Annotated in this window: 41 protein-coding genes, 1 tRNA gene and 1 pseudogene (1 of these 43 only partly in view); 16 read left to right on the top strand and 27 right to left on the bottom strand. The window is 34.4% G+C overall.

What is annotated here, in order from left to right; translation table 11 throughout:
* Positions 1-149 precede the first annotated feature (149 nt).
* The 3 genes from LEM02_RS00290 to pheS all read right to left on the bottom strand — a co-directional run bounded on the left by LEM02_RS00290 (position 150) and on the right by pheS (position 3,055).
* On the bottom strand, positions 150-698 hold the full coding sequence (locus LEM02_RS00290; protein WP_226079231.1) for an outer membrane protein: 549 nt from the start codon (positions 696-698) through the stop codon (positions 150-152).
* Between the two features lie 77 nt (positions 699-775).
* Complete coding sequence (locus LEM02_RS06750) at positions 776-2,011, bottom strand: NTP transferase domain-containing protein (protein WP_226079232.1); 1,236 nt, start codon at positions 2,009-2,011, stop codon at positions 776-778.
* On the bottom strand, positions 2,012-3,055 hold the full coding sequence (pheS, locus tag LEM02_RS00300) for a phenylalanine--tRNA ligase subunit alpha (RefSeq protein ID WP_226079233.1): 1,044 nt from the start codon (positions 3,053-3,055) through the stop codon (positions 2,012-2,014).
* An 894-nt stretch (positions 3,056-3,949) separates the two neighbouring features.
* Between pheS and LEM02_RS00305 the strand changes: the two genes are divergently transcribed.
* From LEM02_RS00305 to LEM02_RS00315, 3 genes are read left to right on the top strand one after another with little or no spacing between them, the layout of a single operon-like run.
* Positions 3,950-5,320, top strand: coding sequence for a hypothetical protein (locus LEM02_RS00305; RefSeq protein ID WP_226079234.1), 1,371 nt, complete (start codon positions 3,950-3,952; stop codon positions 5,318-5,320).
* 40 nt (positions 5,321-5,360) lie between these two features.
* Positions 5,361-5,957, top strand: coding sequence for a riboflavin synthase (locus LEM02_RS00310; protein WP_226079235.1), 597 nt, complete (start codon positions 5,361-5,363; stop codon positions 5,955-5,957).
* A gap of 57 nt (positions 5,958-6,014) precedes the next feature.
* Positions 6,015-6,602, top strand: coding sequence for a CvpA family protein (locus LEM02_RS00315; protein ID WP_226079236.1), 588 nt, complete (start codon positions 6,015-6,017; stop codon positions 6,600-6,602).
* Between the two features lie 130 nt (positions 6,603-6,732).
* On the opposite strand, the gene LEM02_RS00320 is transcribed toward LEM02_RS00315, so the two are convergent.
* Entirely contained in the window at positions 6,733-8,058 is a 1,326-nt protein-coding gene (locus LEM02_RS00320) for a phosphomannomutase/phosphoglucomutase (protein WP_226079237.1), read from the bottom strand.
* Positions 8,059-8,187: 129 nt separating this feature from the next.
* On the opposite strand from LEM02_RS00320, the gene LEM02_RS00325 reads away from it, so the two are divergent.
* From LEM02_RS00325 to LEM02_RS00340, 4 genes are all read left to right on the top strand, one after another.
* Positions 8,188-10,071 carry a coiled-coil domain-containing protein gene (locus LEM02_RS00325; protein ID WP_226079238.1) on the top strand — a complete coding sequence of 628 codons (1,884 nt, stop codon included), beginning with the start codon at positions 8,188-8,190 and terminating at the stop codon, positions 10,069-10,071.
* A 190-nt stretch (positions 10,072-10,261) separates the two neighbouring features.
* On the top strand, positions 10,262-11,824 hold the full coding sequence (locus LEM02_RS00330; protein WP_226079239.1) for an actin-bundling T4SS effector WalE1 family protein: 1,563 nt from the start codon (positions 10,262-10,264) through the stop codon (positions 11,822-11,824).
* A 228-nt stretch (positions 11,825-12,052) separates the two neighbouring features.
* Positions 12,053-12,760 carry a uroporphyrinogen-III synthase gene (locus LEM02_RS00335; protein WP_226079240.1) on the top strand — a complete coding sequence of 236 codons (708 nt, stop codon included), beginning with the start codon at positions 12,053-12,055 and terminating at the stop codon, positions 12,758-12,760.
* Positions 12,760-13,542, top strand: coding sequence for an exodeoxyribonuclease III (locus tag LEM02_RS00340; RefSeq protein ID WP_226079241.1), 783 nt, complete (start codon positions 12,760-12,762; stop codon positions 13,540-13,542). Before LEM02_RS00335 ends, LEM02_RS00340 begins: the two co-directional genes overlap by 1 nt.
* A 37-nt stretch (positions 13,543-13,579) precedes the next feature.
* Here LEM02_RS00340 and LEM02_RS00345 read toward each other — a convergent pair whose 3' ends face one another.
* The 6 genes from LEM02_RS00345 to LEM02_RS00370 form a co-directional block, all read right to left on the bottom strand.
* Complete coding sequence (locus LEM02_RS00345) at positions 13,580-14,530, bottom strand: hypothetical protein (protein WP_226079242.1); 951 nt, start codon at positions 14,528-14,530, stop codon at positions 13,580-13,582.
* Positions 14,531-15,391: 861 nt separating this feature from the next.
* The gene (gene polA / locus LEM02_RS00350; RefSeq protein ID WP_226079243.1) at positions 15,392-17,920 is read right to left on the bottom strand and encodes a DNA polymerase I; all 2,529 of its coding nucleotides are present in this window, start codon (positions 17,918-17,920) and stop codon (positions 15,392-15,394) included.
* 111 nt (positions 17,921-18,031) lie between these two features.
* The gene (gene gatA, locus LEM02_RS00355) at positions 18,032-19,498 is read right to left on the bottom strand and encodes an Asp-tRNA(Asn)/Glu-tRNA(Gln) amidotransferase subunit GatA (protein ID WP_226079244.1); all 1,467 of its coding nucleotides are present in this window, start codon (positions 19,496-19,498) and stop codon (positions 18,032-18,034) included.
* Positions 19,499-19,699: 201 nt separating this feature from the next.
* Positions 19,700-22,072 (bottom strand): DNA topoisomerase (ATP-hydrolyzing) subunit B, encoded by a 2,373-nt coding sequence (gene gyrB, locus LEM02_RS00360; protein ID WP_226079245.1) that lies wholly within the window; start codon positions 22,070-22,072, stop codon positions 19,700-19,702.
* A 221-nt stretch (positions 22,073-22,293) separates the two neighbouring features.
* The gene (locus tag LEM02_RS00365; protein ID WP_226079246.1) at positions 22,294-23,526 is read right to left on the bottom strand and encodes a hypothetical protein; all 1,233 of its coding nucleotides are present in this window, start codon (positions 23,524-23,526) and stop codon (positions 22,294-22,296) included.
* Positions 23,527-23,603: 77 nt separating this feature from the next.
* On the bottom strand, positions 23,604-24,743 hold the full coding sequence (locus tag LEM02_RS00370; protein ID WP_369409590.1) for an ankyrin repeat domain-containing protein: 1,140 nt from the start codon (positions 24,741-24,743) through the stop codon (positions 23,604-23,606).
* Between the two features lie 225 nt (positions 24,744-24,968).
* On the opposite strand from LEM02_RS00370, the gene LEM02_RS00375 reads away from it, so the two are divergent.
* The 6 genes from LEM02_RS00375 to plsY are packed head-to-tail and all read left to right on the top strand — an operon-like array spanning position 24,969 to position 30,065.
* The gene (locus tag LEM02_RS00375; RefSeq protein ID WP_226079248.1) at positions 24,969-25,652 is read left to right on the top strand and encodes a phosphatidylserine decarboxylase; all 684 of its coding nucleotides are present in this window, start codon (positions 24,969-24,971) and stop codon (positions 25,650-25,652) included.
* Complete coding sequence (locus LEM02_RS00380; RefSeq protein ID WP_226079249.1) at positions 25,649-26,434, top strand: CDP-alcohol phosphatidyltransferase family protein; 786 nt, start codon at positions 25,649-25,651, stop codon at positions 26,432-26,434. Before LEM02_RS00375 ends, LEM02_RS00380 begins: the two co-directional genes overlap by 4 nt.
* Positions 26,435-26,442: 8 nt before the next feature.
* Positions 26,443-27,780 carry an alanine/glycine:cation symporter family protein gene (locus LEM02_RS00385; protein WP_226079250.1) on the top strand — a complete coding sequence of 446 codons (1,338 nt, stop codon included), beginning with the start codon at positions 26,443-26,445 and terminating at the stop codon, positions 27,778-27,780.
* A gap of 2 nt (positions 27,781-27,782) precedes the next feature.
* A complete protein-coding gene (locus LEM02_RS00390; RefSeq protein WP_226079251.1) occupies positions 27,783-29,249 on the top strand; it encodes an alanine/glycine:cation symporter family protein in 1,467 nt (488 codons plus the stop codon).
* A 28-nt stretch (positions 29,250-29,277) separates the two neighbouring features.
* Positions 29,278-29,490: a hypothetical protein gene (locus LEM02_RS00395; RefSeq protein ID WP_226079252.1), complete on the top strand. Its 213-nt coding sequence runs from the start codon at positions 29,278-29,280 to the stop codon at positions 29,488-29,490.
* Entirely contained in the window at positions 29,490-30,065 is a 576-nt protein-coding gene (plsY, locus tag LEM02_RS00400) for a glycerol-3-phosphate 1-O-acyltransferase PlsY (RefSeq protein ID WP_226079253.1), read from the top strand. The genes LEM02_RS00395 and plsY overlap by 1 nt, the downstream gene beginning before the upstream one ends.
* On the opposite strand, the gene LEM02_RS00405 is transcribed toward plsY, so the two are convergent.
* The 3 genes from LEM02_RS00405 to LEM02_RS00415 all read right to left on the bottom strand — a co-directional run bounded on the left by LEM02_RS00405 (position 30,060) and on the right by LEM02_RS00415 (position 32,923).
* Positions 30,060-31,871 (bottom strand): hypothetical protein, encoded by a 1,812-nt coding sequence (locus LEM02_RS00405; RefSeq protein ID WP_226079254.1) that lies wholly within the window; start codon positions 31,869-31,871, stop codon positions 30,060-30,062. The two genes, plsY and LEM02_RS00405, sit on opposite strands and share 6 nt — an antisense overlap.
* Positions 31,872-31,926: 55 nt before the next feature.
* Entirely contained in the window at positions 31,927-32,823 is an 897-nt protein-coding gene (locus tag LEM02_RS00410) for a cation diffusion facilitator family transporter (protein WP_226079255.1), read from the bottom strand.
* A gap of 27 nt (positions 32,824-32,850) precedes the next feature.
* Positions 32,851-32,923, bottom strand: a tRNA-Val gene (locus LEM02_RS00415).
* 522 nt (positions 32,924-33,445) lie between these two features.
* Here LEM02_RS00415 and LEM02_RS00420 point away from each other — a divergent pair.
* Together LEM02_RS00420 and LEM02_RS00425 are read left to right on the top strand one after the other, a co-directional pair.
* Positions 33,446-36,385: a peptidase M2 gene (locus LEM02_RS00420; protein ID WP_226079256.1), complete on the top strand. Its 2,940-nt coding sequence runs from the start codon at positions 33,446-33,448 to the stop codon at positions 36,383-36,385.
* A gap of 537 nt (positions 36,386-36,922) precedes the next feature.
* On the top strand, positions 36,923-38,281 hold the full coding sequence (locus LEM02_RS00425; RefSeq protein ID WP_226079257.1) for a hypothetical protein: 1,359 nt from the start codon (positions 36,923-36,925) through the stop codon (positions 38,279-38,281).
* Positions 38,282-38,433: 152 nt separating this feature from the next.
* On the opposite strand, the pseudogene LEM02_RS00430 reads toward LEM02_RS00425, so the two are convergent.
* Positions 38,434-39,486, bottom strand: a pseudogene (locus LEM02_RS00430) (IS481 family transposase).
* Between the two features lie 61 nt (positions 39,487-39,547).
* Positions 39,548-40,297: a 23S rRNA (guanosine(2251)-2'-O)-methyltransferase RlmB gene (rlmB, locus tag LEM02_RS00435; RefSeq protein WP_226079258.1), complete on the bottom strand. Its 750-nt coding sequence runs from the start codon at positions 40,295-40,297 to the stop codon at positions 39,548-39,550.
* A 92-nt stretch (positions 40,298-40,389) separates the two neighbouring features.
* On the opposite strand from rlmB, the gene LEM02_RS00440 reads away from it, so the two are divergent.
* Positions 40,390-40,881: a Smr/MutS family protein gene (locus tag LEM02_RS00440; RefSeq protein WP_007302491.1), complete on the top strand. Its 492-nt coding sequence runs from the start codon at positions 40,390-40,392 to the stop codon at positions 40,879-40,881.
* A gap of 11 nt (positions 40,882-40,892) precedes the next feature.
* Here LEM02_RS00440 and uvrC read toward each other — a convergent pair whose 3' ends face one another.
* The 12 genes from uvrC to putA form a co-directional block, all read right to left on the bottom strand.
* The gene (uvrC, locus tag LEM02_RS00445) at positions 40,893-42,701 is read right to left on the bottom strand and encodes an excinuclease ABC subunit UvrC (protein ID WP_226079259.1); all 1,809 of its coding nucleotides are present in this window, start codon (positions 42,699-42,701) and stop codon (positions 40,893-40,895) included.
* Positions 42,685-44,793 (bottom strand): glycine--tRNA ligase subunit beta, encoded by a 2,109-nt coding sequence (gene glyS, locus LEM02_RS00450; protein ID WP_226079260.1) that lies wholly within the window; start codon positions 44,791-44,793, stop codon positions 42,685-42,687. Before glyS ends, uvrC begins: the two co-directional genes overlap by 17 nt.
* A gap of 3 nt (positions 44,794-44,796) precedes the next feature.
* The gene (locus LEM02_RS00455) at positions 44,797-45,636 is read right to left on the bottom strand and encodes a glycine--tRNA ligase subunit alpha (protein ID WP_063630948.1); all 840 of its coding nucleotides are present in this window, start codon (positions 45,634-45,636) and stop codon (positions 44,797-44,799) included.
* A gap of 44 nt (positions 45,637-45,680) precedes the next feature.
* The gene (locus LEM02_RS00460; protein WP_226079261.1) at positions 45,681-46,439 is read right to left on the bottom strand and encodes a phosphatidylglycerophosphatase; all 759 of its coding nucleotides are present in this window, start codon (positions 46,437-46,439) and stop codon (positions 45,681-45,683) included.
* A gap of 681 nt (positions 46,440-47,120) precedes the next feature.
* The gene (gene hemB, locus LEM02_RS00465) at positions 47,121-48,119 is read right to left on the bottom strand and encodes a porphobilinogen synthase (protein WP_226079262.1); all 999 of its coding nucleotides are present in this window, start codon (positions 48,117-48,119) and stop codon (positions 47,121-47,123) included.
* Between the two features lie 58 nt (positions 48,120-48,177).
* Entirely contained in the window at positions 48,178-48,735 is a 558-nt protein-coding gene (locus LEM02_RS00470; RefSeq protein WP_226079263.1) for a hypothetical protein, read from the bottom strand.
* A 2-nt stretch (positions 48,736-48,737) separates the two neighbouring features.
* Entirely contained in the window at positions 48,738-49,754 is a 1,017-nt protein-coding gene (nuoH, locus tag LEM02_RS00475) for an NADH-quinone oxidoreductase subunit NuoH (protein ID WP_226079264.1), read from the bottom strand.
* Positions 49,738-51,786, bottom strand: a complete 2,049-nt coding sequence (gene nuoG, locus LEM02_RS00480) for an NADH-quinone oxidoreductase subunit NuoG (protein WP_226079265.1) — start codon at positions 51,784-51,786, stop codon at positions 49,738-49,740. The genes nuoH and nuoG overlap by 17 nt, the downstream gene beginning before the upstream one ends.
* A 5-nt stretch (positions 51,787-51,791) precedes the next feature.
* On the bottom strand, positions 51,792-52,004 hold the full coding sequence (locus tag LEM02_RS00485) for a hypothetical protein (RefSeq protein ID WP_006015760.1): 213 nt from the start codon (positions 52,002-52,004) through the stop codon (positions 51,792-51,794).
* A 256-nt stretch (positions 52,005-52,260) separates the two neighbouring features.
* Positions 52,261-53,763: a leucyl aminopeptidase gene (locus tag LEM02_RS00490; RefSeq protein ID WP_226079266.1), complete on the bottom strand. Its 1,503-nt coding sequence runs from the start codon at positions 53,761-53,763 to the stop codon at positions 52,261-52,263.
* Between the two features lie 96 nt (positions 53,764-53,859).
* Complete coding sequence (locus LEM02_RS00495; protein WP_226079463.1) at positions 53,860-54,510, bottom strand: protocatechuate 3,4-dioxygenase; 651 nt, start codon at positions 54,508-54,510, stop codon at positions 53,860-53,862.
* A 167-nt stretch (positions 54,511-54,677) separates the two neighbouring features.
* On the bottom strand, positions 54,678-57,671 hold the 3' portion of the coding sequence (gene putA, locus LEM02_RS00500; protein WP_226079267.1) for a bifunctional proline dehydrogenase/L-glutamate gamma-semialdehyde dehydrogenase PutA. 147 nt of this gene lie beyond the right edge of the window; the window shows 2,994 of its 3,141 coding nt (coding positions 148-3,141); its start codon lies off the right edge, out of view; its stop codon occupies positions 54,678-54,680.

The following is a 57,671-nucleotide window of genomic DNA, read 5'->3' on the forward strand; positions in this document are numbered from 1 at the left end:
TTTATTTTTTTTGTTATTTGTCTTTCTCTTGCAATTGCAAATTGGCATATCTTTCACTATCTGCTGCAATCATCATTTGAGTCTACATCACTTACTTTCGCTTCAATATAATTTCCCACTAGCCTTTACTAAAAATATTCAATCAGAGTTTACAAATTAAAGCTCATTCCTAGCTCAATTCCATGAAACCTTTGCAATTTGTAGCCAGCAAAAACACTTGTTCTTTCAGAAAGTGGAAGATTAATACCAGCACCTATTTGATAAGAAAAAAATTTATCATTGACTATAGTTTTGAAAACCTCTGCCAATAGGGTACTTATGTTTCCACCTACATTATCAGCTCTACTTACATTAGGTTTAGCCTTCATTGTACGAACTATAACAGTACCAACACCAGCAGTAATATAAGGAGTAATATCAGTACCTTCAAATTTATGATGATAATGAAGCTTTGCCATAAGCCCCATAACTCCTCCAAATTCTTCATCAAGAGTAGGTTTGATTACAGAATTAATAATAGGTTTGATTACATAACCAACTGAAATTTTAACGCTATTTGTATAGTGAAAACCAACATCATAATTAATACCAAGCCGGCTATATGACAAAAAAGTATAGATTCTATCTTTAATCCAATCAACTCCAAAAGACAGTACTGACAGGAAACAACAGACCACCAAAATAAGCAACTTTTTCATTTTTAACATGTAATTGATATACATGTATACTAATGCATATGTTAAAAACAACATAATTCGCGTAATAAAAATTAGAGTTATTTTATTTTCTTAGTTATTTGCCTTTCTCTTGCAATTGCAAGACTTTTCTCTGGCACATCCTCTACTATAACGCTACCTGCTGCAATGACAGAGTCATCATGCACATTAAGTGGTGCAATCAATGAACTATTGGCACCAATAAAACAATTGCTTCCAATATTTGTTTTATGTTTCTTTTTCCCATCATAATTACAAATAACGGTACCTGCACCTATGTTACTCCCCTGCCCTACCTGAGTATTTCCTATATAACTTAAATGCTTTATCTTAGTATTTATACCTATATCACTTGCTTTTGTTTCAACAAAATTACCTATGATTACACCATCACCTATTGTTGTATTTTCACATTTGGCAAATGGACCAACCCTAACACCAGATCCTATTTTTACTCCAGGACCAAAAAAAACGTATGGGTAAACAATCGAATCCATACCAATTTGCGTATCAAGAGAGAAGAAAACAGTTTCTGGAGCAACAAGCATTACTCCAGAGTTAGTGAAAAACTTTCTTTTTTCTTCTTGAAAGTAAAACTCGGCCGTTGCAAGGTCATTCCTATTATTTATGCCAGTTGCCTCCTCCTCATCAGCAATAACATAGCCAACATTTAAATTACTCTTTACTGCAATGGCAACTATATCAGTCAGGTAATATTCGCGAGCTTGATTATTACACTCTATTTTCTCCACTAATTCATGTAAATCTTTTGTATATGCAACCATTATTCCAGCATTAGCAAGAAATTCCTCATCATTATTTCTACCATTTTGTACTTCTACTATTTCTCTTAGGGAACCGTTCTCAATAATTAGTCTACCGTATCCTTTATTATCAGTTTTAAACCCAAGACAAACTAAAGCATTGCTCTCTCCTAAGCAGCTTATCATTTTAGTTATTGTGCTGCTTTTTATCAGCGGAGTATCTCCATACTGCACAACAACTATGTCTGATAATTCTTTCAGGTTTCTCATTGCAATTTTGACTGCATCCCCTGTGCCGAGCGTTGACTCTTGTGTAATTAATTTTATATCCTCAAAGCACTTTAGTCTTTCAATTAAAGGCTGATCAACTACAACAGCAATATTTTCAGGATTTAGCTGCTTTGCATTGTAAATGACGTGCTCAAGCATGGAGAAATTACCTATTTTGTGCAGAACCTTAGGCAAGCTTGAATTCATTCGTTTACCATGCCCAGCAGCAAGTACAACAAATGTATAAGATTTATTTGTCACTTATCTTAAAGACGAAAAATGAAAACCATAATGGTTGAGCCAATTGATTTTGTTGTCGTAAAAACTCCTTAGATCACCAATTTGATATTTCAGCATCGCAAGCCTTTCTATACCAATCCCAAATGCAAAGCCACTGTATTTAGTATGTTCTATTCCAACATTTTTAAAGACATTTGGATGCACCATACCACATCCAAGTACTTCAATCCATTTACTACCTTTATAACTTATGTCCACTTCTGCAGAAGGCTCAGTAAAAGGAAAAAAACTATTACGAAAGCGTATTTTTAGACCTTTATCTCCGAAAAATTTACTAAGGAAGCGATGAATAGTAAATTTTAATTGGCCCATATTGACATTTTCATTAACATAAAGCCCTTCTATCTGATGAAACATAGGAGTGTGAGTTGCATCAAAGTCATTTCTGTATACCCTGCCTGCAGCCACTATTTCAATTGGAAAAGTTTTTGTCTTTTCCATAGTTCTAATCTGCACAGATGAGGTATGAGTGCGCAGCACCATTCTTTTATCGTTTATTTTATTCTTTAAGTAGAAGGTATCTTGCTCCTCTCGCGCAGGATGATGACTTGGAGTATTTAGCGCATCAAACACGTGAAATTCATCTTCAATATCAGGACCATCAACTGCTTTGAAGCCCATATGTGCAAAAATGAGCTTTACTTCACTTATAACTTTGCTCAGTGGATGAATCTTGCCAATTCTTTCTGGTCTGACAGGCAGTGTGATATCAACTGCTTCATTTTGCAGTTTTAACTTAACTTCTTTATCTTTTAGTTCATTTTCTTTGCTTGTTATAAGCTGGTCTATCTTATTGCGTAAAACATTAATCACTGCACCTAGGTCGCGTTTTTCTCCTGCATCATCTATATTCTTTAAGTCATCGAAATAAGCTTTTACTACACCCTTTCTCCCCAAGTATGACAACCTAACTTTTTCTAAATCCTGCAAAGAAGCAGCATTTTCAATCTCAGAAACTGCCTTATCTTCAAGTAAAGGTATTTCACTTATTAGCTCTTTATTCACCTTAAAAACGCTAGCTTAAACTTTCATTATAGTGCAATCTTTAATATCATCAATAAAACTATTTGGATAAAAAGGTGTCATCCCAGTACTCTCCTTCTTGTCATTCAAGTAGCTGACACATAGCTGTATGAACATTGTGATTTGGGCTAAAAAGATGCAAGTAGCCCCTTCGGTGTCATCTCAGTGCTTGACACTGGGATCTAGGAATTTTATTAGGTTGGTAAGCATAAAAGTAGCCGTTTTATGTTAAAATACAACGTTTTGATGATCATGAAAAAACTGGATGCCAGTGTCTGAGCACTGGCATGACATCATCTTTTTTATCAGATGCATATGAAATCAGCGCTTTCTTTCTTGTCATCCAAGTACTCTCCTTCTTGTCATCCAAGTACTCTCCTTCTTGTCATCCCAGTGCTTGACACTGGGATCCATAACAGGTAGTAAGAAGTGCTGGAATAACATGTCTATAGGACTCCTAACTAATTCAAGATATTAAAAAATTTACCAAGCAAAAAAAAGGCAAAAGAATCCCCCAGTAGTGAGTTTTGACCCTATAATAATGTAAATTGGCATTGTAATAATGTGCTAACGCTTATTTTAAGCGTGTTTTGGCTGAATGTAGAAAAAATAAAAAAGACATGCAGCCGCTATAATTTTATGTAATCTGCCAATATATACCTGAGTTTTTCACTGAATTTTTGTTGTTAAATCTGCAGAGATTAAAAACAAGGATAAATACTCTTATTGTCATGATAAGGAGACTGATAAGGTTTGTAAAGTAACTTTTTCTGCTCTCATTGAATCCAGCACGCTACTGTTATGTAAGAGTGCTATAATTATTAATTTATTGACTAGTTATATTTTTTATTTCACTTTATATTAAAAAATTTACTCATGCATAGTAGTAACATAGAAACTAAGAAAAAATACGAAATCGAGGATTTACCTAAGTTTTTTAAGAATAGATCCAAAGACATAAGTAAGGCATTTTCTAATGAAGTACTGGAGATTAGCACCATTCGCTCAAAAAATGTTACAAGCGATACACAAGAATTTTCATTTAAGATCAAGCTGCTAACAGAGGTAAACCCTAATACAATATTACCTCAAATAAAACATTTAATTGACTTTTTTAAAATCTGCCTTTCTCAGGAGAAAAACTTCACAGCCAATATAAAAGTAGCAAAAGAAAGCGAAGAACTATACAATAACTACCATAAAGCTAATAAAACTGTAGAAGAATTCATAAGTAATGCTCCAATTCAAATCCCCTTGCAGGGCATAACAATAACGCTACAAACAGACGTTAAAAACATCAATCTCGGTAGCTTGCAACAAATCGAGATATTCTTGAATGAGCAGCTAAAACATGCAGAAAAAGCTAAAAATGAGGATACTACAAGAAATTTAGTGTCTCAAGAAATAGAGCGGGATATAGGTCAAACTAGGTCGCACACAGATTATTTTAAGGCTAATAGAAAAAAGAAATCCGAAAATCAGGCTAAAGAATTATTGCAAGAAGAAAAACAATCAACCATAAAACAAGCTCAACTTGATGCTAGAGTAGCTATGATAGATAATTTGGCTGAGCACAAGGAAAAAAAACTCGATGAAATATTCGTAGCAGTAGTAAGTGAATATAAAAATCAAGATTCAGATACATTTTACAATATTTTCAACTCAATATTTAATATTGTTTACTTTCAAGATAAACAACTACATGAAATATTAGAGCCGGATGAGATATCAGAAGTGCTAAAGGTACTCAAAAGGCCACAACTTCCTAATAACTCATGTCTAGGTAAAGAATATTTAAAAAAGCAAGTAGATAGAAAAAAAGTGCAATTGCTCAAATTAGTTTCGGGCATTTCTATACAATCTTCTCCACAGCCTAGAAATATTTCTCATGAAATTTTACCAAGCAAAGTTGCAGACTCCTTACTGAAAATAAATAAACCCACTGATATTACTTTAAAACCACCATCAAAAACTGTGTTTTCTTCGAAAGAGACTTATTTTTGTCTATTTTTAGTAGCAGCTTCTATATCAGCACTCTGCCTATGGCACTTGCCGCTGGGAAAAGTGTCAATTTTAAAGGAATTGGTGCCAACAGAAAAAAGGGAAAGTATCGGTCTAACATTAAACATAGGGTTACCAATATTAATTACACTGTGCATTTTTAGTCTGGCTTACTTTATATATTCTGAATATTCTGTAGAATCTATTGAGCAGATAAGTAAAAAAGATCTTCTTTTGCGCACCTAACAAATAAGATCTTTTGTGATATAATTATTTATTTTATTGCATGTTTAAAGGAATTATCAAAGATATTGGCACTATAACTGATATCACTATCCACCCTAACTCTGACCAAATCTTTCATATCAAGGCAAAAAACTTACCCTCTATAAACAAAGGAGATTCAATATCCTGCTCCGGAGTGTGTTTAACTGTTGTCAACATAATGAACGATGTATTCATAGTTCAAGTATCTCAAGAAACTATGAAGGTTTCTAACTTAAATATGTGGAAAATAGGAAAAAAAATAAACCTAGAACAAGCAATGAAACTGAGTAACAGAATTGACGGCCATTTGGTTCAGGGTCATGTGGATGACACAGCAGAAATTTTAACAATTAATCAAAATTCAGAATCTCATGAAATCAGACTATCATGCCCACAAGAATTAATTAAATTTATTGCAAAAAAAGGTTCTGTAACGCTAGATGGGGTTTCCCTTACGGTCAATTTAGTTATCAACCAAGAATTCACTGTGAACATTATTCCCTACACATGGAAAAATACAACTTTTCAATATAACAAAACAGGTAATTACCTAAATTTAGAAGTTGATATGATTGCTCGGTACCTAGAACAGCTGATAAAATATCAACACAATTAATTTTACAACTTTGTTATTTACAACTATCATATCTTGAAAATCATATAGATACAAAATATGTTTTTCGATAGCCTAATTATCTTTATTATTGTCTTGTGTGTAATAATATCGATAACTAGAGGTTTTATAAAGGAGTTATGTGCATTAATGTTCTTGCTCTTATCAGTCTTTTTGACAGCTAGTTACTATGATTTTTTTATTATAAATTATAGTAAGTATTTTGACTCTAAAGTTACACAAAACATACTTTCTACAATCTCTGTATTTATCATACTTAATCTTACATTCATGACAATGAATAACTGGCTAATGTACATATTATCACCTATAAGGTTGGGATTAATGGATAGAGTTACTGGAATCTTTGTCGGAGCACTTAGAGGAATATTGCTTTCTTATGTACTATTTTTTGCTGTGCACTTATATTGCCACACAGTATACGGTAAACAAGAGGGAGAGTCTAAAGTAGAAGCAGAAGACATATTACCTAATTGGATAATAAATTCACACTCTTATCAGGCTTTATTTGTGACAACAGAAGAAGTAATTAACATGTATGTGCCAGAGTCATTGATACTAAAAATAAAAGAGATCGGTGAGGAAATGGTTGATCAAGAAAAACCTCAAAACAATAAAGAAAAGTGAGTGTTGATTTTCTATAGCTAAACTAGCCTAGACAGCTATTATCCACAGCAATTCGCCATAGGTTACCAATTCCTATGACTAATCAAACAAAACTGCAGACATTGACGAATAAGTAAATCATCAAAAAAATTTAAATGTATAACTTTAGTTCATCAATGTAATAAAACAAAACTTTTTTAGTGAGTTCAAAATCTTCTAAGGTATTTCCTTCACATCTTGCTGTAATACAGTTTTGCGTATTTGATACTCTAAGAAGCCACCAACCTTTATTATCGGTTACCTTAATACCATCAAGCTCTGAAAATACAATATTTTTCTGCTTTAGTGTCTCCTTTACTGACTCAATTATTTGAAATTTTTTCTCATCCTTCACTACAATTTTCACTTCATGAGTGATATATAACTTTGGCAAATCTTCAATTATCTCAGATAGGCTTTGGTTTTTCTTAAGTAAAATGTTAATGACTTTAACAGCAGAATATAGTCCATCATCGAAACCCAGCTCAGAAAAGAAAAAATGCCCACTGAGTTCACCGGCAAATTTTGCCCCTGCTTCTACCATCTTTTTCTTAACTAGTGAGTGTCCAGTGGCACAGGTAATTACTTGCCCTCCTAATTTGCTAACGAAATCATGCACTTTCATACTCATTTTTACGTTGGCAATAACCTTGCTTTTTGGGTGTTCCGCCAATACTTCACGTGAAAAAATCATAAACAAGTGATCATTGGAAACAACATTACCTTTATTATCAATCAAGCGTACCCTATCACCATCACCATCAAGTGCAATACCAAGATCACATTTATCTTTCTTGACAATATCTATTAACTGAATAAGATTTTTTTCTTCTATGGGATCTGGATCGTGCAGTGGAAACGTTCCATCGATAGAATTATTGGTTATGATGTGTATATGACTTGGTAAAACTTTTTCAATATACCTTACAATTGTTGGACTATTGCCAAAATCCCAGGCTATTTTCAGTTTTTGTGTAGCGTTATTCTTGAGCACATCTTTTAATATGTTAACGTACTCACTATATATATTCGTGTTAATTAAGCTTCCAATTTTCGTGCTGTTTTTAATTGTATTGCCTATAATTTCCTTCATTTCTTGATCTGAGTAAACTTTTTTACTACTGAAAAATTTAAAGCCGTTATATTTTCTGGGATTATGAGAAGCAGTGATCATAATCCCAAGATCTGCATTCATTGTTGCAGCATAGAGCATAGGTGAAGAACAGAGACCAACTCGTATAACATTTGCACCGGATAAAATTAAGCCTCTGATCAATTCTTTTTCTATGCTTGGTGAATCTATCCTGCTGTCATAGCCTACACAAACGTTAGCTGCAGTTTGACCGAATTTTCTACCTATTTCATACCCATCACTGATTTGCAGATCTCTGCCTACCACACCTCTAATATCGTATTTTCTTATAATAGTATTATCCATAGTGCACTTCTTGGAGTAGTTAATATATAACATTCCCGACAAATACTCAAGTTTATTTAACTATAAGATTAGTTGATTTTTTAAGAAAATATGCTAATATTATAATACAATTCTCTAAAAATAGAAATTATGCTAAAAGAAAACTTATTTATAGCTGAAAATCAAGGTTTAGATGTAGATGAGCAAAAGAAAAATGATATTTTAAGTTTCATTAAATCTTGCAAAAATTTTCAGGATTTTATCAGAAAACTAGAAGAAGAAAATTTAATCTGGTACTTTATTGGTCCTTTACACAAAGATGAGAACATTAAAGAACAGGTAAGTTCAAAGTGGAAAGAGGAGTTTCAAAAGTTTGAGCAATCAATAAATGCAACACATAAAAAATTCGCAGAATCTCTACCAAGTGAAAATTTCTTAGTATATACAACACAAGATAATGAATTTAAAATTAGATTTGAAAATAAAGAAAAACCAATAGAGATTAGCACCCTTTTAAGAGCCAGTGACGAAGGCAAGGTTTATAACCTATCTTTAGGGAAAGATAGTCAAATAACTGCAACCAAAAAAGGCAGCGAAAGGCACTATGATTTTACTGGTTCAAGCTCATGTGAGATGACCATTAACTGGCAAGCTAAGGATTCTAAAGGCAATAGCATAGATTGTAGCATGACTGTAGAAGTAAGTTCTAAGGGCATAAAAAGAGTGATTGATGAACCAAAATTTGGAGAAATAACTGACCCAGAAGAGGTATTAAAATTAGTTGAGCAGAATAAAGAAGTTTTTATCAACGGAAAAACTCTGCATCAAGCTTTTACTGACATGGGCAAAAGTGTGAACAATCAGCAAACACCAGCAGAGGAAACATTTACAAAAGATTCACTGCAGTCACCTATACCAAGTAGCAGTGGGTATTCTTCTCTTAGTACACCTTCTTCACGCAGAAGTTCTTTGTCTATTAGTAGTGAATTTAATGGTGAAGATGAAACATTTGAGAGCAACACGTTTGATGAAGAAGAGAACAAACAAGAAGGAAATGAGTTAGAGGATAGAATAGGGGAATTAGAGGAAGAAAACACATATCTCAAGGAGCAAAGCGCAAAGTTAAAAAAACATAATACAAGGATAACAGAAGAAGGTGATGAGGAACTAAATAAATTAACCAAGGAAAAGCAAGATTTGGAAAAAGAAGTCACAAGACTTAAAGATGAATTGAAAAGAAAGGAAAAAGAGTTAGCTGAAAAGGATCAAGACATTAAGCAATTAGAACGAAAGGTAAGCACACTAGAACAAAGTCAAAAAAATAAAAATGTTAGAATAACAAATTTAATTAATCAATTGAAAGATAAAAAAAGTGAGGTTCAGTCAACAAATAGAACAAATGAGGAACTACAGAAAAAATTGGAGCAAAGTGAAGCCAAGTTAAGTGCACTAGAAAGAAAGAATGCAAATTTGGAAAATGATCTAAAGAGAATATTGGCAGAAGGTTCAAAGGATAATCATGAAAGGCAGTTGGCAGAACAATTGACGGAAGCAAAAGAGAAAAACAATACATTGACTAAAGAGCTGAAACAATTGTCTCAAGAATTCAATGAACTAAAAAAAAGAAATGAAAATTTAGAGAGGGAAATTTGGCAACTTGAATCTGGAAGATCACTTGCAGATGAGATGAGTGAAGTAAATGCGAAAGTAGCTATATCAACTCAAACTGAAGTTGAATATGAAAGTAGAGGAATCCAGGCAAGTGATCACGAAACTACAGTTCCTAAAACACAAAACCAAGGTACAAATGCAGGTGTTGATGCATCACCTTCAACAGATCAAAAAAAGACTAAGGAAGAAGAAGCTCGAACAAACATACCACAAAACATTATGGATTGGCCTATTCCAATTCCGAATGATAAACCAGAAGAGCAGAAAACTCCATTAGAGCCAACTAAGGTAAATACAGAATTATCAGATCCAAAATCAACCCCTGCTGAGATTCCTAAAAAATCTACTCCTTCAAAAGGATGAGTTTTTGCTTCAACTATAGCTAATCCAAACGAGATATTATATTGCAATAATCACTAATTTTCTGTGCTTTCAAAAAAACACATCAAGTAAAATCATTTGAAAGCAAGTGGGCATTGTTAGATGAATTAACCCTAACTTAAGAATCAGATGTATACAATATTAGTATGTTTAATTAATAGTGAGGTTAAAAATGTCACCTAGTGAAATAAAATCTAACTCACGTCCTGTTGAAGCTCAACAAGATAATTTTGGTGTTAGTACAATTATGCAAGATTCATTAAGTGCAGATATTGTTCATGATTCTAAAAAACTAAAGGAAAGAATTACTGACTTGTTAAAAGGAGATACAGAATTCTCCAAGATGAAGCAAGGAGATCAGGCTCTTGTAGTAGGTACAGCAAGTGGATTATTTGCAGCAGTGTTACCACTTTTGGCAGTTGGTGCAACACTTGCTATACCAAGTGCTATAGTTGGTCTTACTCTATTTTTCGCTGCGAAAGTTGCTGTAAAAGCAGTTCAATCTGGATATAAAGGACTCAAATGGTCAGCAGAAAAAACAGTCGAAGGAGCGAAGCATATTGGCGGAAAAATTAAGGATGGCTATGAGTATTCAGCAGATTCACTGAAGAGAGGTGCTCATCTTATCAATGAAAAAACGAAAGAAAAAGCAAGTGATATACTCACTGCAACAGCAAATAAGTTATATCGTGCAGCTGGCAATGAAAATTATTCAGACAGAATAGATGATGAGCTTACTCCTGATTCATCACACAAGAAAAGAGTTCAAGGAGTTAAAAAGAATCTGAAAGAAATTTTTGCTGATAAAGGAAATAATTCTGCATTAATAGAGAGCATACGTTCTGGAATATCAGAGAAAATAGAAGGAAAAATAAAAGCGAAAGAAGAGGTGGAATTCACTTCCTCTGCAGATGATTTTACGGAAAATCTTAGTTTAATTACAAGATGGAAAGAACAGAAAAAGTTTATTGATAACTTGGACGCAGATGGTTTACGTAAATTAGTCACAGAAAGGCTAGTAGATAAAGATAAATACTTTAGAGACAGTATTTTCTCTGAACATCATGGTGAGATTAAGGAAGTTATTGCAAAATGCAAAGAAGACCACATCCTAAAAGGATCGCTTAAAATGCGTAATAACATGTTTAAAGAAGGGGATAATAACAAACCTAGATCTTTTTCACTAAAGAGAAGTAACTCTGAACAATCCAATAGCTTATCAGGAAGTAGTTCAATGAATTCTTTAAGCAGTTACAGCACTACTAGCAGCGAAGCAGAATTATTAAATCCTAATGAGCATAAGGAAGTAAAAGCACCTACCTCACTTTGGAGCAAGTTGTCATCATCGCTAAAAGGTGGCAAAAAGCCAGAGGAAGTTACTCTTACACAATATGAAAGGATGAATGCAGATGAGATGCAATCTGCAGAGATAGGAAATAGCCGTTTTTATGTTGCTCCGGAGAAACCGCCAAGAAGCAATTCAATGGGTTCTATAAGCACTGACAGTACTGCTACAACTTCTAGCTTTGCCAGTTACCGTCGTAGTTCTGATAGTGGGTTCAATTCACCAAGTTCTTCTCCGCAACATGGTATGTTCACTGAGAAAAATGGCAAGTTAAAAACCCAAGCTGACTTAAGAAAGACAGGTTCTTTGGACAAATTGGTAGGACCTTCTTCAACAGTAACTGTTGACACTGAAGTAGAGCAGCAAGCTTCAAAAATAAATGGAAAGTAAACAAAATTACCCACTTTCTTCAAAAGGATGTTACTCAATGAGTAACATCCTTTTTCCATTTGATCAAAAACATTCGCTTGTTTAATATCAATTTTCTAGCACTAGGCCAATTTATGGAGTTTCTCTTGCCTTTTTCATAGGTTACGCAAGAAACTTAAAAAATAAAAGTTTTTATTCAATAATTTGTGTATAAGGGATATTATTTTACTGCTAGTGAAATAAACCAGAATGAAGTCTATTTTATTGACAAGGCCTTTATTAGATTCGTTGAGCACAAGAAGCACGCTAAAAAAATATGGATACAAAGTTTTTATAGAACCAGTATTCACAATAAAGTACTTAAATCCTGATATATCTACGTATGAATTTGACGTTGTGATATCTACAAGTAAAAACAGTGTAAAGGCTTTCAGTCAAATATGCAAAGAGGATGGCTTTCCAATTATTACGGTTGGTAATTCAACTATGCAGGCTGCAAAAAATTTGGGATTTTCCGATATAATCTCAGCAGACAGCAACGTTGATGGCCTGATATCATTTATAAAAGCTCATTATTCAAACACAATAAAGTTCTTATATATAAGGGGACAAGAAGTATCATGTGACCTAAAAAAGAGATTATCTGAAGAAGGTTTTAACGTAAGAGAAGTTGTACTCTATAAAACAATTACTAAAAGGAGTCTAACTAATAGGTGTAAAAATTTACTATTGGACGGTAAAATTGATAGCGTTGCTTTTTTTTCCTCACAAACAGCAAGGGTATTTTGTTCATTAGTTCTAAAAAGTGGGCTATCTCATGTGATGAATAATACAGTTGCATATACCATGAGTAAAAACATTGCTGATAGTTTAAAGTTAATCAAGTGGAAAAAAATTATAATATCGAGGTTGCCTACAGGGGAGAGTTTAATTGATATAATTAATAAGGATTGTTGATGCTAAAGATTGCAACTTGGAATGTAAACTCCATACGTAAAAGAATCAACCAACTTTGTAGTTTTATAGTTGATAGTCAGATAGATATAGTTTTGCTGCAAGAGATAAAATGTACGGAAGGGCAATTTCCTTATGCAGAAATAGAAGAATTAGAATATGAATATGCTATCTATGGACAGATTGCAAGAAATGGCGTTTGTGTTTTATCTAAATATCCAATACTGGAGAAGTTTAAAATTGATATTGTGGAAAGTCATCAAGAAGCACGTTATATAGAGTGTGTGATAAAACACACCAATAATAAGGTAAAGGTAGGAAGTGTATATGTTCCAAACGGTCAAAGCCCAGACTCTCACACGTTTGAGTATAAACTCAAGTTTTTTGATAACCTATATGAAAGGATGGGCACTTTGTTGAAGAATGAAGAGTTAACCATCATAGCTGGCGATTATAATGTTGCACTGGATGAAATTGATGTCTTTGATTCAAATTTATTAAATGACCAAGTATGCTTTCATATAAAAGAGCGTGAGAAGTTAAGAGCAATCTTGAATCTTGGGTTTAAAGACGCGTTTAGAATATCTCACCCAAATTTGCAACAATTCACTTGGTGGAATTATCAAGGCAATTCACTCAGAAACAATCAAGGAATGCGAATAGATCATATGCTGCTATCGCCACAAGCTGCAGATAAATTGGAAATATGTTACATAGATGATAGGTTGCGTAAACTAGAAAACCCATCTGATCATACTCCCGTTGTATGTGTTATAAAACAATAAAAGACCTATTACACAATTCACCTTTGGCAAATAGGTCTTACTTGACTGCTGTCTTTTCTGTGCTTTTGGCTGGCTGATCTATAGTAATTTTTCCATCAAGCATAGTAAGCTGCTCACTCCCTTTATTTCCTACCTGAGGAGCTTGTTCCGGAGTAGGTTGTTTTTTACTCCCGTCAGCAATTGTTTCAAGAGAGCTTTCAATTGGGGTTCTTAAAATATCATCAATACCCTTGTAAATTTTTTCATTCAATTTTGCTCTCTTTTCTGTATCATCTTTATCTTGTGAACTAGGATCATATAAAGTACCTTTTTTGTTATTTGAAAAAAGAACCTCAACTCCTCCCTTTACGGCAAATATTGTACCAATAACAGCAGCAACTATCGCAAGTGTAGTAGGACCAAAAATTAATATTGAAGCAATGGAAAAAAGAATAGGTAGAAAAACCTTACGTAAGCACTTTGTTACCATCTCTTGATCACTAAGTGGTAGTTCATCATCCTCTTTTTTACCATCGCCTAAGAATGGTATTTTCTCTTTTAGTCCACTCATCAAAGAGCCAGAAATGTTTTTCGGGTCTATTTTTATTCCCAATGGTAACCCAATAAGTTTTATTAGTGAATCTTTAGCTTCTGTACCACGTATATCATCTAAGCATTCCTCTACTACTTGCTTTACTTTACTATCTTCCTCTCCAGCTAATTTTTTCTCTCTAATTTCTTTAAGCACAGAAAATAAAAACTGACAAAAATTCTCTTCACTGAGTGGTCTTACCTTTTCTGGATTGACATTAGTTAGTAGTATCTTCTTATAAGCTAATATAAAATAATCAGTTATTCCTTTGCTCTCCTTTAATTTGGCTTTAACTTCTAATACTTCTACAAAGTAATCGTAAATTTCCTTATGTTCCTTCTTGAAAAGTATCTCATTTTGCCCGGTCACCTGAGTAGATGACTCTAAAGGCTTATTTTTTGCTTTTGGAACTGTCATAATGATCTATTCGTACTAACCTATGTTTTAATTATAGCATATTTTTCGCATGAGTTCAAATTTCTTAGAACCTGTCTTGAAAGAGAAAAAAAGAAAAGAATAAAGCAAAAAATAGAAGAGTAACAAATGATATAAGGGAATGTAAAAAATTGCTTCCATATATTTTAAATCTGATTATAATGATAGTAAGAGATATTTTTAGAGCTCAAAAACTTATCTTTGTCTGCAGACTTTTCAGTCAATTTTTCAACAAGCGCATCTTCTTCAATGTATGTGAGTGCACACACATACTTAATTTTTGTCGTATGTGCGCTGCATTTTTTTCTAATCTTTTTTTTACACAGGGGGATTTTATGTCCAGAATTCCAGATACTTGACCTTTACTTTAGCTAAAAACCAATAGGCGCCTATTGTTTAACGCTAATTAAAATAAAAATTTTTCTAATATATAGAAAAATCACTGTTACTAAAAACGGGGCAAGAAAACTGCTAATGTCAAAGAATTTTAGGTAAACGTTGTTTGCTTGATATATGAGCGTACTCTCCTTACTTCAAGAAGTATTTAATATGACTACTATTATACTTATGAAATTAACCATTCAAGACATCCGTTCAGGGGTGTGGCAAAATAAGGTAAAAGTGAATTTACAACAATAAGGCAGTGCCCAGACACTGGAATCCAGCCTTTTGTAGTCTCATTGAAAGCGTTGCTTTTAATATCTATGATGAGGTTGCTTGTGGGCACCAGTGTCAAGCACTGGGATGACATTACTTTTGCTTCAATATTTACACATTAGCCATGCATCTGAACAGATACTACTTAAGTCCTTTCAAGATATGTTCTTAGAGTGTGCAACATAATTAAGAAAAGCCCCAGTTGTCGCCAATTTTTATTTCTACTTCAAGTGGTATAGAAATTTTCATTGCATTTTCCATTACGTCTTTTATAAGTTTTGCTATTTCTTGTACCTTGTCGTCCTCTACTTCAACTAGTAGCTCATCGTGAACTTGGAGGATTATTTTACCTGTTTTCAATTGATCAAAAAGCTGAATCATTGCACGTCTTATTATATCAGCGGCGGTTCCTTGCAGTGGTGCATTTATTGCTGCCCTTTCTGCAAATTGTCTTAGATAAGGAATTTTATTGTTGATGTCTCTTACAAAACATCTTCTACCAAACAAAGTCTCTACATAACCGTGCTGTCTTGCGATAGATACTGCTTTTTCCATATAGGCTTTTATTTCTGGATAACAAGAAAAATAGTAATTAATATATTCAGCAGCCTCCTGAAAGGTAATGCCAAGTCGCTTTGCAAGGCCAAATGGACTAATGCCATATATAATGCCAAAATTAATGGTTTTTGCTTTGCGTCTTAATTGCTCATCTATTTCTTGCACTCCAAAAACTTGTCTTGCAGTGATATCATGAATATCTTGCCTGTTTGCAAAAGCTTCTTTAAATGCGGTAACATTTGCAACGTGTGCCAGGAGTTTTAATTCTATTTGTGAATAGTCAGCAGAAATTATCTTGCAACCTTTTGGCACAATAAAGGCTTGCCTGATAAGACTACCTTCTTCGCTTCTGATAGGAATATTTTGTAAATTAGGATTGCTAGAGCTCAGCCTTCCAGTTGCAGTCACAGTGATTGAAAAGCTTGTATGTATCCTACCATCAAGCGGATTAACCTGTTTGATTAACGCGTCAGTATAGGTACCCTTTAATTTACTTAGATGTCGCCAACTTAAAATTTTACCTGCGATTTCTGTTCCCTCCTCTTCAAGTGCCTCTAGAACTTCAGAGTTTGTGCTATAAGACCCAGATTTTGACTTTTTCTTTTTACTTAGCTCCATTTTATTAAACAAAACATCACTTAATTGTTTTGGCGATGCAATGTTGAATTTTTCTCCTGCTAAATTATGTATATCGTTTTCAAGTACAGCAATTAGCTGCTCAAATTTATCAGACAATTCCTGTAGTTTTTGAATATTGAGCAGTATTCCATTTTGCTCCATATCAAATATTACTTTCATGAGAGGTCTATCAAAGCGCTCGTAAATCGTAAAAAATTTTTCCTGAAATAATCTTTGTGTCAGTTTCTCATGGATCGCTATTAAAATTTTTGCCGAGAAAGTTTCTACATTTTTACTTAAATTGTGTGCAATTATGTTTGGAATGCTGTGATCATGCTTACCTGTGTCAAGGCTGTATGACATGATCATCAGGTCATCAATTGAGTCTAGCACTCTCTCTATTGTAGGAAATATTTCTCTGATCTTTCTAATATCATGTACTATTTTAAGCACCCCATTTGAAAATAAAGTTGAATTTATTATAGTAAGTGCATCTTGTAGGCAGCTTTGATCTATGTAGAAAATATTATCCTCACTACAAGATAAGGAGATTTTGTTCAATCTATTGTTTTCAAAGTGGCAATGAATTGCAATTTTACCTTCATATCTGCAATGCTCCAAAAATTTTTCTAATTCTTCACTACTATATTCTATTTTCTCTTTTGTGCTAGATCCACTATAAGAAAAGAGCTTTTCTACTTTTCCTATCAATGAATTAAATTCATATTTCTTCAAAAAGGATAACAATTTTTCCATATTTGGAGGATGGACTTCATATTTTACAATATCATGTTGAAGATCTACTTTTTTGCATAGTGACAAAAGTTCTCTTGAAATTAGTGCTTTTTCCTTATGCTCAGTAAGAATATTACGAACTCTTGTTTGCTCAATGTTATTGATGTTTTCTATAACGTTATCCAACGAATCAAATTTATCCAGCAATTTAGCTGCAGTTTTTGGGCCTATTCCTGGAACGCCTGGAATGTTATCAGATGCATCTCCAGTTAGAGAAAATAAATCAAGAAGCTTATTTGAATTTACACCAAATTTTTCTATCACTTGTTTTTCATCTACGTATATATTTTTGATAGGATCAAATATTAGAATGTTGTAATTCAAAAGTTGAAATAAGTCTTTATCTGATGAGACTATTACTACTTTGAAGTCTTCGTGGTTGGCATATTTTGCAGCTAGTGTTGCAATTATGTCATCTGCTTCATAGCCTTCAATCTCTTCATAGCTAAAGTTAAAAGCTTCTACCGCTTCTCTCAGTATTGTAAATTGTGGAATTAGATCCTCAGGAGGTGTTACTCTGTTTGCTTTGTACTCAGAATATAAACTGTGCCTAAAGTTTTTTTTTCCTGAATCAAGTGCTATAGTTAAGTAGTCCGAATGGGAAATATACTTCAGAACCATATTAAGAAAGCCGTACACAGCACCTATTGGAATACCGGTTGTGGTAGTCAAATGATGCAAAACGTAATAAGCTCTGAAAAGAAAACCATAACCATCAATGATTGTGAAAGTTTTTTCTTTCATTGTAGATATTTATGTGTGCCTTTGATGGTCTGTTATTTAGCTATAAAAATCAAGTTCTTGTTTCCTATAGCCAAAATAATCATAATGCTATAGTTACTATAAGAAAACATATTACGTAAGGGAATTAACTATTCTGCCGCAATTTTGCTCTATCACACTTGCCATATTTAATATTCCAGCTTCATCGTAATAATTTCCAATTACTTGCAAGCCAAGTGGCAAACCTTCATTTGAGAGCCCAACAGGGACAGAAATAGCAGGCAATCCCGCTAAGCTTGCCGGCACGGTAAACACATCATTAATGCACATCATTAGCGGATCTGGCTTTTCATTTAAGCCGAAAGCTTCTGTTGGAGCAGATGGCACAAGTATGTAATCTATTTTTTCAAACGCTTTTATAAAATCATTTCTGATTAATGCCCTAATGCACTGTGCTTTTTCATAATACTCATTGTAATGACCTGAAGAAAGCGCATAAGCACCAATTAAAATTCTCCTTTTCACTTCTTTACCAAAACCTTCTGCTCTTGTTAGCGAATACATTTCTTCAAGGGTATCAGCATCAACCCTGAATCCGTAACGTACACCATCATAGCGAGCAAGATTAGATGAAGTTTCAGCAGAACAAATCAGATAGTAAACCGGTATTGCATATTTAGTATGAGGCAGAGTAATGTCAACAACTTCAGCACCATTTTCTTTTAAATTGGAAGAAACTTTCTCCCAATGATGAATGATTTCTTCTGAAATCCCATCCATTTTATATTCTTTTGGTATGCCAATACGCTTACCCTTAATATCACCATTTATAAAACTGGAAAATTTAGGCACTGGCCTTTTGCTCGATGTTGAATCTTTTTCATCATAGCCACAAATTGTTTCCAGCATTAATGCTGCATCAGAAACGGAACGAGTAATGACTCCTGCTTGATCGAGAGAACTTGCAAACGCAATCATACCAAAACGCGAACACCTTCCATAAGTTGGCTTTATTCCAACAACTCCACAATAAGCTGCTGGTTGACGTACAGACCCACCGGTGTCGCTTCCTAGTGCTCCAGCACATAAAAACCCAGCAACTGATGCTGCAGACCCACCAGAGGATCCACCAGGAACAACCTTTTCTCCGTCGCTTTTTCTAACCCACACATTTTCAACAGGACCAAAATAGCTGTTTGTGTTCGCAGAACCCATAGCAAACTCATCCATATTAAGTTTACCGAGCATGGCTGCTCCATTTTTTAAAAGTAAGTCAGATACCGTAGATTCATAAGTCGGGATGAAATTTTCCAGCATTTTTGAGCATGCTGTTGTTTTTATTCCTTTTGTACAGAATAAATCTTTAACACCAACTGGTATGCCCATAAGTGGTGAAATATTATCTTTTTGTTTCAAGAAGTATTCATCTGCTATTTTAGCAGCTTTTATCGCAATTTCTGGGGTTTTTGTTACAAATGCATTTAGTTGTTCATTTTCGACTGCATTAACATGAGTCTCTACAAGCTCAACAGCAGAAAAATCCTTCCGCCTAAGTCCATCATGCATCTCTGTAATACTTAACCTTCTCAATTCATTCATTAATATTCAATTTTAGCGAGGTATTAATTATAACAACAGTAGGGCAGAAAATCTATATATTTATGATCGAAAACGGGAATACAACCGAGATCAATTCAGATTTCTGAAATGGATTGGTTAGTAGTACGTTTTAAATAGCCGGGTTAGCACACAATGCTGGAATCACAAGCCCTAAGGGCCTTCACATCTAGATTTCTAAAATCAAATATCAACATCATGCACGTTAAGTGCATTGTTATTTATAAAGTCACGACGTGGTTCAACTATATCACCCATTAGCACCGAGAATATGCTATCTGCTTCTTCACAATCTTTTATTTCAACTTTTAGCAGAGTTCTAGTTTCTGGATTGAGTGTAGTTTCCCAAAGCTGATCAGCATTCATTTCACCAAGGCCTTTAAATCTCTGCAAAGTTAAACCTTTTTTACCATAATCCATCACTATTTTTGCGAGTGCACTTGGAGACTTTATTTTTATTTCAGTTTCTTGCGACTGTAAAAATGAATCACCATTAAATAAGTCAATTATGTTATCAAGAGAACTCAATATATTCCGTATTTCTTTACTTTCAAGCATACTAAGCGAGAATACATATTTGTCTGCTAACCCTTGAAACAATTTAGCAATGTGAATTTCCTCATCTTTTACTTCTACTTCCCAATTATATTCACTATACATCAATTTTAAATATTTTAATATCTCATCAGCAGACAATAGAGCATTCTTTTTGCTTAAAATTAGTAATGATTCTAAGAGATCTTTTGGTATTTCCCTATCATAATTTTTGCTAATGTTTGAAATACTGAGGCACTTATTCAAAACGAAACGCAAATCTTTGCCTACGCCATTTAATGTTAATCTTTTAATCGCTGAATTTACTATATACTCTTCAAAAGTTTCATCATCTTTGATATAAGTATCTTTAGCATTTTTTGTAACTTTATAGAGCGGTGGCTGCGCTATGTATAAATATCCTTTCTCAATTACTTCACGCATATGTCTAAAAAAGAAAGTTAGAATCAAAGTTCTTATATGTGAGCCATCAACGTCTGCGTCTGTCATAATGATAATTTTATGATACCTAGTTTTTTCAATATCGAAGTGCTCACTTCCTATTCCAGCCCCAATTGCCGTGATCAGAGAGCCAATTTCTGCAGATGAAAAAATACGATCCAGCCCTGCACGTTCTACGTTTAGAATTTTCCCTCTTAAAGCAAGTACCGCCTGTGTTTTACGATCACGTCCCTGCTTTGCAGTACCACCTGCAGAATTACCCTCTACTATAAACAATTCCGATAACTCAGGAACTTTTTCCTGACAATCAGCAAGCTTTCCAGGCAGAGTTGCAATATTAATATTGTTTTTATTTTTAACTAACTCTCGTGCTTTTCTTGCAGCTTCTCTTCCTTTTGCTGACCTAATTGCTCTTTCTACTATACTTGCTGCTAACTTGGGGTCAGTTTCAAGTATTGTACTCAACTTGTCAAAAACTATGCTCTCTACAACTGCCCGCGCTTCAGAACTGACCAATTTATCTTTTGTCTGTGAAGAAAATTTAGGATCAGGCATCTTGAGAGATAAAACACAAGTTAAGCCTTCTCTAACATCTTCTCCAGTCAAATTCACTTTTGCCTTCTTCAAAAAACCTTCATTGTTTGCATAGTTATTGATACATCTGGTTAGTGCAGATCTAAACCCCGCCAAATGCGTACCACCATCCCGTTGCCTTATATTATTTGTGAAGCATAGCATATTCTCATAGTAGGAATCATTCCACTCCATTGATATTTCTACACTGATACCTAGATCTTTTACATTATCTCTAATGCTGGCAATTTTAGTAACATGTGTCTTATTCTTGTCTAAGTACCGTACAAAATTAGCTGTACCAAAATTATCTTCAGACTCTTTACTATCGTTAAAATGAGACTTTACATGTGGTTCATTACGGAGATCACGCAAAATGATCTCAATATTTGAGTTTAAAAATGCCAATTCCCTGATGCGACTCTCAAGAGTGGAGTAACTAAAATCAATACTACTAAAAGTCCCTGTTGATGGCATAAACATTACTCTAGTTCCTCTTTTATTTGTGTTTTCATTAATTACCTTTAAAGATTCAACAGACTCACCATCTTCAAAGCGCATAAAATGTTCTTTTTTATTGCGCCAGATGGTTAATTCCAGCCAACTCGATAACGCATTAACAACTGAAATTCCAACACCATGTAATCCTCCAGAAACCTTATAGGTATTGCTGTCAAATTTACCTCCTGCATGTAATTGGGTCATTATCACTTCTGCTGCTGATATCCCTTCCTCTGGGTGAATGTCTGTTGGAATGCCACGACCGTTGTCGGTTACAGAAACTGAGCCATCTTCATTTATGCTAACTTCAATCTTACTGCAATACCCAGCCAAAGACTCATCTATCGCATTGTCAACAACCTCATACACCATATGGTGCAAGCCTGATCCATCATCAGTGTCACCAATATACATACCCGGACGCTTTCTCACAGCATCAAGACCTCTTAGGATTTTTATTGCATCAGCATTGTAGTTACTTTCCATGGAATTGCTTTATTTATAAATATTAATTAATATTACATTTGTATGTGCTGATTAGCAACATCTTTAAGTTGAGAGAAGGATCCTTGACATGTAGATAAAACATAACATATCACCTACACGAAGTGGTTTTACATGTTGTTTCAATACATAAACTTAAGTTCAAATAGTCATACAAAACTCTGCTTCATATTTCAAGATAAATGGCTACAATCAAATACAATTTACCTTCTTCTTTCAATTGGACTTTCTAGCTCAACACAAGATAAGTTGCTCATACACTCTTCTAATATTTCATTCTTTTTATCATTGTTTAATCTATTGCTGAACTCTTGACACCTTCTCTCAAGAGCTGAATGCGTAGTCATAATATACCTTACTGTTTCAGATGATAACTCTGGTAACTCGCTACGGATCCTTTCTTGTTCTGTTCTAGAGAAATTGGTAAAATTGGCTCTGGCCATTTCAGGGAATTTTTGTGTGATCGTTTCTTTTATCATTTCTCTAGCCTCTTCTCCATCGAGTGTAATAACCACTGATGGATGTAAGCCAGACAAAGACTCAAATAATTTATTGTATGTTCCACCTGCACAACTTTGACCTTGATTACCGTAAGTTGTTGCAGCGTCTACAAGACCTTTTAAAAACATATCTTTTCTGTTTTTTATGTCTTCATCATTCAAAGGAGTTCTTTGATTTTCTGTCCCTGTATTTCTATCATTGCAGGCTTTCCAACATAAAATAGCTGCTTGCTTTAGTGTTAACTTACTATGATTGTCTTTAAAATTATCTCCTGTTCTATTGATAAATCTTAAGCATTCAAGTGCATGAGATTTATCGCCTTCTGTAAATTCATTTGACTGTTTGATGTACTCTTCAATGCCGGTTGTATTGCCTCTATTTAACTGTACATAGAATTCATCTTTGCTTAAATTCTCTTTATACCTTTCTATGAGTCTATCAACACTCAAGTTTATACTAGCAACTGCACTTGGGTCATGAGTAGTTTGTGCCATAAAAGGAATGGCTGCTAAATCCTGAAAGAAAATAGGCCTTTCTTCCTCTGGAATTTGTTGTATTAAATCGTTAAACTGCTGTATTTCTTCAATGAGTGATTTGTTTAGCAACCATAAGCACAATATAGGCAGTACCAAAAGCACACAGGAATTAATAATGCGTATAATTAAAAAAATGCTTAATGTTATTCTAATAACATTTTTTGGCCACGCTGATAATCTTTTTTCATTTTCCCTTGGTTTGAAAAAATAATTTACTAATGATAAATACAAAGAGAGCTGTACAAGAAGAAAAAATAAAGGAATCATACTTACTAATAAAACTATATTAATGAATCTTTTAATTTTATTAGTGTTGTTGTAAGCATTTTGCACTCTTTCTATTAAAGCCTGTACTCTATTTCTATTTTGCTGTTGATTATTATTTTGACCTGCAAACATAACACACACCCTATTCTAACATTAATATGTCATGCTATAGAAAGAATGTAAATAAAGCAAGGAATTTAGAGCTGCTTTTATTTTTGTTTGATTGGGGATTCTATCTTTGTGCTTTCTGCATTACTGAGAGTACTGCCTGTTTTTTGTGCAGCAATTTCTTGAATACCTTTCACAATAAAATACACTACTAGCGCTAAATCAAGGGTTATAATAGTTAGCGTAACTAATGCTGCTAACTGAACTTTCATCTCTAAACCTGTTTTTGCTTTATTCTCTCTTAGGAATCGAGCCATGTCTTGATCGTTTTTCCGCATCGCAATATCTAAAGGAGTAAGCCCCTTTCCATTTTTTATATTAACGTTTGCTCCTTGCTCTAAAAGAAGCCTCGTTTTTTCTATATTACCTTCTTCTACTGCACGAAATAGACGACTTTCACCTTCTATCTTTTCAATACTTGCTCCATATGATCTAAGTACTTCAATAGCTTCTTCATTCTCACTATTGAGCGCAATATCCAAAGCATCCATTTCAGCTTTATTTTTGTGGTTGATAAAATTCTTCAACTGATCTCTGCCAAAGCTTTCTATATGTTGTTCAATAATGAGTTTTACTACCTTTCCAGGACAATTATTAGCAGCAGGAAAAAGTATCGTGTTGTTATTATTATCCTTTTTTGTTATGTCTGCTTTGAGTTTATTTATCAAATACTCGATAACTTCTACTCTGCTATCACCCTTTGCTTCAGTGCATTGCCTAATAGCTAAAAATAAAGCTGTACGCCCATTATTATCAATATCTTCAATATTCTGTCCCTTATCAACTAAGGCTTGTATTACACTTTTATTCCCATATAAAGCAGCAAAGTGAAAAGGTGTATGTCCTTCAGTGATTTCTCTTTCATCAATTGACGCACCATGGCTAGCTAGTAATTCTATGAACTCTGGCGTACTTGCAAAAATTGCAAGATGCATCGGTGTTAAGTCGTCTTTGCCATGATTTTCAGTTTTTGCGTTAACGTTTGCTCCGTTATTTATCAGCAATTTCGCTATTTCAAACTGCTTATACCCGATAGCAATATGCAGTGGCGTACGATTACGTCCATAATCATCATTGACGTTTGCACCAGATTTTATTAGTAGTTCTGTAACTTCAATATCACCTGCCTTAATTGCAACGTATAAAGGAGGAGACTCATCTTTTTCTATTTCCCCTGTCATACGAAATTGTGAACATAATAATTCATACATTATTAAGAATTATCATTAAGTTTTTATTAAAATTATATTAATAATAGTTAAAAAACTTTAATTTTTATTAAAAAATTTACCTCTATTAACGATCTTATAAGCAAATGTTTACTCAAAAAGTGAAACAGTAAAAAAAGCTTTTCATTAGAAATTATAAATGATAAATTGTTAATAATGAATTATCGAGAATAAATTATGTGCTTTGGTTTGCCTAACATAAACAGAGAAGGTTATTTATTTATAATTGTTTCCTTTATAGTAACGTGTATAGCATTCTCTATATCTTGGGGAGCTGGAATTACTTGCTTATTTCCAACGTTACTATGTACTTATTTTTTTCGTGATCCAGCAAGAGCTGTACCAAACAATAAGGATTTTATATTAAGTCCTGCTGATGGTGTGATTTCAAAAATTGAAGAAGTTAGTTACCCTTTATCAGAAGAAAATAGAGAAGAGAAAAAGTTTACACTTGTTAGCATATTTCTAAGTGTTTTGAATGTCCACGTTAATCGTATACCAATATCTGGTACAATAAAGGAAATGAGTTATAAAAAAGGCAAGTTTGTTTCTGCAATGAGTAATAGGTCCAGTAATGAAAATGAAAAGCAGGTTATTGTGATTGAGTATGAAAAGGAAAAAGAGATTATTGTAGAGCAAATAGCTGGATTTATTGCACGCCGCATTGTTTGTAATTTAAGAGCATCTCAGAATGTAAAAGCAGGTGAAAGGTTTGGAATTATAAGATTTGGCAGTAGAGTAAATATTTGTATCCCTACTGGAATAGAGGTAAGAGTCTCAGAAGGCCAAACTGTTATTGGTGGTGAGACAGTTATAGCAGATTTAAATAAACAAGAGAAGCTTACCTTTGACATTGTATGAATAACGATGAAAGTAACGGTAAATCCTTACCTATTACCAAGTTATTTCCAAATTTTATAACTTTACTCGGTTTATGTGCTGGCCTTACTTCACTTAAATTTACATTTAATGAACAATGGGAATTTTCAGCAATTTTTATTATCATTGCAGCAATAATAGATGGAATGGATGGCAGAATAGCAAGAATTCTAAAATCAACTAGCGATTTTGGAGCACAGCTTGATTCTTTTGCAGATTTTCTAAACTTTGGTTCAGCACCTGCTTTTCTTTTATATTTTTGGAAGTTAAATGAAATTAAAGTTGTAGGTTGGATCTTAGTAATGATATATGTAATCTGCATATCAATAAGACTTGCAAGATTCAATGTTTCGCTACATTTAGAGCAATTATACTGGAAAAAATTTTTCTTTTCTGGTGTTCCAGCTCCTGTATGCGCTTTACTTGTTCTGTTTCCAATAATTATTACCTTTCAATCTCATGAAAGTGAATATCTACTTCTTATAGAGCAATTTTTTAACGTAAAGAATACAGCTTGTTACTTTTTGACCATCTCATTTTTTTCGATAAGTCATATTCCAACTTTCTCTGCAAAATACATTTATGTCCCTAAAAGTTTATCCTATATATTTTTATCATTTTTTGGAATATTGATCATACTTTTTATAAGCAAGCCCTGGATAACACTACCAATTCTAGGTGTAGTGTATATATTTACTATTCCAATAAGCACTGGACTTTATATATATTACACATATAAAACTCATGAGCTATATAAAAAGTAGTGAGCAGCATGATTATAAAAGTAACTGATCTATTAAACTCTTTTTTATATATAAAGATATTCAACATACCATTTATAATTATTTGGGTAATTGCAACTGGGGTTTTTTGTACGGTTCAATTCAAATTCATTAACTTTAGATTATTCAAGTATGGAATACAGGCGCTATTCAACCTAAAATGTAATGGTAATAACAATGGTATAATCACTCATATTCAAGCATTTGCAACAGTCATTTCAGGAACAGTTGGCCTTGGAACAATATCAGGAGTTGCAATAGCTATTACAATAGGGGGGCCAAGTGCAGTTTTTTGGATGATAATTACCGGGGTACTTGGCATGTCAATAAAATTTGCTGAAGTAGTACTTGCATTTACTCATCGCTCTGAAAACACAACTGGTGGGGCTTTTTATTATATGGAACATGGACTTGCAAAGATTGGATTTATGAAGACTGGCAAATTCCTTGCATTTATCTACGCAGTTATGCTGCTTGTTGCAATGATTCTAGGCGGCATACCATTTCAGGCAAATCAAATTGCAGCGTTGTCAAGTAACTTATTTGAATACAACACATCTGTTATTATCTCGCTATTTGTATTAATTGTAATACTGGGAGGAATAAAGCGAATTGCTTTAGTTGCAACAGGTTTAGGGCCGATCATGATAATGTTATATATAGGCATGTGTATATATTTAATCTGTGTAAACGGAAATAATCTACTGAATGCTCTATCTATAATATTTCAAGATATCTTTAACAAATCAGCTATAGGCGGTGGAGTATTGAGTGGATTAATAGCAGGGGTAAGAAGGTCAGTGTTTGCTAATGAAGCAGGTACTGGAACAGCAGCTATAGCACATTCGATTGTAAAAGAGAAAGACCCAGTTAAAGTTGGAAGTGTTGCAATGATTGCACCATTTGTAGACACAATATTAGTCTCATTTTTGACTGGTATTGTGATAATTATCACCGATATGCATAGCACTAATACCGTAGGTGATATTACGTTAGTTAGCTCAGCATTTTCAACAGCCTTGCCTTTATTTAGCAAGCTAGCTCTTCCGCTGATAATGTTTTCCTTTGCATTTTCCACAATAATAGCTTACTATTACTACTGTGAAGTTGCCCTAGTGTACTTATTTGGTAACAAAAAAGTACTGATATTGTTTCAGTTTTTTATAGTGGGTTCAGTGTATATCAGCTGTATATCAAAAAATATAGAATTTATATCTTATTTAGGTGATAGCCTGTTTATGTGCCTTATGATTCCAAATGCTGTTGCAATATATCTACTGAGAAGGGAAGTCTTAAATACAATAGATTCTTATTACAAAAGGTATTAAACATGATTTATAGAATGCTTTATATAGTGTTATTTTGCCTACCATTTAATGATGTATACGCTGCTTCAATTTTTCATAAAAGTTATGACACTGCATTAAATGGAGTAAGCAACTTCATGAATGAAGTGTTGTTTTTCAAGATCTTTCACGTACCATTTATAATTCTTTTATTGGCCTTTGGTTATATATTTCTAACACTACGTTTTAGATTTCTCAACATAAGGATGTTTAAGCATGCGTTCGCTATTTTATGTGGAAAATATGACACAGATCATCATGATGGTCACATTACGCATTTTCAGGCATTTGTAACCGCGCTATCAAGCACAGTAGGCCTTGGAACTGTTGCTGGTGTTGCAATCGCAATTTCAATGGGAGGGCCAGGAGCGGTACCTTGGATGATGATTACAGGTTTTTTTGGTATGTCTGCAAAGTTTGCTGAAGTAACTTTAGCATTCAGACACAGAACAGAAGGCCAGGAGCAGTTATTCAGTGGTCCCTTTCAATATATAAGAAATGGACTAGAGGAATTTGGATTTAAGAAGCTTGGTATTGTGCTAGCTGCAATATATGCAGTGTTTTTTGTATTGTCAGGTCTTGGTGGAAGTGTAGCATTTCAGACTAATCAAATGGTTTCAATATTATCTGGCTATTCAAGCTGGATAGATAGTCATCCTTGGGTTCTTTCCTTCATAATTTCCACATTACTTGCTCTAGTGATTATCGGTGGAATCAGGAGAATAGCTAAAGTCTCTTCTGCGCTGGTGCCTATTATGTCACTCATATATATTTTGAGTTGTTTCACGATTATTGCATTCAATATTTACAATTTTAGCAATACATTAAAAATATTGTTTTCCTGTATGATAGACTTCAATGCTGTTGGTGGAGGAGTGGTAGGAGCATTTGTTGCTGGAATTCAAAGAGCAATTTTTGCCAGTGAAGCAGGTGTTGGCTCTGCTTCAATCACTCACGCGGTAGCCAAAGATGAGGAGCCAGTTAGAACTGGGCTAGTTGCGATGATAGAACCATGCTTTGATACAATGTTAATTTGTTGTTTAACAGGAATAACAATAGTAATAACAGGTGCATACCAAACCAGTGTCGGTGAGGGAATATTGATCACCCAGAAAGCATTTGAAACAGTTTCTTCTTGGTTTCCTATACTTTTAACCATCGCTGCGCCTTTGTTTGCGTTTTCCTCAGTAATTTCATTTGTATATTGTTGTGAAATGGGATGGCTGTATTTGTTTGGTGTAAAAAGTGTAGTAATATATCGCATAGCGGTGGTGGTAGTTGCATTTTTGTCAGGTTTGTCTAAAGATATAATGGCTATTGCTAATATTGGTGGGGCTTTATTCTCTTGTTTAGCACTCATCAATATGACAGCACTTATACTGTTTAGCAATCAGATCAACAATGAAGTCCAATGTTATCTAAAAAGGCTAAGGAATAATAAAATTAATTAAATTCTGGCATATGAAGGTACAATAACAGATGTCATTCCAGTGCCATCTTCTTCTTTTCATAGCAAAATTCTCTCTTGTCATCCCAGTGCGTGACACTGGGATCTATTTTGCATATAGTTCCACCGTAGTGTTATGTTTTAATGTAAAATTTTATATTTATCTACTAGATTTGTTTGCGAATAAAGTTCGCTGGATCCCAGTGTCACGCACTGGGATGACAAGAGAGAGGATGCTAGAATAATGGGGAGGTATGTAATCCTTATACTATCCTACGTACTCGGTTCAATACCGTTTAGCTTAATTATTGCAAAAATAAATGGTATAAATTTAAGAGAAGTAGGTTCAGGAAACATTGGCGCTACAAATGTTGCAAGGACAGGAAATAAATTTCTTGCTGCTCTTGCGTTATTTCTGGATGCCTTTAAAGGATTCATCGCCGTTTATATAGCACAACAATTTTGTGATAATAACGATTTTTATATATATGTATCTGCAATTTTAGCAGTTCTAGGGCATATGTTTCCTATTTGGCTAAGGTTCAATGGAGGAAAGGGGGCTGCAACAACTTTGGGAGTTTTGATAGCACTTAACATTTCTATAGCATTAGCATTTGTATTTGTCTGGCTAATAGTATTTTTTATCTTTCGGTACTCCTCTTTTGCTTCCTTGGCTGCTACTGCAGCAGCTGTTATAGCATCTTTCTTTTTTCAAAAGGAGTTATTCCTTATACTACTCACTGTAGCGATATTAATTTTCTTAAAGCATTACAAAAATATTGCAAATCTTCTGCAAGGCAGAGAACGTAAGTTTTTATGAGCTATGTCTCATTCCTTCTGCTACATTACTAGCAGATACTCCATGTGAGAGACGACTTGAAACCACTTCTTCTACTTCTTTTATTATTTCTTCCATGTTTTTTCCACTTTTTTTACATGCATCATCAAGTGCTAATTTTAGTTTACGTATACCATACTCTTCTAGCATCTTATTCATTTCTTCTTTCGTTATCTCTAATTTTTTTAGTAAGATGTTCTCCATTATTTCTCTTTCATCACCTTTATATTGTCCATTTAGTCTGTTATATGCAATGCAACACTTCCTTTCTCGCGGTAAGGCTGATAGATTTTGCAATGTAGCATCTATTTGAGCTTCTATAGGGTTAATTTTCCTAGCTTTTTCAGCAGTTTCTGACCTAAATTTCTCGACTTCTTCTTTTATTATTTTGCTAGCTATTCTCTTAGCTTCAGTTAAAGATGAGTCCTTGAGAAAAAAATCTGTTCTAAGTAAATTTTGGTTTAAAAGCTCCAAAAAGACTTTTTCTTTGATGTGTTCGAGTTGATCATCTAAACCATGTTCCTGCAGTCTATTTCTTATATGCTGATTCAACGTAAAATGCTCTAGTTTATTTAGCTTTACAGAGCTGATATTTTTCATTAATGTCAGCACAATTTGTTCACTATATTGAGAAGTAAAACTCAGTAATCTTCTCATTAAAGTAATGCTTACTTCTGCAATAAAATCATCAACTATTTTTTGACTTTTATCATCTTCATAATTATTTTGGACGTTATGCCAAGCCCTAAGAATTTCTTTACTGTTTTTCTTATTTTTTAGCCTGTCTAACATAAACTTACGTGCTTCATTTTCTGCTTCTGTAAGGAGCATTTGTCTAGGTGGTGTAAATTTAATCTCTGGATCGGAATGAATACCCTCTAATGTACTTAACATTCTGTAGATAACACCAGTAAAACATGTGTTAGGAATTCGTTCTTTTCTAGAGAAAGTTTGGCTATCTAGTAAATTTGCAATCAACGCGTCTTTTTTATTTTTTACAGCTTCTCTATCTCCATCATTGCAGGCTCTAAGAACTAACAGAAGAATTTGTCCACCAGTGAAGCCAGAGCTATGTTTCTCATTACCTTTGCAAAAATCTTGCAAAAACATTACTAATTTTCCCTTATTCTCATTACTAAATGGTTGGCCATCAAGCATATGTAAGTGATTTATATATTTAATAAATTCTTTAAATTCCTCATTATTAATAGCGTCTTCTGGTACTGAATCATATTTGCGTATTAACTTACCAATATTATTACTAATATCGTCATTCAATTGATGGGGCAGTAAATGCTCATAAGTATCATCAAACTTATTTGTCATACTGCGAGTATTTTCTTTTATGCCTTCTAAAAAAAAACTTATAGCAGCTTTGAGTAACGTAAATGGATTAAAATCCTTTGGCCTTAATTCACTTTGTAATAGAATTAAAACCATTGCAAGTGGTATTGTTGCAAGTAACGAAACGAGCAGAAAAGTAGTTGTAAAGGTTAGATATGTTACAGAAGCAAAAAATAAAAGGAAAGATGCTATTTTAATTTTATTTTTCTCAAAAAATATTTCCCAATATTCCTTTTTACTTATTTTTTCCTGCTTTGCAGCTTTTATGTCTTTATAAATGTAAAAAGTTTTTATTTCAGATCTAAAAAACAATGTGGCAAAAGATAAAAAGACATTTGCAGGATTAACTAAAATGCTTAAAGAAACAAAAGCTGCGAAGTAACTTGCTGTCTTTAATCTGTAAGAATCCTTTCCAGGAAATTGTATTTGGGAAATACCTATCATAGCCTACTCTCTATAATATTATGATATTGTAGTAATAACAAATAGCCTATAGATGTCAATGCTTAAGTATTTTACTGTCTACGCACTCATCGTATTCAATTTCAACTGTAGAGTGCGCAATTTCGAACCTATTAAATAGTATTTTTTTTATCTCATACAAAATATTAGTGTGTTGTCCATTTTGCTTTATCTTGGCATGCATAGTAAGTATAAAATAATTATCAGATAGTGACCATGCATGTATGTGATGCACATCTATCACTTCAGGTAACTTAGATACAATCTCACTTTTTATCTCCTCAGCAGACACACCTTCAGGTGTACCTTCAAGGAGTATATGACAAGAATTCTTGAGAATTTTATAGCCACTGTTTAAGATTATTACGCTGACAAATACTGACAAAATAGGATCCACTATTTGCCATCCAGTAAACATAATAATTATGGATGCAAGTATAGCAGCTACAGAGCCTAAAATATCTCCTATAACATGCAGTACAGCACTTTTTATGTTTATATTGCTTTCACATTTACTATGTAATATAAAAAAGACTATAATGTTAGAGATCAGGCCAAGTATGGCAATTATTAGCATTACTTTCCATTCCACATTGACTGGACAAATGAATCTCTTTATTGATTCAATTATAATGACCGCTGCAATGAAAAATAGAGTTAAACCATTAACAAATGCTGCAATTATCTGCAATCTGTGATACCCATATGACCTCTGTAAATCAGATTTCTTAGCTGAAAATTTGTGCGCTATCCAGCTTAAAATCAAGGCAAAAAGATCAGTGAGCATATGCCCTGCATCTGATAGTAGAGCAAGCGAATGTGAAATTATTCCACCTGCTATCTCCATAAGCATTGTTATTGCGACTATTATTATAGAATAAATTAAGCGCTTGGACTCTGCTATTGAGTGTTTGCCATTGTGCACTGCTGTCATACAAAATCTTTTTACGAGCAAAAATCGTGGGTAACACTGGACTCGAACCAGCGACCCCTTGCACGTCAAGCAAGTGCTCTACCAACTGAGCTAATTACCCATCGTAGCTTTAGTATAGTGCTTCAATGAAATGAAAGTCAATTTGCTTTTAGACTTCTTGTTGAATGAAATTCCTTGACAAATCTTCTCACTTTTTTCCTTATTGTAGTGATGAGAGTATTTACCTTGCTTTTGATCTACAGACAAAATTCAGTAAAAAACTCAGATATTTATTGGCAAATTATATAAAAATTATAGCGGCTGCATGTCTTTTTTATTTTTTCTATATTCAGCCAAATCGCGCTTGTTAGCACATTACTATAGCGCCAATTTACGTTATAAAACTCGCTACTAAAGGATTTTTTTACCTTTTTTAAAATTGATAAATTTTTTAATATTTATAATTCCGCTATTTATTAACAGCTATGGAATTTTAGCTATATTCTCGATTTTTCATATTGAGTTAACTATCTATACTTTTTTATTAAGATATAAATTATATCAATATGACAATTTACACTTTCTTAGCGGAAGTAGCTTTATGCTTGATATTGTAAAGACTAATAAATTAGAGGTTAGAATTATGACAATCAATCAACAAATAAATAAAAATATAACTAAAGAAGGATACTTTAACAATAAGCATATCATAGAAGTTAAAGATTTAAATATTAAAGTAGAAGTTTATTCTCATAATTTAAGAGCAAGTAAAGTTGCTCACATTGAAAGTGAGATAAGAGAAACAGCTACTAATTTTAAAGATGCATTTAAGCTGGAGCCTGGTAGCTCAGAACAAACATTCAAAATTTATGTGTTTGATGATAAGGCTGATTACACTCACCTTGGTGGAACCGAACGTTTTGGTTCTTACCTTGGAGATGAAGGTGGTAAATGTTACTACAAAGGAGAAGCTGATGTTTTTGCTGAGATGTATGTCTATCAGCAAGGCGGCGTTCATAACCTTCAGCATGAATTTGCGCATGGTTTGACTTACTTGGCTACAGGAGGAAAATCTCTACCTACAGTATTAATGGAGGGAATTGCAGATTACTTTGAACATCATTCAGATCACAAGTTCAATGCTCAAGGGTCAAGTATCGATAAAACCGAAGCTGCAAATCTAGATTTAGATAAAATTTTAAGTTTAAAATATTCAAATAACAGCGAAGAAAATAGTTTGGTTTATAAGACAGGCCATGCGTTGATAATGTACTTACAGGAAAAAGATCCTAGTTTATTAAGAGACTACCTAGATGCTTTACGTCAAGGTAACTCAGATGAGTCAAAAAGTTTCTTGAAAGACATAAAAGGACATGATGCTGACTTCAAAAGTTGGCTTGCTGAGAATGATACAGAAACTGCAATGGAACATCTCAACGCTTTGCAAGTTACAAAAGGAGATTTTATAGCAACTGGTCAAGAAATAGTGGGTGGAGAAATTAAAGATGTATCGTATTATAAAGCAAATATAGAAAAAATAGATGGAGAAAACGTTGGAAGTTTTTCTCCTGTAGAACATGTTGCGTTTTATGATGTTGCTCGTGCTATAAATAGAGCAACAAATGATACACTTGATATATCAAAGGAATATCATTTCCTTAAGGTAGTAAAAACTTCCGATGGACAGGATAAACTAACTTACTCTGACCAACAAGGTAATGAATACCAAAACAGTCTAGAGTATAAAAGTCAGGCTTTAAGGACATTGTCAAATTACGATGAGAATTTAAAAAACGTTTATGATAATGCATTGAAAGCCCTGGATGAGCAGATTCGCAAGGAATCCGATGCAGTACGTGAAAAATACCATAGGCAAGAGATTTCTCGTGAAAAACTTTTGGAACAATATAATTTCATTACTTCTTCCTCTCGATATGAAGAATTGAAAAAATCCTTGCTTGATGAGATGATAAGCACTGGTTCAAAACAGTTAAAGTCAACTCAGAACATCGATGTAGAAAAGATGTTAGAAGAGATGGTTAATATCGATCCAAACCTAATCAGAGGTGCTCATATTAATCTACAAGAAGGTAAAGTTTTCTCTATCAAAGCTCTTGGTCACGGAGATATGGGTGCACTATCTATATATGATGGGAATACAAAGCTTGGAGAGTTGTCGAGCGAATCGGGCTTTTTTAAGCAAGTTGAAGGTCAAACTAAAGAAACTTTTGTTTTCGAGGACATATTGCACAACTTAAATGTTCAATATGATGGAGGTGCTTATATGGCGGTTACAAAAGAAAATGGTCATTATAAAGCTTCTCTGATAGATGGTAGAACGGTTGAACGTGATGAATACTTTGATGAAGCACATTTACATGAAAATGAATTGTTGCATCCCAGCACTGGACACATTCAAAAAGATTTAGATTCTCTTCTTCTTAGAGGAACCAAAATTCTAAATCATCAGGATTCAAATCATGCTCAATATTCTGATGAGCAAAGAGAAAGCGGCATAATCGTAGAAAAAGGGACATTATTGGATGATAAAGGGACTGATAGAACAGACGACGATGTATACGAAGCGGTTGTAAAGCAAGGAGGCAAAAATCTACATGAATTCAAAAATATGGGTTTCTATATTACTGAAGAGATAAAAAATGAAAGAGGTGAAGTTGTAAATGGGAGTAACTTATTCATTCATGATCACGGAAAAAATGTACGCTATCAGTTACCTGAAGAAGTTACTCATCTAAAGTTAGTGCAAAAGGATGACGGATACAAATTAGTGCCAGCTGATGAACGTGGCAATGAATATAGGTATGATGCTCAAGGTAATGCTATACCAGAAGAATACAAATATATCAACCCAGTATTTGCACATGAATATGAAAAGAGAGATTATTCTCATAAACATATAAATGTGGGCCTTATAAACTTAGAAAAATATGCCCCTGGTAAACTTTTTACCATTAAACATGATCCAAATGATTATCAGATACAAAGAAACCCGAGTGGTGAAATAGTGAGAATCAACAATCAAAGATATTTCACTAAAGTAAAACTATTTGATGGTGATACTGATGAAGAAATTGGAATGTTATCTAATAACTTCCATAACTTCAAAGGAAAAATATTCTTTTCTGCTGACTACAACTACAGTTATAACGATTTCCTCGCATCTGTTTCTCCTCAAGTTGAAATTGAGAACATGGAAAATGGAAGTAAAAAAATAACTTTTGATCAAGGCAATGGCGATATCGGTGATACTAACAGAGGCTACACGGACTATCAGAGAATATTCACAAAAGAGAAACAAACCGAAAGTCCAAAAGGACAAGCAAGTAAAACTAAGACAGAGGTTAACATGAACCATAGTACTACTAATGTTGTTGCTGAAGAGAGAAACGACAATAGTGAAATGCTGTCAGATTCAAGTCACTTCAACTTAGAAACGCAAAATAACATTGAATTATCAGACCAACATCATGAATACAATCTCTACCTAGAGAATGGTTTTGTGAAAATGTTCGACTGCGCAAGCGATCACGTTTATCACGATCATAACTCAGCCTATATCTAATATACAAGGAGGGCCCTGCCCTCTTTTTGTTATTCCAATGCCCAGACACTGGCATCCAGTTAAATTTGCTAGTATAAAAGTAATCAACATTTCTTATGATGGAAAAATGGATTCCAGTGTCAGCTACTTGAATGACAGATCTGAGTAGCCCCTTCAGTGTCATTCAGATAGCTCCTTCGGTGTCATTACGATGTCCAGACACACAACTGTACGAAAATTGAGATGTATTTGTCTCAAGAAAAAAGATGTCATCCCAGTGCTTGACACTGGGATCCAGGAATTCTGATCATACATCAAGCTGGTGAGTACAGAAGTTATATAAAAATACAACGTTTTGATGATTATGAAAAACCAGTGTCACGCACTGTAATGACACCAAAGGAGCTACTAGGATGACATCATCTGCTACATACTTAGATCACAAGAGAAGAATTCTGAAGCGAAAAGCTTCAAGGAAATCTTATGCAAAATCTAGTATTTACGGAATTTATATTATTTTTATGCACATTATGGTTTTTATAATCAACGGAAAGTGATATGGCTAGTTTAATTTTTAAAGACAGTGCTGGAGTAGATGTAGCATCCCCTACCATTAAAAGCATAATTTATGAAGATGCTGCACAGAATAAGTATACCTTTGGTGTAGACAATGCTACTAATGTTTTCAACACTTTTAAGTATGCACCTAATGGTGCTGCTGAAATAGATTACAGTGCTACAGCAACAAAGTTCATGACTGGAGGTGCAATTGCTACATTATTAGGTATTGGAGCTAACGTAGATGCAATAAAAACTAAGACTGAATTTATTCCAGATACCTTTACTGCTGATGTTGCTGCTATAAAAGATGCTACAAGTGCTGCTAATCTAGGGAATAAGGTTACTGCAATACAAACTAAGACTGATAAGATGCCTGACGATTTAGGAACTGAGTTAGGTAAGTTAGCAAAATCTGCTGAATTAGATCCTTTGGCTAAAACCGCTGAACTAGCTCCTTTAGCTAAAACTGCTGATGTTACTGCAATAAGGGCTAAAACTGATAAGATGCCTGACGATTTAGGAACTGAGTTAGGTAAGTTAGCAAAATCTGCTGAACTAGCTCCTTTAGTTAAAACTGCTGAATTAGATCCTTTGGCTAAAACCGCTGAACTAGCTCCTTTGGCTAAAACTGCTGACGTTGCTGCTATAAAGGCTAAGACTGATAAGATTACAGATACCTTAGGAACTGATGTTACTGCAATAAGGGCTAAGACTGATAAGATGCCTGACGATTTAGGAACTGAGTTAGGTAAGTTAGCAAAATCTGCTGAACTAGCTCCTTTAGTTAAAACTGCTGAATTAGATCCTTTGGCTAAAACCGCTGAACTAGCTCCTCTGGCTAAAACTGCTGAACTAGCTACTCTAGCTAAAACTACTGATGTTACTGCAATAAGGGCTAAGACTGATACTATTCCAGCTAACTTAAGCGCTGACTTAACTACAATAACAACTGAGACTAATAAAATAGCAGCTATTGAAACTAACGTAGGTGCAATAAAAACTAAGACTGATACTATTCCAGCTGACTTAACAGCTAAAGTAACTGCTATAGAAACTGCTACAAATGCAGCTAATTTAGGGACCAAGCTAGATGGAATAAAAACTAAGACTGATAAGATGCCTGCTGACTTAAACGCTGAGTTAATTAAGTTAACTACAATAGCAGAAACTCTAAATGGTAGTCCTCAGGCAGCTGCAGCTGCTAAAGCTGTACTAGAGAGCAGTTTCAAGCAAGCTATCACGGATGCTGGGCAAGAAGGTAGTGAATGGCTTAGAAATGAGATAAAAGAGATAGTGTCACAGCCATCCTTCGAGATTCCAACAGATTCAAGTGCACCACTTTCTTGGGATTGGTAATGTAAGTGCCAGTAGATGATATCTCGCTATGTAATTCACTGTCGTCATTCCAGTATCACATACTGGAATGACATCCTTGTTTTATTGCAACTAATTTGCAGTGATTTTTGTTTTAATGTGTACTAGACACAACTTAATCTGACAGGTAAGAATTAACTGACAGAAGAATTGAGGTAGTTAAAACTAATATCAGTCTTTTGTTTAATGTTACTAATATTTTTCTGAAAAGCAATTTGTTTGCTATCAAGAAAAGTTTGCATAGGAGTTTTGCCAAAGCAATATTTGCCTGAAAGAGGCCTTGTCTCATTGTAAGAACTCAGCCAATGATCAACATCAATCTGCAGATCTTCCAAAGAACTGTAGATTTTCTTTCTAAAGATAATATTGTAACACTCATCTTGCATAGTTTTATGAAACCTCTCGCATATGCCATTAGTTTGTGGAGAATTGGCTTTAGTTCTTGAATGATCAATGTTTTCAATTCCCAAGTAAAGCTGATAAGCATGATTCTCTGGTTTGCCACAGTATTCTGTACCCCTATCAGTCAAAATGCGGGATAATGGCACATTTTGTCCATCAAAGAATGGTATGACTCTATCATTAAGAAGATCTGCAGCAGTGATTGCAGTTTTGTCTGTTTGCCATAGCAACCCTTGAATAGGTATCAATGAAAGTTTGCTGGTAGATCCTTCCTATACCTTTTATATTGCCTACATAATAAGTGTCTTGAGAACCCAAATAACCAGGATGCTCTGTTTCAATTTCACCATCTTTGTTCTTTCACTTTCCCTAAAGCTGCAAGTTGCTCTTCAGTTAAAATTATGCCATCTTGTGCAACCTTTGCTTCAAGGGCTTTAAGTCTTTTTTTGAACGTTTCAATGTCATTTCTTAGCCATACAACCACCTTCGGATACCTCTTTTTCTCAGCTCATTTGCAGCTCTTTGCTGTCCATATGCTGGAAATTCTGTTGCAATATTTACTACTGCTCTTTCTATATCTTCGGAAACTCTGTTTGCAAATAGCGGTTTTTTCTTGCTGATTTCATGTAACGCCTCTTCTCCTCCATTTTCGTATAACTCCTTGAATCTATAAAACGTCTTGAATATCCCATTACCTTGCACGCTTGAGATACATTCCCGAGCTGTTTTGCTAGCTCTAATAAACCTAGTTTTGGTTTTAATATTTTCGTTTGCATTGTATTCATTTCTAACACTCCTTGTTCTTATTATTTTATAACTTACTTTTTTAAAGTGTCAGATTAAGTGTTATTTAGTACAGTTAATGTAAATGGAATATAGTCCTATTGCTGCTGCGTTTGAAACATTTAGACTATCAATTACGTTTGACATTGGAATTTTTAAAAGATAATCACAACTTTCCTTCACTAATCTCCGCATTCCTTTCTCTTCAGAACCAAAAACAATTACTCTTTTTTGCCAAAAATTCTTTATTTCATCTATATTTTCCTTTGCATTGCAATCAAACCCATAACACCAGTAGCCTATCTTTTTTAAAGACTCCATCGTCTTTACTATGTTTGTAACGTATATTAGAGGAACAATATCCAGTGCTCCACTTGCTGTTTTTGCGATAGATGCATTTTCGCTCGGTGAATGGTGATGTGGTAAAACCAATGCATCAATGTTGAAACAAGCTGAGGTTCTTAAAATCGATCCTATATTGTGTGTATCAGTAATTTGATCTAAAATGACTATAGTAGAGCTGTTTTCAGCTATTTCTTCAATATTTAAGCTATGAAAAATAGGAGTAACTTTTAAAGCAATTCCTTGGTGATTTACACCTTTGGGTAAAACATCATTGAACATTTTGTTCTCTACCAGTCGAGGTTTAATGCCCTTACTATCTGCACATTGTTTAATTTCTTTCTCAAATTCTCTGTAGAAATTTTCTGTTACTAACAGTTCTATACACCGCCTATTTTTGTTTCTTAATGCTGAAATACAAGTGTGCTTTCCATATATCCAACAGTTTTCATTAGCTTTTGATGATTTCATCTCATTATTGAAAATCAGTTTTTTATAGAATAAGCAATATTTTACTGTGTTTATATATTGTTGTAAAATTATACAGTTCAATTAATGAATTTATGTCAGATGATGAGTTAGATTGGCAAAAAAATGTTAAGCCAATAGAATGTGGAAAAGTTACTTTGAAAGTTGATCACAAAGTAAATATAAAATCTATGATTGATAAAGGTGCCTCTAGTTTACAAGAAAATTTTCTTAATACTGATAATGGTGATTCATCATTTTGTCTTGACTACAATACAAAATTAAAGATCGATAGGGGTAAATATTTTATAAGCGATAAACTCGATTTGCACGGCTATAGTATAGATAATGCTTATTGTAAATTGATAGATTTTATTATCAAAAATTATCAAGCAAGGAATAGGTGCTTATTGGTAATTACGGGGCATGGTAATAGTACAGATAAAATAGACACTATAAAGAATAGCTTAAATAAGTGGTTGAATGACACAAAAGTTCGAAATATGATCTTATACTATCAGCAAGCCATAAAAAAACATGGTGGCAAAGGAGCTTTTTATGTCTTATTAAGAAGAAATAAAGGTTAATTTTAGAGTACCTATTTAGGAGTACCTTTCTTAGAATTCACGTGTTGAAGAATGATTTCTGCTAAACCTTTACTAACTCCAGGCACGTTTTGAATTTCAGCTAGAGAAGCTTTGCTTATATTTTCTACCGAACCAAAATGAGACATGAGTGCCTTCTTTCTTTTACTGCCAACTCCGGATATTTTGCTTAATTGTGAAGCAAAAAATTGTTTATCGCGTTTTTTTCTATGCGAAGTTATTGCAAAACGGTGGGCTTCATTACGCAGCAATTGTAAATAAAGCATAACCTTGCTGTCACTTGCTAGAGTAAATTCTTCTCTGCTCGGCACATAAAATCTCTCATTTCCTGCGTTACGATCATGACCTTTCGCCATACAAGCAAAAGGAACGTTTATATTCAATATTTCCAACACACTCTGCACTATGGAAACATGTCCTGGCCCACCATCTATTAGTAAAAAATCAGGGATTATGTCTTTTATATTGCCAGAGAAACGTCTAGTCAGCACTTCTCTCATCATTTTATAGTCATCACCTGAAATTTCTTCTTTTATAGTAAATTTTTTGTATTCACTTTTTAAAAAACCTTCCTGCCCTGCAACAACCATCACACCAACTTGTTGATTTCCAGATATATGGCTATTATCATAAACCTCGATACGCTTTGGAATATTTGGTAACGAGAAGATCTTGCTAAGCTCTTCGAGCTTTTCTAGGTTATTTCTATAATCAGTAAGCTTCTGCTCTAGGCTATGCTTAGAATTATTGTAAATAAAATTCAACAAATCACGCTCTTTACTATTTTTCGCATACAAAACTTTTATTGATTTTTGAGTAAGAGCATAAAGTGCTTGTTCTATAATTTCCTTATCCTTAATAAAATCGGGAACGTAAATTTGTGCTGGTGGTGTGCTAACTGGATTATACAAATTGACCAAAAAGGTGGATAAAATTTCATCATTTGGATGATCACTACAATTCTCAATGAAGTAAGCATAGTTACCTTTATCTCTGAAAGATAGTACACCAATGCATGCTAAGTCTGCCTCACGTACAACGCTAAAGAAATCTGCATCTTCTTCAAAAGAAAAATCCATTGGCTGCATTTGAATTTGCTGAAGAAATTTCAATCGATCTCTATAGACAGCAGCAAGCTCGTAGTTCATTTCCCTGCTGCACTTTTCCATTATAGAAAATAGCTGTCTTTGCACTTCTTTATTCCTTCCTAGCAGAGTATCTTGTGCTTGTTTTACTGATTTGCAGTAATCATCTTTTGTAATTTTATCTACGCATGGTGCTGAACAGCGCTTAACTTGATACTCAAGACATGGTCTTTTTGTTGAAGAGAAATATTGATCTGAACATACTCTTAAGAGAAAAGCTTTTTGCAATGATAATATAGTGTTCTTAACAGCAGCAGCAGATGGAAAAGGGCCATAGTAATGAAACTCATTCTTCTTAAATTTGCCTCTATATTTCGCTATTCTTGGATAATCATGTTTAGAAATTGTTATATAAGGATAAGATTTTCCATCCTTAAGCAAAATATTATAAGATGGCTTTAACGATTTTATTAATTGTGCTTCAAGAAGCAATGCTTCAATTTCATTCTCAGTGATGAATATTTCAACCTTAATAACCTGTGAGATCATTACTCTAATTCGTTCAGAAAGGTTTTCGAATTGAAGATAGTCGGATAATCTCGACTTTAAGTTTTTTGCTTTACCAATGTATAAAACCTTATTCTTATCTCCAACCATCTTATAAACGCCACAGGATTGTGGAGATGATTTGATTTGTTCCTTATATTGCCTGAGCATTTATCAATTGTTTAACCTGTATAAGGTTAAACTCTGCTACTAAATGAAAGGTAGAAACAACATTTGCAAGCAAAGATAACCTGTTTATTCTAAGCTCATTAGAATCACAGTTAATCTTTACACTGTCCATAAATTGATTGATAAACGGAGCAAAACGAGTAAGTTCATCAAGCGCTGTATTAAAGTCGTTATTTTCTATCGCTTGTTTGATGTTTTTACAAGCAGCTATAGCACAATTTGATAGCGCAATCTCCTCATCTTCAATCAAAAACTTCTTACTGTAAGATGCATTATAAGTAGTGCCATCACTTTTTCTCACTTTGCTCATCATGTTACTGGCTCTTTTATAAGTGCTTAGAACCTGTTCACCTTCTTTTGTACTAAGATAACGATCCAATATCACAGTTTGCTTTTCCGCTTTCAGCAGATCATTAATATCGACTTTATATAGTATTGAATCTACAACATCTTGCCTTATATTTCTATTTTTTAAAATAATCTTGAACCTTTCTAAGCAGAATTTAAATACTAGTTCTGAAATTTGTTTTTCACTTGGCTTATCAACTGGAGTTATATTTTTATTCAATAGAAGCCTTGAACATAAAGATACTGACTTATCTATCAGCAATCTAATTGGAATATGCAAATTATTTTCAAGTATTGTTCTAATTATACCAATTGTCATTCTCCGCAAACCAAACTGATCATACGAACCAGAGATTTTCTCACCTGCTGCAATTAAGCCAACCAAACTATCCATTTTGTCTGCAATAGCTACAGCAATCGCAGTAGGAGATTTAGGGCATTCTTGGTCCGATCCAATTGGCTTATAGTGCTCAGTTATAGCTTCCACTACTTCTTTATCCTCTTGAAAATAAGAAGCGTAGTATCCACTCATTACTCCTTGCAATCCCGGAAATTCTTTCACTATCAACGTTGCAAGATCTGCCTTTGCTAAATATGCAGCACGTTCAACTTTAATTAATGAAGCATGTGGAATAAATATCGCTATATACTTTGAAAGAGCGATAATACGCTTCACTTTTTCTTCTACGCTACCGAGCGAAGCATGAAATGAAATAGAGCTCAATTTTTTGACATAGTAATCTAGGTTTTCCTTCTTGTCTTGAGATATCAAAAACTGGGCATCAGCAAGACGTGCTTCTAATATTCTTTCATGACCTTTGACAACTTCATTATTGTTAACATTTACAACAGTAACAAAATGTGAAATTTTCTGTCCATCACTTAAAGCAAGATACTTTTGCTGCGTATTAATTATACTAAGTATTACTTCCTTCGGTAATTCTGATGATTTTACTTTACCAAATAATACTATTGGCCACTCTATAAGCCCTGCCAATTCATTAAGTAAATAATCATTTTTTTCAAGTTGTAAGTTCTGCTCTTTTGTAAACTTATTAATCTGATCTAGTATAAATTGCTTTCTTTTGTCCGACTGAAGAATGACATTATTTTTTTCTAACAATTCAAAATAGTCTTTGGGTGTTTTAACAGTAAGTGCTGCATCACCCGAAAGAAACCTATGACCATACGTTACGTTGCATGCTGCAACCCCTGCAAAAGATACAGGTATTATTTCGTCATTAAAAATACATAGAATATTTTTAATTGGCCTAACCCATCTCTCTTTTCTTTCACCCCATCTCATGCTCTTTGGCCAAGAAAAGTTTTTTAGCATTTCCTCTAGTTGATTTTTGAGAAACCCGTTGATGTTAAATAAGCAGCTTTCTCTCTTAATGAAGTAAAAATCTTCATCGTTTACTTTGCGAATGAGTAAATCTTCTTCAACTTTGCGATTTTTTCTCAAAAAACCTTCGATAGCACTTTTCGGTGCATTAACTCTTGGTCCTTTAATCTCATTGTTAGAATCTTTTAGCTCCAAAGCACTTATGCCATCAATAAAAAGAGCAATGCGACGTGCAGTCACATAAACTTCTATAGATGCAAATTTCACATTATTTTTACTAAAAGCATTAGTGATATAGCTCTTAACCTGAGCTGCAGATGAATTCTGCATTCTTGATGGAATTTCTTCTGAAAGACATTCAAACAATAATTGTGACAACATATTCTACTTTGCTCTATATAATTCACAGCATTTTTTTGTTAACTCTCTCACTCTACCAATATAGGCTGTACGTTCATTCACACCAAGCACACCTCTTGCATCAAGTAGATTAAGTAGATGGCTCGTTTTAATACATTGGTCATAAGCTGCTATCGGCAATTCTTTTTCAACAAGGAATTTACACAGTTTTTCTGTATCCTCAAACTGCTGTTGTACTACTTTAGTATCATAATAATCAAGTGCCAGGTAAGAAAACTCTCGCTCTCTTTGTTTAAAAATATCTCCATAAGTTGCACCGCCACCGTTCCACATTATGTCGTAAACATTATCTACACCCTGTATGCACATTGCTAAACGCTCTAACCCATATGCTACTTCACCAGGAATTATTCTGCAGTCAATACCTCCCACTTGCTGTATATAAGTAAGTTGTGTTACTTCCATTCCGTTGCATGTAACCTCCCAACCAAGACCGGATGCACCAACACTTGGGTTTTCCCAATCATCTTCAATAAACTTAATATCATATTCTTTTGTCGATACACCAAGAGCTTTTAAGCTATTTAAGTAAACATCTTGCAAATTGCTGCCAGATGGTTTTATTATAACTTGGTATTGATGATGCTGATATAAACGATTAGGGTTGTCGCCATAGCGTCCGTCTGCAGGTCTGATTACTGGTTGTAGATACGCAATTTTTGTTGATTTTTCGTCAATCGCTGACATGATTGTTGCGGGATGTAGTGTTCCAGCTCCAACTTCAGACGTATATGGATGAAGTATAGTACACCCTTCATCTGCCCAAAAATCTTGTAATCCCTTTATTATATCCTGTAGATTCACGCAAACTGTATATCTTTTAAACTGAATACATAAGCAAATAAGTACTATTCTATACTTATTTTTTTAATAGTGCCATGGAAATAGTCACTCAAGGCTATTGAACTTTCTTTTACATACTCAAATATGCTTTTATTTAAAACAATCGCATCATGCATAGTCAGATCGCAGAATATAAATGCAGTCAAGTACAATAAAATCACTGCATAAAACACATGAAAAATCCCTTCAAATGTGATTGATATTGCATTGTTATAACTAAGCTGTATCATACTTATCGGCCATGGTTTTATTACTTCTACAATATTAAAAAATAAATAAGGTATTATAAAGAAAAAGAACAAATGCATAAGATCATTAAACCAAAATGGACATTTAAGTATTGCCTTGCATATACTTAAATAGAATTTACTTGCAATATAATAAATTGACATTATTGCCGGCATCGAAAGCGCAACAGTCATCACCTGTCCTGATGCTATTTGTATTACTATATTCTCATCACTGCTGGCTGAAGGATCTTGAGTATGAAAAATAGATATGCCAACTAATTGCAGCACTAACATAACTATTGCTAGCTTGGTAAAAATGGCAGCTACAACTATGCCTGAATTCGGCATTTTATATAGTATAAAATCACCTCCGTATGTAAGCATTAATATAATGTCGGTAATAAATAATATTAGAAAAGAAGACCAATAATGCTGCCAACCCGGTAAATATCCTACTCCTAAAAAAGAGCTTACTATTTTGGCAGGAAAAACCTTGCCTAGCACCTTACCCAAAAATTGAAAAAAAATCCCCATGTCCTAACTAACACTTGACTTATATTTTTCACAATACTGAATTGTAATGGACTTATCAATACACTTCTTGCATAGAAAAAAGACAAATAGTTAAAAACGATCTAAGTTTAGCAATAACCGTTGCCCCTTCTATCGTCATCCCAGTGCCCAGGGATTGGCTCTTTTTTTCTAGATTCCAAGGACATCTTCAATATTCTTACATCTGATCTCAAACTATGGAATAACACCGTTATACGTACTGGAATATGGGCATCATTCAAGTAGCTGATCTCTATGATGGCATCATCCCAGTACTGGGATCCAGAACAGGTAATAAAAACTGGTCACGCGCTGGCCTGAAGCTTTAACTATAAATATTAAAAAATTTACCAAGCTAGAAAAAGGCAAAAGAATCCCCTAGTAGTGAGTTTTGACCCTATAATAATGTAAATTGGCATTATAATAATGTGCTAACGCTTAAAATAAGCGTGTTTTGGCTGAATGTAGAAAAAATTAAAAAGACATGCAGCCGCTATAATTTTATGTAATCTGCCAATATATACCTGAGTTTTTTACTGAATTTTTGTTGTTAAATCTGCAGAGATTAAAAACAAGGATAAATACTCTTATTGATATGATGAGGAAAGTGGGAAGGTTTGTCAAGTCACTTCAGCCAGCTACCTACTTAGATGTTCCACACTGCTAAGTAGATACCAAATTTTTTGCAACATCAAGTGCAGCATAAGTAAATATTGCACTTGCACCTGCACGTTTAAAACCAATTAAGGACTCATAAATCACTCTGTTATAATCCAGCCAGCCATTATTTGCTGCAGCTTTTATCATTGCGTATTCACCGCTTACTTGGTAAGCAAAAATCGGAAAATTAAACTTTTCACTTGCTGTTTTTATTACATCTAAGTATGGCATACCCGGCTTTATCATAATAAAATCTGCACCTTCATCTATATCCATTTCGATTTCGCAGATTGCTTCACGTGCATTTCTATAATCCATTTGATAACCACTTTTGTCGATGAAATTTGATGATGCGCACGAACCGACAACTTGCCTGAACGGCGCATAGAAGCTAGAACAGTACTTTACTGCATAGGACAATATTGACACATTCTGAAAGTTATTATCATCCAATGTTTTTCTTATTTTTCCTATCCTGCCATCCATCATATCAGAAGGAGCAACTATATCGCATCCTGCTTTTGCTAAAACAAGCGCTTGCTTACATAATGCTGACACAGTTTCATCATTTTCTACATCTATCCCACCGCTTTTTAAAATGCCATCATGACCGTGAGTAGTATATGGATCCAGCGCAACATCTGCAATAATACCAATATCCGGCACCTTCGATTTTACAGCATGAATTGCTCTGCAGATTAAATTGTCAGAATTATATGCTTCCTCAGCATTTTCAGATTTTAGCTTACTATCAACTACCGGAAAAATCGCAACAGCATTAATTCCTAAATCTTTAGCTTTCTGAGCTATGGAAACTAATCCATCTATTGAATAACATTTGATATCAGGTAAGCCAGAAATTGGCTCAATTGTTTCTTCTCTGTCATGAACAAATAGAGGAAAAATCAGATCATTTACTGATAAAGTGCTTTCACTTGTTAAATTACGAACCCACTGACTTGAGCGCCTACGCCTTAACCTTGTATTTGGAAAATTAAACATTAGCTCCCTATTCTACCTTCTTAATCTATTATCATACAGAATAGATATGCTTTTAAAATTAATTACCATAAATTACAACACCTTCTTCGCATACACCTCCAGGTTCTATTTCTGTGCACTTCTGCCAACCAATATCACAATTATTTTTGCATTCACATTCACCAGATGCACAAGGGTTAATGGCCATAATACCAAAAAAATATTTGCCTTTTTCACTTCCTATGCCCCAGCTCCAAATATGGCCTCTACCCATCATTATTCCGCTAGTATTGACAAATAAATCATTGAATTCTATTTCTTTAATTACTTGTTTTATACTATCAGTAATAAATTTATCATAAGATTCAATAAACTGTTCCGGAGAATTTATCCTAACGTGCTCCTCTCCGTACCAATAACAAGGATAATATAGGAGTTTTGAAAATGCTTGAGAATCGTGACTATGCACTGCGTTTTTTAGAGATACTAAAAACTGCTTCATTTCCTGAGCAGAAATACCATGCCAAGATACTCTCTCAGATACATTTTCTTCTTTATAAGCGTGTAAATTAACACTACATATCAAACTAAGTAATAAAAAAATTATTGGTATAAATACTAATTTTACTTTTTTCATACTCAATTAGGTAAATTTCCAGTAAAGAGCAACACTCCTGAAATGAGTACCACCCAAAGCACCGATATTGGCAGAAACACTTTCCAACCAAGGCGCATTAATTGATCATAACGATAGCGAGGTATTGTAGCTCTAATCCAAATAAATACAAACAAAAGTACAACTATCTTCAAAACGAACCAAATCAAACTTGGAATTTTGTAAAATAAACTGAACTCCAACGGAGGATACCATCCTCCTAGAAAGAATATCGTCATCATAGCACTTGCTAGAATCATATTTGCATATTCTCCAAGAAAAAAGAGGGCAAAAGGCATGGATGAATATTCGACGTTATATCCAGAGACAAGCTCTGCTTCAGCTTCTGGCAAGTCAAATGGGTGACGATTAGTTTCTGCAAGCAAAGAAATAAAAAATATTATTCCTATAGGCATTAGTAGTAAATCAACCCAAAATGGCATATTATGTTTCGCTACCACCATCTCTCCGAGATTCAACGTACCAGCTGTAATAACAACTGTAGCAACTATTAGACCTATTGAAACTTCATATGAAATCATTTGAGCAGCCGACCTTATAGCACCAAGAAATGCATAATTAGAATTGCTTGACCAACCCGCAATAATAATACCATACACTCCTAAAGAAGATATAGCTAGCACGTAAAGCACCCCTACATTAATATTTGCTATTACCTTAGGGATTACTATCTGCTGGCCATTTTCTACAATTACTTCAGCACTAAACGGTATAACTGCCCAGGCAATTAGTGCTAAAATAAAGGTGAGCATTGGAGCCATGATGAATAATATGGTATTTGCTCTAAAAGGTATTATCGGCTCTTTAATAAGTAACTTGATTGCATCTGCAAATGGCTGCAATAGCCCAAAAGGTCCAACTACACTTGGGCCGTGTCTCAGTTGAATTGCACCAATAACTTTGCGCTCAAAATATACTAAATATGCAACTGAAAGCAGTAGCGGTACCAAAATAAATAAGATATTAATCAGCGTGTCCATGGAAAGCCTTAGTACAATCTGCCATTATTTTTGAAGCGCGACTTATTGAGTCTGTCATATAAAAATCATACTTTTTTAAAGTGAAAGGGATATTACTTAATTTGATCTCATTACAGGCAATTGATACCCATTTATTTTTTACTACTTGATCAGCATCTCTAAACTGTGGACCAATAGTGTCTAATTTTTTCCTAACATCAAATAAACTATCATATAGCAAGGAAAGACCCAAATATTGGGATAAATTTTTTATAATCAACCAATCTTCCTTTGCTTCACCAGGAGGAAAAACAGCTAAATTTGTTCTCTGTACTCGCCCTTCAGTATTTACATAAGTTGCATATTTTTCTGTGTATGCAGCTCCAGGTAGAATGACATCTGCTATATGCGCTCCCCTATCACCATGGTGGCCTTGATAAATTACAAATGTATTTTCTAATTTTGATGTATCAATTTCATCTGCACCAAGAAGATAAACAACTTCCACCTCGCCACTTTCTGCTTGCTTTAGTATTTGACTAACATCTTTTCCATCTTTTTTAGGAACAAATCCAATATCGAGTCCACCAACTCTTGCTGCAGCCTTATGCAGTACGTTAAAGCCATTCCAGTTATCTCTGATCATGTTAAATTTTTCTGCAATTTTGCCAGTTAGCGCTAAAATTGATTCAGAATCATCTCTTACTAATGCATCTTGACCGATGATGAGCATAGGGTTTGAGGCAACACTCAACAGCTTACAAAATTTATGATTTCCTTTTGCTATTTCGTCTAAGATATTTGGGTTATTGCCTAACCTCTCAACATGGTATAAATACTCAACGTCAGGGCCAATGCTTGCAATAGGAAAATTGCCTTGTAAATATCTCTTTCTCAATCTTGCATTAATGATTGGTGCTTCTATCCTTGGATTCGTATTGATTAGTAAGCATAAATCTGCACTTTCTATACCCTGAATAGTGGTATTGAACACATAAGATCCGCGATTACTTGATATAAGATTTGCACCATCTTGCCTGCAGTCTATATTCCCCGAACCAAGCTTCTGCATCACTTCTTTGAGTAGAAGCATAGACTCACAATCTGCTAAATCACCTGCAATTGCAGCTATTTTGTTTGATTTCGTACTCTTTAGTTTCTTTGCAGCAAAAGCCAATGCTTCATTCCAATCAACTGGAATTAATTTGCCCTCTTTTTTTATATAAGGTCGATCGAGGCGTTGTACTTTGAGTCCATCGTAAGCAAAACGAGTTTTGTCTGATATCCATTCTTCGTTCACTTCTTCATTGAGTCTTGGCAATATTCGCATAACTTCAGGACCACGACAATCAACTCTAATACTGCTTCCTACAGCATCTAGCACATCTATAGTTTCACAATGTGATAGCTCCCATGGACGTGCTGTAAAAGAATAGGGCTTTGAAGTTAAAGCTCCCACCGGGCAAAGATCTATAATATTCCCAGATAATTCAGAGCTAATATGCCTTTTTATGTAAGTACTAATCTCTATATTTTCTCCCCTTCCGATCCCTCCAAGTTCATTTGTACCTGCAACATCAGACAAAAATCTAACACACCGAGTGCAATGAATGCATCTATTCATCGCAGTCTCAATCAGTGGTCCGAAGTGTTTTTTTGGCACAGCCCTCTTATGCTCATCAAGTCTGCTGGTTCCTTTCCCATAAGCCATCGTGATATCTTGCAAATCGCATTCACCACCTTGATCGCAAATTGGGCAATCAAGCGGGTGATTAATTAGCAAAAACTCAAGGACACCTTCACGTGCTTTTTTAACCTTAGGAGTATCAGTGTAGATAACCATCCCTTCCGCAATTGGCATTGCACAAGAAGCTACTGGTTTTGGAGGTCCACCCTCCACTTCAACCAAACACATTCTGCAGTTACCAGCAATTGCTAAACGCTCATGATAACAAAAACGCGGAACTTCAACGCCCACAACTTCACAAGCTTGAATTATAGTGAGCCCATGCTCTACTTCACATTCCTTAGAATTAATAGTAACTTTAACCACAATTATTATACAGCTTCCCACTTTATAGGATTGCCGCTTACCTCATCTTCAACTAGATTGCCGTTATCATATTGAGCAGACATATAATTCATGCGCGAGTCACGATCTATATATCTAACAGGTTTTACCGGTTTATCTTTATACATTTTTTGCTCGGCTTTCTTACGCTGAGTAGGGTTATTTTTACTAGCTGTCTTTGCTTTTCCACCTACTGCCATATAAACTCCTAAAAACTTCTCATTTTATTTTAACACTTAAGTATATAGCGTCAATACTAAATGGCTTTAAAGTTTTAATAGACCATCATTACAATCATCATTTGAACAAAAATACTTTCTTAATGCTGCTCAAGTTCGTAACTTTAGAATCCTCCAAAAAGAAGGTGCAAGTTACTTTTATGATATCATTTTCTACGCCTTGTAAATAGACAATCATGTAGCCGTGAATTAAGCCATAAACCCAATACAAATATCCTTAATCATTAACCTCATAGTATTTTTCAACTAATTTATTGAGCAACCTTACACCGAAACCTACTGCCCCTCTTGGAGAAATATCAGTGCCTTTTTCATGCCAAGCAGCGCCCGCAATGTCTAAATGCGCCCAATAAGTGTCGTTCACAAAACGCTGTAGAAACTGTGCAGCCATTATGCTATCCCCACCAGAACCTGCAGGAGCTATATTTTGCACATCAGCAATCGGTGAATCAATAATTTTGTTATAAGTCTCATTCATAGGAAAGCGCCATAATTTTTCATTTACTTCATTTCCTGCATCAATCAGATGATTTGCTAATTCATCGTTATTTGAAAAAAGACCAGCATATTCATTGTTTCCAAGCGCAACCACTATAGCACCAGTTAAAGTTGCAAGGTCAATCATAAATTTCGGTGCAAATCTATCTTGTGTATACCATAAAGCATCCGCAAGTATTAGTCTTCCCTCTGCATCGGTATTTAATATTTCTATTGTTTGTCCAGACATTGAAGTGACTACATCGCTCGGTCTTTGAGCATTACCATCCACTGCATTTTCTGCAAGCGCAACCACACCAATTGCATTTACTTTTGCTTTTCGTCCAGCTAAAGTACGCATCACTCCAACTACAGTGGCAGAGCCTGCCATGTCATACTTCATTGACTCCATGCCACGCGAAGGCTTGAGTGACACTCCACCAGTATCAAACGTTATACCTTTACCTACAAAAGCTACAGGCTTTTGTTCCTTGGAGGCTCCATTCCATTTGATCACTACTAATTTTGGCTCTTTACTACTTCCTTGTGCTACCCCAAGCAATGCTCCCATTTTTTTCTCTTCCATTTGCTTCTTACCAAGCACTTCGATTTCAAGACCAAGCTTAGTAAGCTCGGTTTTTATGTGATCAGCATAGGATTCTGGATATAAAACATTAGGTGGTTCAGTGGTAAGAGCACGTGCAAGAAATATGCCTTCACCTTCTTGCCTTAAACGTTCAAATGATTTTTCAGCACTACTGAATTGCTCATCTTTCGCTAGCACTGTGATCTCCTCTACTTCTGTAACTTTTTCGTCCTTTTTGGTTTTATACTTATCAAACTTAAAACTACGCAAAAATGCACCATATGCAACATTCGCTGCATTGCCTTCGATTGAGATTGCCACTCGCTTGATTCTTAATCTGCTTAGCTCACAATATATTTTACCACCAATATTTAATCCTTTGCTTTCATCCCATTCATCTCTCTTGCCAAGCCCGGCAACTATAACATTCTTTCCCTCTGATGAAGTAATGGAGAAAAATTCACCAAAGCCTCCATTAAAATCACTAAATCTTTTGATATTATCTATAATTTGCTTGTCTTGTAAAACCTTACCGTTACTTATAAATTCATCATTTTCAAACAAACCTACTACTAGTGTTTCAAAATCAGGTAAGGCTTTAGAAATCGTTATCTTCATCGTTGACATCTCCGTCGCAAATAATTTTAAGCTGCACATAAAACATAGTAAAAACACTAGTAAGATGTTTTTCATATACATTTTAAGTACAATAGCGCTTAAGGTTACTATGAACTCCCCTGATATGCAAGGGTTTTATCTTTTATCAGAAAATTTGTTATACCCACCTAAGGTGATATTAAATGTGTAAGTCTTAATGGCCCGATCATTATAAGTAAATGGTGCTATCAGAAGGCTTGCAAGCCCATTATCAATAAGATCCCCAAGAATAGAATCAGCACAGTTGTCGCAATTATGGTCAGCAAAAAACATTTGTGTTGTGAACTCTGGGAAATCTGGATGTTGAACCAAAAAATTGACGTGTGGAGCCCTATCACCGATCTTACCAGGTGCTATTGTAATAAAATTATAATAGCCAAGGTTATTTACTATAAACCTTCCTGATCCGGGAAAGTTTGGATCAAGCTTATCATCCTCCACATTTTCATCATAATGGTTCACGCCGCGTGAATTCGCGTGCCATATAGAAACTACAGCGTTTTGTATTGGCAAACAGTTTACATCAGTAACTCTACCCACTATGCTTATCAATTCTCCTGTTGCGCTACTTGGGGAACCAGGTTTTCTTCTTAAATTATTTGAAGAGTTAAAGCTTTTTGGTTTTACATCAAGATCATAAATCTCTGGAGTTTCAATACAGTTGAGCAAAATAGGATCAACTGCAAATGATGACAAACCGAATATAGATTGTACTAAAAACGCTAATAAGATATTTTTCACATTCATTTTGTTTATAGTGCTTTTACCAGAATTATAACAATCTTTTTCTTTTATCAAAGATAAGACTTTCTTCGAAGACCTCTTAGAATCATAACTATCCCTTCAGTGTATAAGTTTTTAGATTTTAGTACTACATACACAACTGCATGGACTCCCAATTTAGGAATTGCAAATCAATCCAAACACGCAAGTGTAATATTACCGCCACATGCTGTAGTATTGACACTTACAACCTTTTCTGTAGAAAAACGTTGCAGATAATTAGGACCACCAGCTTTTGGTCCGGTACCTGATAGTCCTCTACCACCAAATGGCTGCATTCCAACTGCTGCACCTATTTGATTGCGATTGATGTATACATTTCCAACTGATATTTTCTTGCTTATTAAATCGATCTGACTTTGTACACGGCTTTGCAAAGAAAACGTAAGTCCATATCCTGTATTGTTTATATCACTTATAACTTCATTTAACTGCGACTTATTAAAACGTATGATATGTAAAATAGGCCCAAACACTTCTTGCTTTAATTGCGAAATTTTTTGTATCTCATAAATGTACGGAGGAAAGAAATAACCATTATAAGAATTTGTATCCATGGGTACCTTGGACAAAAGGTTTGAATCTTCATCCCTTGATATTTTTTCCGTATGTTTAGTGAGCATATCAATAGATGCTTTGTCAATTATTGGACCAATATCTGTGCTCAGTTGTATTGGGTCACCTATCTTTAGTTCTTGAGCTGCATTGCATATCATTTTTATCTGTTTTTCTGCTATATCTTCTTGAATAAATAGCACTCTGAGAGCAGAACAACGTTGACCGCCACTGCGAAATGCAGAAATTAAAACATCCTTAGTTACCTGCTCTAAAAGAGCAGAACTATCAACAATCATAGCATTTAATCCACCAGTCTCAGCGATAAGTGGCACAATAGGACCATCTCTGCTAGCAAGCATTCGATTAATTATTTGAGCAGTTTGTGTTGAACCAGTAAAAGCTACACCGGAAATTCTATTATCTGGTACTAATGTTTTACCTAAATACCAACCATCTCCTGGAATAAGGTGTAGCACATTTTTTGGTATTCCAGCTTCGTGTAGTATCTTAACGGCTTCATAGGCAATAATCGGCGTTTGCTCTGCCGGTTTTGCCAGCACTGCATTACCTGCTGCAAGTGCAGCTGAAACCTGTCCAATGAAGATAGCAAGTGGAAAATTCCACGGTGATATGCATAAGAAAACTCCTCTGCCTTCAAAAAAGATGAAGTTATCTTCACCTGTTGGACCTGGCAATTTTTTCCAGTCATTCAGTTCATTTTTTGCTATCATTGCATAATAGCGCAAAAAGTCGATTGCCTCTCTTACTTCTGCTATTGCATCGGGTAAAATTTTTCCTGCTTCTACAATCAGAATATAAATTAACTCTTTCATCCTTTCCTCAAGCAAATCTGCAGCTTTTTCAAGGCATTTAGCGCGCTCTTCTGCTGAAACATTCTGCCACTTAGTAAAAGCACTATGTGCTATTTTAAGAGCATTTAAAGCCTGAGCACTTGTTGCACTTGACACTTCTCCAATTACATTTTCCAAATGTGCAGGATTCACTACTTCGGTAAATTCCGCACTGTCAAGAAACGACTCTCCATCAATTATTGGACCAACTTGCCATTTCTTTTCACTAAATTCCCTTACATCATTTGCAAATTGTGAAACTGCAATTGAATCGCTAATATCCATTCCTAAGGAGTTTTTTCTTTCCTCTCCAAAAATATCTCGTGGCAACGGAATGCTTGGATGAGGCTCATATTCTAAGCTTTTTACTTTTTCTAATGGATCTGAAACTAATTCTTCAATTTTAACGTCAGAATCATTTACTTGATTGACAAACGAGCTATTAGCTCCATTTTCAAGAAGGCGCCTAATAAGGTATGGCAATAAATCACTATGTTTACCAACTGGTGCATATATACGACAATTGATGCTTGTTGCAAGTTCTGAAATTGCATAATCATACAAACTTTTACCCATTCCATGTAAGCACTGAAACTCAAATCCAGGATGATTTTTATCGGCAAGCTCTATTATAGTAGCAAAAGTATAAGCATTATGAGTTCCAAAACATGGATAAAAGTGATTCTCTTTGCTTAAAAGTTTCTGCGCACAGGCAAGGTAGCATACATCTGTGTGGCTTTTTCTAGTAAACACCGGATAACCAATTAACCCTAATTCTTGTGTGCGCTTGATTTCTGAGTCCCAATACGCTCCTTTTACAAGCCTCACCATAATTTTATGCTTTGATCGAATGGCAACATCTTCAACAAAATCAAGAACAGATAAAGCACGTTTTTGATACGCTTGCACAGCCAAGCCAAGCCCCTCCCACTTAAAAAGTGAATCATCAAGACGCAATTGCTCAAATAAAACTAATGACATCTCAAGTCTTTCTGATTCTTCTGCATCTATACAAAGTGAAATGTTATATTTCTTCGCTTCATGACACAGTTCCAGCAACTTAGCTCTCAGCTCTTCAGCTATATTACCAAATTGGCTAAATTCATAACGTGAGTGCAGTGAAGACAATTTGATTGAAACCCCTTGAGATTTAAAGCAATCATTTATGTCAGCAGATTCACCTATGGCTTTTATTGCATGCATGTATAAATTAAAATACTCTTCCGCATCCTCAACTGTGCAAGCAGATTCACCAAGCATATCAAAAGAGCATAAATACTTACTGTAGTCATCTGATTTCACACTTTCCAATGCTTTTTCTATAGTTTCTCCAACAATAAAATGCTTGCCAAGAATGGATATTGCTTGTTTCACCGCTTTGCGGATTATTGGCTCTCCTAAACTTTTCAATAACCTGGAAATTATGTGATAGAATTTTGAATCCTCTTCATTGTTTCTTAATATACTGCTTCCTATAATTAAACTCCATGTAGAAGCATTAACAAACAATGAAGAGGAACGCCCCAAGTGTTTATTCCATTCCTGGTTGGCAATTTTATCTTTGATCAATTCATCTATTGTGTAATCGTCTGGTATTCTAAGTAATGATTCAGCAAGACACATTAGCGCTACTCCTTCGTCGTTAGAAAGTGAGTACTGTTGTATAAAAGAATCTATAATGCCTAATTTACTACCTCTAATCTTTTCGACAATTTG

This window comes from Wolbachia endosymbiont of Tribolium confusum (assembly GCF_020405475.1).
Taxonomy (GTDB): domain Bacteria; phylum Pseudomonadota; class Alphaproteobacteria; order Rickettsiales; family Anaplasmataceae; genus Wolbachia.

What these genes read in the sequence shown, in the direction of transcription:
- LEM02_RS00290 (WP_226079231.1), bottom strand. Translation starts at nt 698, where the DNA reads ATGAAAAAGTTGCTTATTTTGGTGGTCTGTTGTTTCCTGTCAGTACTG.
- LEM02_RS00305 (WP_226079234.1), top strand. Translation starts at nt 3,950, where the DNA reads ATGCATAGTAGTAACATAGAAACTAAGAAAAAATACGAAATCGAGGAT.
- LEM02_RS00310 (WP_226079235.1), top strand. Translation starts at nt 5,361, where the DNA reads ATGTTTAAAGGAATTATCAAAGATATTGGCACTATAACTGATATCACT.
- LEM02_RS00315 (WP_226079236.1), top strand. Translation starts at nt 6,015, where the DNA reads ATGTTTTTCGATAGCCTAATTATCTTTATTATTGTCTTGTGTGTAATA.
- LEM02_RS00320 (WP_226079237.1), bottom strand. Translation starts at nt 8,058, where the DNA reads ATGGATAATACTATTATAAGAAAATACGATATTAGAGGTGTGGTAGGC.
- LEM02_RS00325 (WP_226079238.1), top strand. Translation starts at nt 8,188, where the DNA reads ATGCTAAAAGAAAACTTATTTATAGCTGAAAATCAAGGTTTAGATGTA.
- LEM02_RS00330 (WP_226079239.1), top strand. Translation starts at nt 10,262, where the DNA reads ATGTCACCTAGTGAAATAAAATCTAACTCACGTCCTGTTGAAGCTCAA.
- LEM02_RS00335 (WP_226079240.1), top strand. Translation starts at nt 12,053, where the DNA reads ATGAAGTCTATTTTATTGACAAGGCCTTTATTAGATTCGTTGAGCACA.
- LEM02_RS00340 (WP_226079241.1), top strand. Translation starts at nt 12,760, where the DNA reads ATGCTAAAGATTGCAACTTGGAATGTAAACTCCATACGTAAAAGAATC.
- LEM02_RS00345 (WP_226079242.1), bottom strand. Translation starts at nt 14,530, where the DNA reads ATGACAGTTCCAAAAGCAAAAAATAAGCCTTTAGAGTCATCTACTCAG.
- polA (WP_226079243.1), bottom strand. Translation starts at nt 17,920, where the DNA reads ATGAAAGAAAAAACTTTCACAATCATTGATGGTTATGGTTTTCTTTTC.
- gatA (WP_226079244.1), bottom strand. Translation starts at nt 19,498, where the DNA reads ATGAATGAATTGAGAAGGTTAAGTATTACAGAGATGCATGATGGACTT.
- gyrB (WP_226079245.1), bottom strand. Translation starts at nt 22,072, where the DNA reads ATGGAAAGTAACTACAATGCTGATGCAATAAAAATCCTAAGAGGTCTT.
- LEM02_RS00365 (WP_226079246.1), bottom strand. Translation starts at nt 23,526, where the DNA reads ATGTTTGCAGGTCAAAATAATAATCAACAGCAAAATAGAAATAGAGTA.
- LEM02_RS00370 (WP_369409590.1), bottom strand. Translation starts at nt 24,743, where the DNA reads ATGACAGGGGAAATAGAAAAAGATGAGTCTCCTCCTTTATACGTTGCA.
- LEM02_RS00375 (WP_226079248.1), top strand. Translation starts at nt 24,969, where the DNA reads ATGTGCTTTGGTTTGCCTAACATAAACAGAGAAGGTTATTTATTTATA.
- LEM02_RS00380 (WP_226079249.1), top strand. Translation starts at nt 25,649, where the DNA reads ATGAATAACGATGAAAGTAACGGTAAATCCTTACCTATTACCAAGTTA.
- LEM02_RS00385 (WP_226079250.1), top strand. Translation starts at nt 26,443, where the DNA reads ATGATTATAAAAGTAACTGATCTATTAAACTCTTTTTTATATATAAAG.
- LEM02_RS00390 (WP_226079251.1), top strand. Translation starts at nt 27,783, where the DNA reads ATGATTTATAGAATGCTTTATATAGTGTTATTTTGCCTACCATTTAAT.
- LEM02_RS00395 (WP_226079252.1), top strand. Translation starts at nt 29,278, where the DNA reads ATGTCATTCCAGTGCCATCTTCTTCTTTTCATAGCAAAATTCTCTCTT.
- plsY (WP_226079253.1), top strand. Translation starts at nt 29,490, where the DNA reads ATGGGGAGGTATGTAATCCTTATACTATCCTACGTACTCGGTTCAATA.
- LEM02_RS00405 (WP_226079254.1), bottom strand. Translation starts at nt 31,871, where the DNA reads ATGATAGGTATTTCCCAAATACAATTTCCTGGAAAGGATTCTTACAGA.
- LEM02_RS00410 (WP_226079255.1), bottom strand. Translation starts at nt 32,823, where the DNA reads ATGACAGCAGTGCACAATGGCAAACACTCAATAGCAGAGTCCAAGCGC.
- LEM02_RS00420 (WP_226079256.1), top strand. Translation starts at nt 33,446, where the DNA reads ATGACAATCAATCAACAAATAAATAAAAATATAACTAAAGAAGGATAC.
- LEM02_RS00425 (WP_226079257.1), top strand. Translation starts at nt 36,923, where the DNA reads ATGGCTAGTTTAATTTTTAAAGACAGTGCTGGAGTAGATGTAGCATCC.
- rlmB (WP_226079258.1), bottom strand. Translation starts at nt 40,297, where the DNA reads ATGAAATCATCAAAAGCTAATGAAAACTGTTGGATATATGGAAAGCAC.
- LEM02_RS00440 (WP_007302491.1), top strand. Translation starts at nt 40,390, where the DNA reads ATGTCAGATGATGAGTTAGATTGGCAAAAAAATGTTAAGCCAATAGAA.
- uvrC (WP_226079259.1), bottom strand. Translation starts at nt 42,701, where the DNA reads ATGCTCAGGCAATATAAGGAACAAATCAAATCATCTCCACAATCCTGT.
- glyS (WP_226079260.1), bottom strand. Translation starts at nt 44,793, where the DNA reads ATGTTGTCACAATTATTGTTTGAATGTCTTTCAGAAGAAATTCCATCA.
- LEM02_RS00460 (WP_226079261.1), bottom strand. Translation starts at nt 46,439, where the DNA reads ATGGGGATTTTTTTTCAATTTTTGGGTAAGGTGCTAGGCAAGGTTTTT.
- hemB (WP_226079262.1), bottom strand. Translation starts at nt 48,119, where the DNA reads ATGTTTAATTTTCCAAATACAAGGTTAAGGCGTAGGCGCTCAAGTCAG.
- LEM02_RS00470 (WP_226079263.1), bottom strand. Translation starts at nt 48,735, where the DNA reads ATGAAAAAAGTAAAATTAGTATTTATACCAATAATTTTTTTATTACTT.
- nuoH (WP_226079264.1), bottom strand. Translation starts at nt 49,754, where the DNA reads ATGGACACGCTGATTAATATCTTATTTATTTTGGTACCGCTACTGCTT.
- LEM02_RS00485 (WP_006015760.1), bottom strand. Translation starts at nt 52,004, where the DNA reads ATGGCAGTAGGTGGAAAAGCAAAGACAGCTAGTAAAAATAACCCTACT.
- LEM02_RS00490 (WP_226079266.1), bottom strand. Translation starts at nt 53,763, where the DNA reads ATGTGCAGCTTAAAATTATTTGCGACGGAGATGTCAACGATGAAGATA.
- LEM02_RS00495 (WP_226079463.1), bottom strand. Translation starts at nt 54,510, where the DNA reads ATGAATGTGAAAAATATCTTATTAGCGTTTTTAGTACAATCTATATTC.